Source organism: Jiulongibacter sediminis, from assembly GCF_001306455.1.
Classification (GTDB): domain Bacteria; phylum Bacteroidota; class Bacteroidia; order Cytophagales; family Spirosomataceae; genus Jiulongibacter; species Jiulongibacter sediminis.
Genome location: NZ_LGTQ01000005.1, coordinates 1,268,564 through 1,319,242 on the forward strand (window position 1 = coordinate 1,268,564; position 50,679 = coordinate 1,319,242).

The window sequence follows — 50,679 nt, forward strand, 5'->3', positions numbered from 1 at the left end:
TCCGATTCGAACAATTCGAACGAAAGTCATCGAAAATGTGCAAATAATGTGCAAATAAAAACACAAAGGCACTTAAGATCTCTCCTAAGTGCCTCATTATCAGTGTCGGGGTGGCAAGATTCGAACTTGCGACCTTCTGCTCCCAAAGCAGACGCGATGACCGGGCTACGCTACACCCCGAATTTTGTTTGTTGTGTTTGAGTGGCTTTCTGTCTCCCAAACACTCCTTTGCGGAGGGAGCGGGATTCGAACCCGCGGTACCGTTACCGGTACGTCAGTTTAGCAAACTGGTGGTTTCAGCCACTCACCCATCCCTCCTTTCGTCGAAACGGAGTGCAAATATACAGCAATTCTATTTTGATAGTCAACACATGAACAAAAAAAATGTACTCTTTTTTGGACCTTTTTTACGAATCATTTGAAAATCAAGCCCTTAAACATGAAAATAATTCAGACTCGAGTAATGCCCAAAGTGAGCATTGAATATTTTATCAAAATAGTACCATAATTAATTCAAATAACGACCAATTATCTTTAAATAAGACAATTTTAATATCTCATTTATATCTTGTAAATTTGCAAACCTTTTTTGAGTTAACGTTTTTAAAATTTTAAACTCATTTTCACTAAAACCCGAGGTTAATGGTACAGGATATCTTTGATAAAGTAGCAAACAATTTAGGGCCAATTGGCTCACATGCTCACTATTCTCACCACTATTATTCATTCCCTAAGCTTACCGGCCCTCTTGGCCCTTACATGGAGTTCGGCGGAAAAAGAATGCTAAACTGGTCTTTAAATAACTATTTAGGTCTTGCTACTCATCCTGAAGTCTTAAAAACCGATGCGGAGGCAGCTGCTGAATATGGCCTTGCCTACCCAATGGGTGCAAGAATGATGACGGGCAATACTGACCTTCACGAAGAACTTGAAAGACAGCTCGCTGAATACGTAGGTAAAGAAGATGCTTTTCTTCTTAACTATGGCTATCAAGGAGTTATGTCGGCCGTAGAAGCCCTGGTTGACTTTAAAGATGTAATAGTATACGATGCTGAGAGCCATGCTTGTCTGATCGATGGGGTAAGACTTCACAGAGCAAAAGGTGGTAAAACATACACCTTTAAGCATAACGATATGGATAGCCTCGAGAAAAACCTGAAGAGAGCTACTAAAATTGCTGAAGAGCAAGATGGTGGTATCCTTGTGGTTACCGAAGGGGTTTTCGGTATGTCAGGTGCCGTTGGTGCCTTGGATAAGATAGCAGAATTGAAAAAGACCTACAACTTCCGTTTGCTCGTAGACGATGCTCATGGTTTTGGTACAATGGGTAAAACCGGTTCAGGTGTTCCTGAGCACTTTGGGGTGCAGGATGCAGTTGATGTGCATTTTTCAACCTTCGCAAAGTCAATGGCAATGATTGGTGCTTTCGTGGCAGCCAAGAAAGAAATCATTATGTACTTAAAGTACAATATGAGATCTCAAACCTACGCCAAAGCTTTGCCAATGCCATTCGTAAAAGGTGGTTTAAAAAGACTGGAACTGATCAAAAAGCACCCTGAACTGAAAGACAATCTTTGGAAAATTGTGAATGCCCTTCAGGACGGATTCAGGTCTCGTGGTTTTGATATAGGGCAAACAGAGAGCTGCGTAACTCCAGTTTTCCTCCATGGTGAATATAACCTACCTACGGTGACAAACCTGATTCGCGACATGAGAGAAAATATGAATGTTTTCTGTTCAATAATCGTATATCCGGTTGTACCTAAAGGAGTTATCCTTTTGAGAATTATCCCTACAGCAGCTCATACCCTTGAGGATGTGGAGTATACCATGGAATGTTTTGAGACTGTTCAGCGGAAATTACAGGCCGGAGAGTACGCTCCTGAGACCACTGTAGAGGCCTGAACTTAGATAGTTAGAAGGACGTCTAAATATTGTAAAAAAGCCCTTATAGGTACTATATGGGCTTTTTTTAATACGTTTTTTCGTATATTTTTTTAGAATTATTCAATAATTAACATAACTTGCGTAGGTTAATAAATTTTTAAACTCAAACCCTGCTATACTATGAACAAGTATAACGAACTATCAAATCTAGTTGAGTCTCTGAAAGATGACTTTGAAAAATTCTACGATAAAGGAAACAAAGCTGCCGGAACAAGAGTAAGAAAAGGTATGCAAGCTTTGGCCGTTTTCGCTAAGGACACTAGAAAAGAAGTTCAGGACATGAAAAATGCCGACTAATAGGCTACGTGAATCTGACAAAGATATTATGGGCTCCCAATGGGAGCCCTTCTTTTTTATACGCCAGTTGATTCTTTCTTAATAAAGCTCAGTGTTTTTAAGGGTGCCTGTTCCACGAATAGTAATCTTACCTGTCTCAGGATCATAAACCTCGGTGGCGATTTCGGCTATATGCTTGCCCTCCTTAATATTCATTACCTTAAATACCACCTCGTAATCTTTACCCACAAACATTGGCCTCAGATACTCTGTTTCCTGCTTTAAGTAAATTGAGCCCGGCCCGCCCGGCTCATTCATTCCTAAAAACTTGGTAAAAACAGAACTACTCAAATGTCCGTGAATAATGGGCTTCCCAAAACGAGTAGTAGCGGCGTACTCAGGATCTACGTGGATTGGGTTATGATCTCCAGTCAAATCGGCGAAGGTGTTCACCTGCTCCTGAGAAAAACTGAAAGTAAATTTATAAGTAGAGCCTACCGGTATTTTTTTTGATTCCATAGATTGAAAAGTGGTTTATTTCTAATTTTGATCAAAAATACTCCATTGACATTGGCTAAACAACCCATTCTTTTTGTGATCAATCCAAACGCCGGTACTGACAGACGAAAAGAGGGGTTTAAAGATTTGATTCATAAATATCTTGACACCAATTCTTTTGATCCGCATATTGTTTTCACCGAGAGGGCTAAACATGCCACAGAGTTGACCAAAACATATTATCAGCAAGGTATCAGAGAGTTTGTAGCCATAGGTGGTGACGGCACAATCAATGAGATTGGTAAAGAACTTGTCAATACCGAAGCCAATTTAAGTTTGATTTCCAAAGGCTCTGGAAACGGGCTGGCCAGACACCTCAACCTGTACGAAAATGAAATTGAGGGTATAAAAAAAATTCCTGCAAGAAAACCTCATAAAATAGATGTGGGTCTTCTTAACAAAACAATTTTTCTTTGTACTGCAGGCGTAGGCTTTGACGCTTTATGTGCTCATCGGTTTTCAGAAATACCTGGTGGACGGGGCCTGAAGGCTTATGTCAGAACCGCCTTTGGCTCCTACAGAAGTTTTAAATCCATTAAACTCTTGAATGGACAAGAGGTTTTCTCATTAACATTTGGAAATGCGGCTCAGTTTGGTAATAATGCCTTTGTTACGCCTCTGGCTGAGATAGATGATGGCCTTTTAGATTGTAGTTTGGTCAAACCTCACCCCTGGTATGCAGTGGCGAAACTAGGTCAACAGCTCTTCACCAAAAAAATTGACCAATCAGTCTATGTTGAGTACCAAAGGGCTAAGAGTTTTGAATTTGATTTTGAAGAGCCTCAGTTGATTCATATTGACGGGGAAGCTCTTCAACAAAAGGAAAAACATATTGAAGTAAATATTATTGAAAAGGCTTTAAGTATCAGAATATGAGTAAGAAAAATAAAAACCGGATAGGTGTGGTATATTCTACTAACCCCGATTTTGAGTATCAGGAGAGTGGAAATAATGAACAGGAAACAGCGGGCAATTCGGCTCAAAACCTAAAAATATGGCTTGACAGAAAAGGCGGAAATAAACTGGTTACACGTGTTGCAGACTTTAAGGGAAATGCCTTTGACCTGGCCGTTTTAAAGAAAAGTCTTCAAGCGGCTTGTGGAAGCGGGGGAACCGTGAAAAACGGAGAAGTTTTACTCCAGGGAGATCACCGCGACAAAGTTCTTGATTACTTGATCAAAGAAGGTTACCAGGCCAAAAAAGCTGGAGGCTAATCACTCAATTAACTTTTCTTAACAGCGTTTTTTAAACATTAAACGGGCTATTAGTGTTATTTCGCCGTAAACAAACCCATTTAACGCATATGAAAAGTGTTTTGTCAATTTTATTGCTGTTTTGCTTTCAGATTGGCACCGCTCAAATCACCCGCAATCCTAAGGTCAAAGAAAAGTCTTCGCAAGATACCTACATTAACAGGATCACCATCACAGATGATTACACGATTGTTTCCATGCAATTTGTGAGTAAATCTGTCAAAGAAAGTCTGAAAGAATACCTCGATAATAATCCGGATGAGAAGGAACAACTAAGCCGGATGAACCCGATGATGAGAAACCTAATTCTTCAACAAATGGCTGAAGATTTAAGGATCAGACGAAACCAAACAATAAGTATTCAACCCAATTCCTATCTGGAAAGTAACGATGGCCGAACATTTCAATTCATAAAAGCCACAAATATCCCGGTAGCACCTGAGCGTTTGCCGGTGGAGCCGGAAGAGAAATACTTTTTCAGAGTATACTTTGAGAAACTAGACCCGGGTATAGAGCAGGTAAATCTGATTGAGAGTGACCGTCGGGCTCAAGGTCAAATGAGTTATTGGAATTTTTACGGAGTAGAGGTCAACAATCCGGCAAATGGTGGTGAAACCGTTGAGGAACCTGAAGAAGAAAACGAGTCAGTTACTGCTATGCCAGAAGAAAAGTCTGAGACCTTTTTACTCAGTGGAAAAGTTTATAATGCCGAAACCAACGAGCCTATATCTGCAAAAATCGTTTGTAAAATTAATGATAAAGAAAAGGCTTATGATTCTCTTTTCACCTCAAGATCAGGCTATTATGAATTCCTTTTGAAACCTGAAAACTTTGTCTATATAATTTCTGCCCCTGGCTTTGAGCCTTATGAACAGGCTTTGGATTTGAAAAATTGGAATAAGGCCATAGAGCAGGATTTTTACCTTGAACCGATTGAAAAGGAAACCTCAGCCGAACCAATAGAAAACAGCAGGACTGAAAGTCCAGCCGAGTCAAATGAGGATATGGAGCGTGTTGATGAAAAAACGTTTCGCTTAAACCATGTCTACTTTTTTACAGGAAAGGCAGAGATCTCAAACTCGTCCTATCGTGAGCTCAATAAACTTCTGGAAATGATGTTAGCAAACCCTGAAATGAAAATCAGAGTAGACGGTCATACCGATAATCAGGGCGATCCGGAGCTTAATATGGACTTATCAGAGCGACGTGCTCAAGCTGTACGCAAATATCTGATTGATGGAGGAGTTGAGGAAGAAAGAATTGAATATAAAGGCTGGGGAGAAACTAAGCCTTTGACTCAGAACAGAAATGAAATAGAACGTCAGAAAAACAGAAGAGTAGAGATCGTGATTTTAGATTAATCACGATCTCCTAAACTCTTATTTTATTCCACCCATCCAGTTCTTGATCTGTTTGTTGAACAAGATCATTACTAAACCAGCCACAGCCCCGATGACACAGAACTGCATAAATAAACCTGGCATGGCATTGATATTTTCCTCGTCAAAATTGCCGGCAAAAAGACCTGCGATCAGATTGCCTAATGATGCACCTACAAACCAAAGCCCCATCATTTGACTGTAATATTTCTTTGGGGCCAGTTTTGTATATGAACTTAAGCCTACAGGACTAATACAAAGCTCTCCAAGTGAATGAAGTAAGTATGTAAAAGTCAGCCAACCCATTCCTGCCAGAGAGCCATCAAGTACCCGCTCCGCGGCCAGATACATCACAAAAAAGCCGAGACCAAGCTGCACTAAACCAAGCCCAAACTTAACCGGCACATTAGGGTCAAGGTTCCTTTTGTTTAGCCAAACCCATAGGGCGGCAAAAGGAGCTGAAAAAATCAGAATGAAGAGTGAGTTTGCATTTTGAAACCATGAAGCTGGCATCTCCCAGCCAAAAGCCATTCTATCGGTGTGACGATCAGCAAAGATGGTAAAGGTGGTAGCCGCTTGCTCAAACCCAGACCAGAAGATGGCAATAGCAATAAACAGAATAAAGAGAACACCGACCCGCTTTCTTTCTACAACTGTTAATGATTTATCCATAAAACCGATGTAGAAGAAATAGGCAACGGTAATACCAGAGATAATGTATTTCATGGAATTTGCAAGCTGTATACTATCCAAAACGCCGGTAATAACTGAAAGAGCCGCAACGACCAATAAACCTATCACCACATATAAATAAGTCAGGCTTGACTTTTTGGCGGGCTTCTCTCCTATCTCTGCCAGATATTTGCCATTGACTCTGAAGTTGATTAGCCCGAATAACATCGCAAATGCCGCTGCTCCAAAACCATAATGCCAGCCTACTTTTTCACCAAGATATCCCACAATAAACATCCCGAAAAAAGAGCCAAGATTAATTCCTAAGTAGAAAATACTAAAGGCAGCGTCTCTTTTGGCTCCGCCTTCAGGGTATAATTCACCAACTACCGAGGATATGTTGGCTTTCAAAAGGCCAGTACCAATAGCTATAAAGGCCAGACCTAGAAAAAAAACAGAGGGGGTTGATGGTAAAGCAAGAATCAGATGACCGAGCATGATAGAAATACCACCCCACCAAATGGCCTTCTTCTGACCAAGCACATTGTCGGCTATCCATCCACCTGGAAGTGTCAACAAATATACGGACGCAGCATAAAGCCCATAGACAGCTCCTGCAGTATCTTCAGGAAGTCCCATAGCTCCCTCACTGGCTCCTTTAGTGAGGTATAAAAAAAGAATGGCCCGCATGCCATAATAGCTGAAACGTTCCCACATTTCTGTAAAAAACAGAACATAGAGGCCCATGGGATGGCCAAAAAGAGTTTTTTCCTTAACGCTCATAAAGAGTTAGAGTTATTCAGTTTTTAGTTTGTAATCCTTCAAAAATACTAAAAAAACTGAATTATGCGTCTACCCTCCTTTTCGCTATCTGCCGTATTTTTTGATCATATTTCGGGCTCTTTTTTTCAAAATTGTGGGTAGATCAATCGGGTTAGAAACAACATCAAATGAGCTGGCACGCCAAACCAACTGCCCGGAATTTTTGTCTATCATATCAATTACAAAAGTACCTGAGTCATAAATTCGCTGACGCTCCGGCACTTCGCACCGCGGGCCTGGTGAGAGATCAGGCTGATAACCCAGATTACCATAAAAGCCTGTTGGGCAATACGCTTCCTGAAAATAGTTCTCTTCTATATACACATGAAAATCGAGGTAAACATTGGCTTTATCTGCTTCTACCTTTGTAAAACCTTGCTTAGATAGACTGCTCTCAATTGAGCTTTTTACAGACTCATCAATATTCTCTTTATTATAATAAGTATGGCCCACTCTGTCTTCAAGGGTATTCCAGGCATACGTTTTATAGTTTTCAAAAATGATATTTGGCTCCTGATCAATCCATAAAGAAGGGCTACAGCCTGATAGTAATAACAAAAGGCCCGTAAGCAAAGTGAAAAGCGTTTTCATGATTTCTTGTTTATTTTTTGAAAAAAAATACTGGTAACTCAACTATTTCCTGATCACAATAAACATAGAGGTATTGTGAGCATGAAAACATGAGCCTACTCCTACCCCTTTCTGACCACCAACAGGAAAAATAACTAACTAATTAGTTTGAAAACTAAAATATTAGTTTTACTTTCGATTATTGATCAATAATAATACGTACTAAAATGGAAATAAGAGAACTTACCAAAGCAGAAGAAGAAATAATGCAGGTGATGTGGAATCTTGAAAAAGCTTTCGTAAAAAATGTAATTGAAAAGCTGCCGGAGCCAAAGCCTGCTTATAACACGGTTTCTACCATTATTCGGATTTTAGAGCAGAAAGGATTTATAGACCATGTGGCCTATGGTAAAACGTATGAGTATTTCCCGATTATCAGTCGTGACGACTACCGGAAATTTGCCTCCAGTAAGCTGATGAGCAGCTATTTCGGGGGAAGCCTGAAACAAATGGTCTCCTTTTTCGTGAATGAAGAAAAGATAGATCTCAAAGAGGCCGACGAAATTATGAAACTAATGGAACAGGTGAAGGATGAGTGAGTCTGGATGTTTGATGTTTGATGTTTGATGTTTGATGTTTGATGTTTGATGTTTGATGTTTGATGTTTGATGGCCAAGTTGAAAGTGGAAGGTGTAGTTTCACATACTCAATAAAAAACACCTGACACCCGACTTCAGACCTCTGACCCCTAACCTCCCCTCCACCAAAAACAATAAAAGATATGAACTGGCTGAATTATTTACTGCAGGTCAATCTCTACTTTACCCTTTCGGTAGCGTTTTATTGGCTTGTTTTACGCAAAGAAACCTTTTATGAAATCAACCGGAGTTTTCTGCTGGGTTCCAGCATGCTTGCCTTTTTGATTCCGTTCTGGAAACTGGGTATCGTGCAGGATTGGTTTGTAACTGAGCAGGTTTCTGAGGCTATTTCTGTCATATCATTAGAGGAGTTTAGCATTACAGCTGGCGAGGCCCGTCCACGTTGGAGCTGGAATATGCTCGGAGCCACCATCTACTTTCTGGGTTTCGGATATGGTTTGCTTCGGTTTAGCGTCGCACTGTTTAAGCTACAGCAATTATTGAGGATTCATTCACTGGAAGGGCAGGCGTTCTCTGTTTTCGGCAAGGTCTTCATTGACAAAAACCTACCTGATTATGAGACCATCAGAAGCCATGAAGATATTCACAGCCGCCAGTTTCACAGTGTTGATATTTTTTGGTTTGAGCTGGTGACTACCGTTTGTTGGTTTAATCCGGTGGCCCATTTGCTACGCAAAGAAATCAAACTTTTACATGAGCTCATTGCTGATCAATACGCCAGTGAATTTGCAGGCAAAAAACGATATGCTGAAGTTTTAGTTGCCACTCACTTTAAGGCCAACTCAAATATTTTGGTTAATAATTTTTACAATCAATCCATTTTAAAAACACGAATTATGAAGCTATTACAAGAAAAATCAAAAAAGAGAGTGCTTTGGAAATATGCATTTGCAATGCCGCTTTTTCTGGGGATGTTGGTGACGTCTGTTGCCTGTAAAGAAACAATTGCAGAAAGAGAGCCCCAATCGGATTTAAAAGAGACGGTTGTTGTCGGATTTAAGAAAGAAAAACAAAACCGCATTCCGGATGATCAGGTTCTGAAAGTTGTTGAAAATCAGCCTGAATTTATTGGTGGAGCGGCTGAAATGTACAGATTCATCGGAAACGAAATAAGATACCCATCTGAAGCCCAAAAAAACAATATAGAAGGCCGGGTATTTATCAAGTTTGTGGTAGACAAAGAAGGAAGGCCTAGAGACTTTGATGTTCTCAAAACTCCGGGCTATGGTTTGGAGAAAGAAGCAATTCGTGTACTAGAAACCATGCCTAACTGGAAGCCAGGGACTCAGGATGGTGAACCGGTCAATGTCTCCTACGTTATGCCAATTTTCTTTCAACTTGAAGACCCTATTAAATAAACACCAATATGAACTGGTTCAGCTACCTCCTTCAGGTCAACATATATTTTACCATTTCAGTGGCTTTTTACTGGCTTGTACTACGCAAAGAAACGTTTTATGAAATCAACAGAAGTTTTTTGTTGGGCTCCAGCCTCTTGGCCTTCCTGATTCCGTTTTGGAAACTGGGGATAGTGCAGGATTGGTTTGTGACCGAGCAGGTTTCTGAGGCTATTTCGGTGATTTCTCTGGAGGAGTTCAGTATCACTGCCGGTGAGGCCAAGCCGCGATGGAACTGGAATATGCTCTGGGCCACCATTTACTTTTTAGGTTTTGGATATGGCTTGCTTCGGTTTAGTGTGGCTCTTTTTAAGCTTCAGCAACTACTTCGCCTTCACTCTCTGGACGGACAATCCTTCTCTGTCTTCGGCAAGGTCTTTATTGACAAAAAACTGCCTGATTATGAAACGATAAGAAACCATGAAGACATTCACAGCCGCCAGTTTCATAGTATTGATATTTTCTGGTTTGAATTGGTTACGACAGTCTGCTGGTTTAACCCGGTGGCCCATTTGCTTCGCAAAGAAATCAAACTGGTTCATGAGCTTATCGCTGACCAGTACGCCAGTGAATATGCCGGCAAAAAAAGATACGCTGAAGTGCTGGTGGCTAGTCATTTTAAAGCAGAATCAAACATCCTGATCAATAACTTTTACAATCATTCCATATTGAAAACACGAATTATGAAACTATTACAGGAAAAATCGAAAAAGAAAGCTCTTTGGAAATACGCCTTTGCCATGCCCTTATTTCTGGGTATGCTGGTCTTCTCCGCTGCCAGCGAGGCCAGTATAGGTGATATCTCTGATAATATTCAGGAGAAAATTTCAGGAAATTCCACCAATGTTTTTGATACCATCAGTGGAAGGGTATTAGACAATGAAGGAAATCCTTTAGCCGGGGCAAATGTGATTATCCGAGGTACTACCACCGGTACGGTTACCGATTTAGATGGATACTTCAAACTTGAAAGAATTGACAAGAATGCCGAATTAGTCTTTTCATTTATTGGCTATAATACTTCTATTATTTCCGTGACTTCTGCAGAAGATTTGAGGATTATTTTGACGCAAGCCGTTTTGACGCCTCCTCCATCTCCAACAATTTCGAAAAGAGAACCATCTGGCAAAGCAGATGGCGATGCTTTTTTTTCTGTTGAGGAAAATCCGGAATTTCCCGGGGGTACTTCTGCTTTGTATGAATTCATTGCAAAGAATATGAAATACCCCGAAGAAGCACTTGAAAAAGGGCTTGAAGGCCGGGTATTCGTAAAATTCGTTATCCTTAAAGATGGTCAAATAGGACAAAGAGAAATTTTACAAGGTATAGGCGGAGGCGGTACGGAAGAAGAGGTATCAAGAATACTCGATATTATGCCGAAATGGAAACCGGGAATACAAAATGGGAAACCAGTTAATGTTTGGTTTACAATGCCTTTCCTTTTTCAATTGGATAAACCCGGAAAGTCGACCGATGTTATCATCAGAGATAAGTTGGTTCTGTCTCCAAGGGACAGTGATAAACCAGCTCCGATTTACATTGTTGACGGAAAAGTCGTCGAAAATATCAAAGAATTAAACCCGGACACTATCAAATCCATCAATGTTCTAAAGGGAGAGAAGGCCGAGGAACATTCGGGTGAAAAGGGAAAGAATGGTGTGATTATTATTGAACTGAAGAAGGAATAAGTTCATGAAGACGATTTTCAAACTTTGCTTAAGAAGGAAATGAAAGTCTTCCTGTTTTTTCCCCTGATTCTTTTTTCTCTGAAAGTTAGCCAGACAAATGGTCAACAAACTGCCGAAAGTATTGAAGGGGTGGTATATAATTCAAATCAGGAGACCATTGAGAATGCGTACGTTCGTATAGAAGGTACGGATACTGAAATAAGAGCAAACTCAAATGGCAGGTTTCTGTTGGAAAATGTTGCCTTGGGTACCTCATTGACCATTTCGGCAGAAGGCTATGTGAACATCCATAAAAAAGTAGACACTTTCGGGAAAATTTACGCTTTGCTTTACCGACCGGATGAGTTAGAAGAAGAAAGGATTTCTCTACCGATTTCAGAAAATAGAACTGAGCAGATATTTACTGCAGTTGAAAAGCAACCTCAATTTCCGGGAGGTAATGCTGAAATGTACCGTTTTATTAATCAACACCTCAACTATCCGCCGGAGGCAAAAGCTGCGAAAATTGAAGGGCGAGTATTTGTCAAATTTGTGGTTCAGAAAGATGGTTCTATTAGCCAAACGGAAATAATGAAAGGACTGGGGCATGGATACGATGAAGAAGCTCTCAGAATCATCAAACTGATGCCAAAGTGGAAGGCAGGCACGCAAAACGGTAGGACAGTGAATGTTTGGTACACATTAGCCTTCAGTTTCAGTTTAGAAGAATAAAACACAAATTATGAAATCTTAAGTCTACACAAACTTCTCTTTTTCAGGTATCTTAGATTGTTTTATAACCACATGATGAGATACCTGATTTTTGTTTTGACACTCGCCTCCTTTTTCTCAAAGGCTCAATCGCCGGTTCTGTATATTGAAGGTACAGTTTACGGTCATGATCAAGAACCTATTCCAGGTGCTTCTATAAACATTAATGGAAGTTCTGAGAAAACCACAACCGATGCAAACGGCCGTTTTGAATACGCCAGTACTTATGAGATTGATGAAATTTCCATCTCCAGCATTGACCATAAAAGTCTGGTCATGAAAGATAAACTCGGGCATTTACCTCTGGAAATCCACCTCGAGTTGGAGAATCAAAAGGGTCAATACCCAGCCTGGTTCATTGCGGACTCCACAGACTATAAACGAGCAGATTTTGAAGAGAAGAAAGAACTTTTGCAATTCAAACTTGTAAAAACCTCGGCTCGTTACCCCGGGGATATTTTCGAGATGGAGCGGTTTATGAGAATTATAATGACTTATCCGCCTGAAGGTTTAGCCAATCAAATTGAAGGCCAGGTGGATGTAGAATTTATCATAAATACAGAAGGCCGGGCTGAAAATCCGAGAATTGTTAAAAGTTTGGGAGAAGCATTTGATCAGCAAGTACTGAAATTTGTCAATGCGATGCCCCGGTGGTCTGTTGCAGAGCAAAACGGCTATAAAGTGTCGGATATGAAAACGATTACCGTTGAATTTAAATTGAAAGAATTTTAAGTGAAGCTCGTCGAATAAATGTAGCATTTCATAGAAAGTGAGCAGCGATTCTCCACCCATGAAAGACTTTAAGCCAAACAACCTCCTTGAAATGTTAAGTATTGTTCCGCTTAATTCGGTGAATCAACACCATTTGAAAAGGCTTAATGTGGCATGGCTTGAAAAGTATTTTTATGTAGAGCCTGCCGACTTAATTCAGCTCAGTGAACCCCAAAAAGAAATTCTTGATAAAGGAGGCTTCACCTTTTTTGCTACTTACAAAGGACAAACCATTGGAACCGTATCGCTTCTCAAAACAGAAGAAAAGATTTACGAATTAAGTAAAATGGCCGTAGATGAAGAATTCCAAGGTTTTGGTGTAGGCCGTCAATTGATGTATCATGCTTTGACTCATGCTCAAATTTTGAGAGCAGAGAAGATTATATTGTATACCAATACCAGACTTAAATCGGCGATTTCGTTATACGAGAAGTTTGGTTTCAGCTCCGTGCCTTTGGGTGAATCAAGCTATGCCCGCTCAAACTATAAAATGGAACTGCAGCTTAAAAAAACAGGGATGACCCACTAAGGCCACCCCTGATTAAAACTAAACCATTTCTATTGACTTAATTCACATCCCAGAAAACTTTTGACTGTGGAGTATCTCCACCAATGGCTGAAGCCGCGGCATTCATGTTTGGACCATTCAAAGTTGCTTCATTGATCGGATAAATCAATCTGTTTGGAATATCAGAAGCAGAAAGGCCATCAGGTACATTGAAACCATCAAAATCAAGAAGTCTCCAGGCTGTCCAGCCTTCAATTCCGCCAGAGGCGAAAAGGGAAATCCATTTCTGAGTACCTATTTTCTGTTTCCAGTCACCGGCAGCCGTTGCATAAGCAACTGACTCCTGAGCCAAATAAGCCTCCGCATCTTCTGCTGAGCCACCCCACTCCATAATAGAAGCTTTGATAGCATTATTATACAATTCTTCAACTGTACCTCCCATATCAAAACCTCTTGCGGCACCTTCAGCTCTTAGGAATTCAACCTCAGAACAGCTGATGGTAACACCCGAAGAATTTGAGGTATAAAAGTGAGAGCCTAACTGTGTGCTGTTTGGAAAAGAGTTTGTGGTACCATAAATACCTCCCTTATAAACTCCATCACCAAGATTTTGAGCAAAATAAGCAGCTCTTCTTGGGTCGTTCAGCTCATTCATTTTATCCACCAGAGTATTGGCAGCCACATAGTCAGAACGGCCACTCAACACAAAATCCTCATAGGCAGGATAGGTATAAGGTGAAGCTGTGGTATACTCCATTGAAAGATCTTCCGATACATCAGAGAAAACACCTGCTGCCAAAGCAGACTCAGCCATAGACTTTGCTTTGGCAGCATCTACATCAGCGATACGCATAGCTAGTCTAAGTTTTAAGGAGTTACCGGCCTTAGCCCACATTGATACATCACCCTGGTTCAGCAAATCGCTGCTGGCTGCAAAACCTGCTGCGTTTACATCAAGATCGTTCAAAGCCTGATCTAATCTGCTAATCAAGTCGTTATAAATAGCCTGATCATCATCATAAACTGGATTCGGGTTCTCAAAATCAAGAGCCTGAGAGTACGGAATATCTCCAAAAAGGTCAACCAATGTACTCCACATATGTACTTCATTGATGGTCATAATGGCCAGCTTGTTTTTCTGAACCGGAGCTGTGGCCGCGTTTGTCTCTTCAGCAGAGATTATTTTACGAGCCTCCTGAAGGTCAGATAAGGCATCTCTGTATACACGCTGAAACCAGTTGTCAGGAATGGTACGCTGTACCATATTGTACTGCGACTCTTCCGGATATGTGGTTTGGGCGATGTATTGAGCATACAATCTGAATACGTTAAAATTAACGTTATTATTATTCATGGTATGATAGAAACGCTCCATTCCGTTATTGAAGAGCGATTCCCCCGGTACAGTTGCAAGGCTCTTCTTGTCTGTGTTCAGTTCAGCGAAGTGATCTGTACAAGAAAGCATAGTGCCGAGGCATACGATTGCTATTAATTTTTTCATACTAATTTCTATTCTTCGATTAGTGATAATTAAAAATCAAGTTTCACGTTGAAACCAATGCTTCTTACTGTAGGGTAAGAGCCCGTTAAGTAACCCTGTGCGTTACCTGCACCAAGACCAGCCTCAGGATCAGCAAAAGGAACATTCTTCTTGATAATCCAAAGGTTTCTACCTACTACACCAACCGAAATATTATTGGCAAAGCTGTTGTAGAGTTTTGAAGGCAGGTTATACGAAAGTGACGCTTCTCTTAGTTTCAGATAAGATGCATCATAAGTGGTTAATGCTCCAGGATTTCTTGAAGCATTACCCCAGTAGTAAGCACCACCATAGTAATCAGCTCTGGCTCGGGTCGTGTTTTCAGTACCGTCGGCAAGAACACCTTCATTCAGAATTCCACCACCTTCGTCTACCGGAAGTCTTACATCATTACCAAGATCATTCAACCCTGCTGTATAGTCCGGCAAACCAGTACCCTGTCCGTAGTGCATATCCAATGAATAAACCTCACCACCCTGAGACATATCAAGAAGGAAACCCAGAGTTACGCCTTTGTATGATAATGTGTTGGTTAAACCGGCCATCCAGTCGGGAGCGGCAACACCAAGAACCTGATCAGCAGCCGCAACATAATAACCGCTTGAATTTACAATTCGGTTACCGTTATCATCATACTGGAAACCTGTACCACGAATAGTACCATAACGCTCACCCAAAGAGGCATTTAGAGAGATACCACCCTGATAAGAAGCCAATTGAATATTCTCAATATCAGCATAAAGCTTCTCTACGGTGTTCACGTTTTTAGTCCAGTTCAGGTTCATGTTCCACTGGAAACCAGCCACTTTTACCGGAGTACCGAAAAGAGAAACCTCAACTCCTTTGTTTGAAAGGTCCCCTGCATTTACATAACGGAAACCATAACCAGTGGTGAACGATTGAGTTACTCTCAAAATCTGATCTACAGTGTTGACCTTATAAACACTCATGTCTAAGCCCAAACGACCTCCAAGGGTGTTCATCTCTAAACCAGCTTCCCAGCTCTTGGTTCTTTCAGGACGTAAATCAGGATTATTTTTGGTGTTCGGTACAGATGTCAACACGGAAGAACCAAAGTTATCTGCTCTTACATATACATCATTAACATTCAAAGGATTGGCATCATTTCCTACCTCAGCATAACCTACTCTCAACTTACCAAAACGTAACCAGCTGGCATCCATCAGATTTGAGAAGACAAAACTGGCACTGGCGGCGTAATAGTTATAAGCGTTATTGCCAATCGGCAAAGAAGAAGAGATATCGTATCTGTCAGACACGTCTAAGAAATAGGTATCTCTGAAACCTAGGGAAGCACTGGCATAATAACCATTCACTTGTCTTTCCGTCAATGTCTCCAATGGAATTGGAGGAGTATTAGCAGAGTTTGCAATAGCCCAAACACCAGGAACGGCAAGACCACCAGCTGTTGACTGAAGAATTCGTTCTCTTCTCTCGGTACGTATATTCATACCAACAACACCCGCAAGGCTCAAATCCTCATTGAAACGCTTATCAAAATTACCCATCAGGTCATAGTTCATTTCAGTGAAACTGATATCCGTTCTTTCATACCCTGAGGTTTCAGTCTTGTTGTTTACACCAAAACGGGCTCCAGAAGAACCCGGAGAAAGTCTTTCTTCACGAAGTTCATTATACGTATCAGTTGAAACTCTACCCATAATATTGAACCAATCAGCTACCTTATAATTTAAAGCAATGTTCCCGAACAAACGGTTACGTCCATCAGACTGATAGTTGTCATAACGGGTGAAGTAAGCGTTATCCGTATAAATTGGCCCAAAATCACCGTTGATAGGATCATTCATATTCCAGGTGACATTTCTTCCCGTCAGATTATAAAAATATTCCTGACGCTCCATGTCTACATTTGTCTGCCACCACTGACGCATAGACTGCATTGGGTTCAGACCCGAATAACCCGTTCCGTAACGACCTATGGTGTTCTGCTTTGAGTAGTTAACAGATGTAGTCGCCGTGATTCTTTCTCCAAAATTGTACGATGAGTTCAACCCTACGTTATGTCTCTTTTGGGTAGAGTTCGGCAAAATACCCTTGTCATCCAGATTGGTGTAGCTTAAACGGAAAGTTCCATTTTCGTTTCCACCGTTGAAAGAGATGTTGTTATTGAAGGTAGTGGCTGTCTCAAAGAAATAATTAGCCGGAGTGTTTTGAGATGCTACCCATGGCATTTTCTTTCCATAATTCTCAGACTCAGGCACAAAAGACTCCCAGGTATAAACCATCAAATTAGGGTCAAACTTTGCTCCATAAGAGGCATCTTCAGTGGTGGGTACCACTAAATCGTTTACGCCATCACCATCCAAATCATCATAATCAAGGAAGTACGGATTGTTCTCACCATAATATGGTCCATAACCGGCTCCGTACTGGTCCTGATATTTGATAAAGGTGCTTTTGTCAATATTACCTGTAGTCACGGTACTTGACACGCTTACACCGATTCCTTTTCTCACTTTCCCTTTTTTGGTGGTAATCATAATTACACCATTAGCACCTCTTGAGCCGTAAAGGGCAGTAGCAGCGGCACCTTTCAAAACGTTTATAGTTTCCACGTCCTCAGGGTTGATATCCGAAGCCGCGTTACCATAATCGTAACCATCACTACCTACTTGTTGATTTACGTCGTTACCGTTATAGTTAGAAACAGGTACTCCATCAACCACAAAAAGTGGCTGATTATTAGAAGCAAGCGAGTTATTACCACGAATCAAAACGTTGGTAGAACCACCCATAGTTTGGTTTTGGCGAATCTGAAGACCAGCCACTTTACCAGAAAGAGAATTCACAAAGTTTTGACTTTTTACCTTAGTAATTTCTTCACCGCCTACTTCCTGAACAGCGTAACCCAATGATTTTTTCTCACGGGAAACACCAAGAGCGGTAACTACAACCTCCGAGAGCTGGTTTGCATCAGAAGCCAGACTAACATTGATTACATTTTGATTACCTACGGCAATAGCCTGAGAGTTCATCCCTACGAAAGAGAAGACAAGCGTAGAACCTCTCTCAGTTTCAATAGAGTACGTACCGGCAGCATCTGTGGTAGTACCTCTGGTGGTGCCCTGAATGGTAACAGAAACACCCGGAAGTCCGATGCCATCATCGGCACTGGTTACCTTCCCAGAAACTTCGACGGTTTGAGCGAATGTGAGCACACTCAGACAAACCATTGACAGAGTCAATAAAAATTTCTTCATACAGTTTGTATTTAAGGTTTAAAAAAATTGATGAGATAATCTGCAACGAACTGTACAGATATAGGTGGGCACAAAGTGTGTGAGCCAGCTTAAGCCATTCAGTTTATTGCGAAGTATCTGCAACAAAAGAAAGGAAGGTTACACCCGGAAGCTTCTCAAAATTGAATATTGATATGATCAATTTGTAAATCACACATTGTTAAAAATCTTTATTTGTTTGTTTTGGCAAACGCTGGGTACAGATTCAAAACCTTAGAGGAATAAGAAATAGAAGAGCTATTTCTGACGAATTCGTAAAACAGGTGGTTGCATTTTAAAAATCACATCCCCCAAAAAGTGTTAAAATGATGCTGTGGAGGCTCTAAGGGTGCAACAGTCTCAAAAAATCTGACAACCTTTAAAAACTATTACTTATAAAAATGAAAGAATTAACCTTAACCCATCAGGTACAAAACCTGCTGTCAAGTCTGTTTATCACCATTTTGAATTTGAGATTTCAGATTCATTTCAAATCAGATTACACCTATTGACACAGCACTATGTATCCACTAATTGAAAGTACCAATCTGAAATATATCGGGCTATTTGCCGGCTCCTTATTGCTGTTTCTATCTATCCATATTTACTCTACTTTTAGAAAAAGCAACGTGCGTAGACTGGTATTGCTGATAATGACCATTTGTGCCTTTCTTCACATTATATATATTGTCTTCTTTCAGGATCTTCCTTTTTTGCTAAAGCAATTTTTGATTGGTATCTCCACCGTTTTTGGACCCCTTGGACTCTTTTATATCCAGAATCTGGTTAAAGGCTCTCAAAAAATTGAGCTCACGGAAATCATAAACTTCCTTCCATTTTTTGGCCTTATCGTTATGGGGATGGTTCTGGGTATCGACATTCAGGAGAATTATTTACTTCAGCTACTCATTGTTGTGGTTCATTGGGGAATGTTTCAGCTTTATGCTATTTTCTGGCTGTTTCAGAACAAAGATAAAGTTCAGGGTCTCAATACTTCAGAGAAAAAGTGGCTCTGGAGTTTACTCGTATTATTAACTTTTGTCTGGTTAAATCAAAGTGTACTTTTCCTGGCCAGAGAAGCTTACCATAGTTTTTTCATATACCTTATTGCCATAGGTTCTGTCCTCATAACACTGTTTTATTTCAGGTTTAAATCCACTTTAAATCTGGAGCCTTCAGATCAATCGATGATAAAGAAGAGTGCCGCCAAAAAAGCGGTATCTCTCAACGAGAATCAGCAATTACCTGAAAACGCTCATATTTATCTCAATAAATTGGAGACACTGGTTACGGATGAAAAAATATACCTGGACCCTAATCTGACTATTCCTAAAATGGCTGAGAAGATTCAGATACAGCCGTATCTGCTGTCTCAAATGATAAACAACTATTATCATCAGTCTTTCCCTGACTATATCAATTCCTTTAGAATAGAGGAAGCCAAAACACTTTTAGAAGATAACTCGCTGAAAATATCAAGCATTGCGGCCGATTGCGGATTCAACACGCTCTCTTCTTTTAATCTGGCTTTTAAGAAACACGCCTCAAAAACGCCCTCGCAGTATAGAAATGAATTGATCAGCTAAGCAAATTGCGAATCGATCATTCTGATTTGGAAAATTGATCTTAAAAAGAAAATCAAACCTCATTTATTTGACACATAAAGCCTGACGCAGATTTGCTTTAGGGTTTTTAATTGTGTTGAAAACCAGATAATGTCATTGACCTTCAATGGCATTATTTTTTTATATGCATACAATTGTAAACAAATCCCCCTATTTGGGTTAAAACCAGCTTTAAGTTTCCTGCTACATTTGAATTATTGAAAAAGCTATTTACAAATTACTCAGGTTATGAAAAAGCTATTATCATCTCAATGGATGCGTCCTTCACTGATGATCACCGGCCTGTTCACAGTTTTTTGTCTGTTTTCCATTCAGGTGAATTTAGAAGGTGATATCAGTTTTGAAATAAAAGAAAGTGACGGAACGTACGATTTTCAACGGTTAACTGCCATGGCTCAAAAAATGGGTATAACGCTCAAAATTGACGAGCTTAATCAAGACAATCAACTTCATATTTCTATTCAACAGGCTGGCTGTATGTCTGAATTTACCACCGAGTCTGGCTTTGAAAAAATTGATATTCAATTAAAAAAAGGGACTTGTAGCGTAAACTTTAATGTTTTTAAACATCCCGAACCCTCAGCTGTTTAGTTATTCACTAGTTTTGCCCAAAAATCACAGGGCATGACCTCTATCCTTTCATTTCCTATTGATAAGGCCAAACTGGCCTGGCTGGATTTCTCTGCTAAAAATCAGGACCTCCACTCACTGAATCCTGATGATACCAAAGCTTTCACCTCATACGTTTTTGGCCTAATTGATGAGCAAAACGCACAGCTAGGCATTGGCGGTTGGCTTGAAGATCGTCGTATATACAATACCCGTGAGCAATTTAATCTCGGAAAGAGCAGAAGCATTCATTTAGGGGTTGATATCTGGATGCCGGCCGGTACTCCACTTTTTTGTCCTGAAGACTGCCAAATTCATAGTTTTGCTAATAATGAAGGTTTTGGAAATTACGGGCCAACTATAATTCTCAAGTCGCTCCGTGAAGAGCTATATTATCTTTTTGGGCACCTTTCTCTGGAATCTCTTGAAGGAAAACTAAAAGGGCAAACTCTTAAAGAAGGAGAAACATTTGCTGAAATTGGCAACTACCCCATTAATGGCGACTGGCCACCACATCTCCACTTTCAGGTAATGAATAATTTATTTGGAAAGGAGGGCGATTTCCCGGGGGTATGTGCTCGAAATGAGCTGAAAGTTTTTGAGAAGGTGTGTCTTTGCCCTTATCCATTTCTGGGAATTTCGGCTCCCCGAGATGTTTAATTGTTGTTAAAGTCTCAAAAAGAAAAAGCCCCTCCAAATAGAGGGGCTTTGATAAAAGTTCTGGTGAATCTAAAGAATGACTTCCGTTTCTGGAGCGATTACAGGAGCCTCAAAACTGAAATCCATCTCAACATATTCAGGCTTACTCTCCCAGACAAATCTGAAAATGTTTTCTGTCAGATCTACCTTCTTCAGAAATCTTTTGGCCCGGTAGTCGTCTTTTTGAGAGAGCTCCTGCTTCAGCGATTCGGCAGAATTAATGAACTCATTTTGCTGCTCATCGGTCAAATTTTGAAACTGTCCGTTTGAACTAAAGAAGGTGCTTACCACTGACTTATAATTCTGAATCTCTTCTTTGTTCTTTTTATAAAAGGCTGCGGCCTTTTCTCTATCGTGGTCATTGTTGTTTTCGGATACAATTTCGTTAGCAAAGCTGGAAGAAGTTCCTAAAACAAGACCAGCAATCAGAAGGGCGGGAGCAAATAACTTTTTCATAATGTAAATGTTTTTTTGTTTTTAATTGATTCGCTTCTTTGATGGACAAAAGATCCTTAAAGTTTAACCACAATCTCCTCATATCTACCAACTTACGGATTTCTTCGACTGTTATCCTAAAAAGTTCTACCATCCAACTTTTTTAAGGTTGTCCACCCTTTGTCCCTGGCTAAAAATAGGGTCTGATTTCTCTCCATTTTACTTTTGAATCGTCTTCAAATCAAAAAAACAAAACGATGAAAACGACCTCAAACAAATCAAGCTTCCTTATTCTAATTCTTATTTTTCTTCCCTTTTTAAATGTAAAAGCCCAAACGGCCACCCACCTTTCAATAGGGCTCAAAACAGGATATGCTCCGCTTCTTCAGTATGGTGACGATCAAACCAATGGACTCACATATGGGATTTTTGGTGACTTACAGGTTAATCGAATTATCGGAAGATTATCTTACACCGGTGTGGCGGCATCAACGGTTCCTAACCAGCACTTTCGTAGTGGCAATATATTTCATGGTGGTGTGGGCTACTCATTCACTATTAATGACAAAGTTGACCTTCCGGTATTGATTTCCGGCGGTGCAGCCCTAATTACCTATAATAATGGTTACGGCAGCTGGTCAGGAAACAAAATCTGGGACGCCAACCCACAGGTGGGGCTCCTTGTGGCTCCTTGTTATAAGGTTACTGAAAAAATTGCTGTGCAACTAAATCTTAGATATCTCAAAGGCTTTACAGTAGATAATCGTAGTGAGGAAATCAATGTCGGTGATGTTTCGATTGGGCTGAGGTTTACCCTTTAGGCCGCATGGCATTTTCCTTTATGAAACTAACCATTCTATTTCGGTGCGGACTTTCCTCCTCACCCGATAGATTTCGCCACAATGCCCCGTGACCGAATTCGAAAGTATAAATCACCTCTACTTTTCGAAAGTCTGTTTGACGCAAAGCATCTTCAAAATGGCGAGTATAACGGTGAAGATCGTTATCACTAAGGATAAGAATGGGGGAAGATAAATTTTTCAAATAAGTCATCGGAGAAGCAGAGACCTGAATAAGTGAATCTGATCCAAAAACAGCATCTACGTGCTGTTCAGCAAGCTCCGGCCGGGCACCATTTCTCAGAATCTCGCGATAATGAGGAATATCAAAAGTGCCCGAGAAAGGAAGAATACCTTTAAAAATAGACGGGTTCAAATCATATTTCTCCAAATATTGTGAATCTAAACTCAGTAAGGATGCCAGATGTGCTCCTGAAGAATAGCCTCCAATAAAAAATTTATCACCATCATAACCATATTCCTGAGCATGATCTGACAACCATTTTACAGCTCGGGCAACATCTTCGATGTGTGCCGGGTGAATTACTCCTTTAGATAGCGACGGATCTCTCCAAACGGCCGGACTAAGCCTGTGACCAACACTTGCAACTGCAATACCCTGCTTGGCTAAATTACGAGCTAATTTCATTTCAACATGTCTATCTCCATAAGACCAGGCCCCACCGCCTATCCAAATGAGTAATGGTGCGTTCTTAACCGACTCCGGCAAAACAAGGTTTAGCATTTGAAGGCTATCAACCGGTATATCTTCGACTACATACGACAAATTATTATATTCAAACTGCCCTTTGACAGACCTGTTTCCAATGATAAAAAGGAGAAGCAAAAACACATATTTTGATTTCATCAGGTTGAAGTTTTTTCAATTGAACTATAGATTGACCATCTTATCTTTGTAAGATACCTCAAAACGGACAATACTTTTAATCCTTTGCTGCTTTAAAACAAAAAAGCAAACCCATTGATGAGTTTGCTTTTTTAATAAAACCGAGAAATATCTACCCTTTATAAAAAACCCATTTTGAGAGTTCTTTCCAGGTTACTTTCTTTCCGTACATCAGAATACCTATTCGGTAAATTCTGGCTGCCAGCCAGGTGGTAAAAATAAAACCACCAATGAGCAAGGCTATAGACAAGGCTATTTGCCAGATGGGCACACCGAAAGGTATACGTACCATCATAATGATTGGTGACGTAAATGGCACCATTGAAGCCCAGAAGGCCAATGGCCCGTTAGGATCACGCATGACAAACTGAGCAATAATAAATGCTGCAATAATCGGGATAGTAATAGGTAAAATAAACTGCTGCGTATCTGTTTCACCATCCACAGCGGAGCCTACCGCACCAAAAAGCGAACTGTAAAGCAAATAACCTCCAAGGAAGTAAAACAAAAACGAAATAATTATCGTGGCGATGGGTAATGTTGACGCCGCATTGATGATATCCGGTAAAACATCAGCTCCAATATCGGGTTGATTTTGCTGCATTTGAGCGGCAACTTCAGGAGGAAGATTTGCCGACTGCACCGCACTCACATCAGGCATGTCCTGAAGTTTAGAGCCTACCACTTGCCCTCCAATGCTAAACAAGGCCAGAGTAAGAACAATCCATAGGGTGAACTGAGTAAGACCTACCAATGCCACACCCACAATTTTTCCAATCATGAGCTGAAAAGGCTTTACTGAGGATATAATCACCTCTACAATTCGACTGGTCTTTTCTTCCATTACACCACGCATCACCTGAGCTCCGTAGATAAATACAGAAATATAAATCAAGAAAGCACAGGCAAAACCAATGATCGTTGCGGCGGTGGAGCTACTTTTTTTCTCGTTTCCATCGTTGAGACTGATCGTTTCTGAACTTACATTGAGTTTAGCATCTTCAAGAACCGAACGGGTAATACCGGCTTCAGTAAGTTTAATGCTCTCAATTTCTCGTTCAATGGCTCCTTCAACTTTGCTTTTCAGTTCAAGCGGAACACCTCTCTCTGCAAAAATCTGAACGCTTTTAGGGTTTTCCATGATATCAGCAGGGATAAACACCAGAGCGTCTTTACCACTTTCAGGAAAAGCTTTTTTGGCCTCGGTAAGATCAGTATCGATATATTCAAATGAATACATTTCGCCGTTACCTATTTTATTGACAAAAAAACCACTTTCATCAATCACCGAAATATGTTTCTCATCTGTACCACTCATGGCAGCCCAAATAATACCTGCCCACATACCCATCATCAATAGGGGTACCAGCAGTGTAAGAATGATAAAACTCTTCTTTTTTACTCTTGTGAGGTACTCGCGTTGTATAATTAGTAGAATATTTTTCATGGTCAGGCTTGGTTTACAGCTTTGATAAAGATGTCATTCATGGTCGGGATATTTTCATGTAAGGCTTTAAGCTCTACCTGATCAATAATGGCTCTGATCAGGTCATTTACACTCACTCCTTCAGCCAGTTTAACAGTCCCGGAGTAATGATTTCCTTCAGTATTCATCACTTTTTCAATCTGGTAAACCCCCTCCTTACTCTCAAGTTTGCCATCAAATTCTATATGAAAGCTGTTTTCTTTGAACTGCTCTTTCAATTCCGCTTTTGAACCGTCCAAAACTTTTTTTGATTTATTAATCAAAGCCACATGATCACAAAGCTCTTCTACCGACTCCATTCGGTGGGTTGAGAAAATAATAGTGCTGCCCTGCTCACGCAATTTGAGAATCTCATCTTTTATGATATTGGCATTTATTGGGTCAAAACCACTGAAGGGCTCATCAAGAATAATCAATTTGGGCTGATGAAGCACTGTAGCAACAAACTGAATTTTCTGCTGCATACCTTTTGAGAGATCCTCGACAGGCTTATCCCACCAGTTTTTGATATCAAATTTGATAAACCATTCTTTGAGCTTATCCATGGCTTCAGACTTTGAAAGTCCCTTTAAACGAGCCAGATAAAGGAGAAGGTCTCCTACTTTCATCTTTTTATACAAACCACGCTCTTCCGGCAAGTAGCCGATTTCATAGATGTGTCGCTCAGATAGTGGCTCTCCATCAAAAAATACTTTACCAGAATCTGGGGCAGTAATTTGATTTACAATACGAATGAGTGAGGTTTTTCCTGCTCCATTTGGGCCTAAAAGGCCGAAGATCATTCCTTTCGGAACAGTAATACTGACATCGTCAAGAGCCAGATGATTGGCGTAATTCTTTACGATGTTTTTAATGTCAAGAATTGTGTTCACAGAAATCTTTTTGTTTCAGTCAAAATTAAGGAAAAGGGTTGTCCCGAAAATAAAATCTGGATAAAAGGATTGACTAAAGTGTGATCGGAAAATCTTTTTTTCTGTTGTTCCAACCATTCCGTTGACATTCCGGTCTTAAACATATCAATCATTCAACCAGCAACCCATGAATAATACAATCAAACTCGTCGGAAAAAAGCGTGTAAGCCCTAATGATATTGTACTTCTGAAGGCTGACGCTAATTACACTGAAGTAATGCTGAAGGGTGGCGAGCAGGTGATTGTGTCAAAAACTTTGAAAGAAATGGAGAAAGCTTTCACTCAGTTTTCCTCTTTTTTCAGAACTCACAAATCATTCATGGTTAACCTTGATCACATTGAAGGCGTACAGCTCAATGGTGTAAAAAGTGAAGTACGGTTAATTGATAATTTCAACGCTGATATTAGCAGAAGAAGAAAAGATGCCTTCCTCAGTATTCTGCGTCAGAGAACAGCTTTTGGATAGTCGATCCTTTTAACATATATGAAGTATAAAAAGGGAGTAGCAGTAATGCCGCTCCTTTTTTATTTACTCAAGACACAAAAAAAGCAGGCTCTGAAGAACCTGCTTTTCTTTAAAAATTATGAATCGATTATCTATCTCCGATTTCTTTAAACTCACGGGCTGTTTCTCCAGTGTAAATTTGACGAGGACGACCAATCGCCTGACCGCTTTCGCGAAGCTCAAGCCATTGAGCAATCCATCCAGGTAAGCGACCGATAGCAAACATTACTGTGAACATATTAACTGGAATACCCAAAGCTCTATATATGATACCTGAATAGAAGTCAACGTTCGGATAAAGCTTTCTGCTGATGAAATACTCATCATTCAAAGCAGCCTCTTCCAAACCTCTGGCAATATCAAGAACAGGATCATCTACTCCCAAAGCTGCTAATACTTCATCGGCCGATTTCTTGATGATACGGGCACGAGGATCAAAGTTCTTATAAACTCTATGACCGAAGCCCATCAATCTGAACGGATCGTCTTTGTCTTTGGCTTTAGCAAGATATTTTTCTACCCCTCCTCCATCTTCTTTTATGGCTTCCAACATTTCAATCACGGCTTGGTTAGCTCCACCGTGAAGTGGACCCCAAAGAGCAGAAATACCTGCAGAAATGGAAGAATAAAGGTTAGCCTGGGAAGAGCCTACCAACCTCACCGTTGAAGTAGAGCAGTTTTGCTCATGATCAGCGTGAAGAATCAATAATTTATTCAAGGCTCTTGAAACAATCGGGTCAACTTTATAATCCTCAACAGGTAATGCGAACATCATCTGCAGGAAGTTTGAGGTATAATCCAAATTATTTTTTGGATAGTTGATCGGGTGACCCTGTGATTTCTTATAGCACCACGTGGCAATGGTAGGGAACTTAGCCATCAATCTGATGATATGAAGATCAATCTCTTCCATATCATTTTTGCTGTAAGACTCAGGATAAAAACCACTCATGGCACTAACCAAAGAAGACATCACTCCCATCGGGTGAGCGTTTACAGGGAAACCATCAAAGATTTTCCTCATGTCTTCATTAACCATCGTATGACGAGTGATTTTACCTACAAAATCATCGTACTGCTTCTCATTCGGTAATTCTCCGTAGATCAAAAGGTAGGCTACTCCAAGAAAATCAGCTTTATCGGCAAGATCTTCAATACTATAACCTCTGTAACGTAGCAAGCCTTGTTCACCATCCAGATAAGTAATATCTGAAGTAGTAGAACCTGTATTCTTAAAACCAGGATCAATAGTGATGTGACCTGTCTGAGCTCTCAGTTTAGAGATGTCTATGGCTTTTTCGTTTTCCGTCCCTTCAATAATTGGAAACTCATAATCTTTGCCATCAAGGCTTAGCTTAGCTGTTTCGGCCATTGTTATTATCTTATGTTTACTGTTATTTTCTTGTTTTTGCGAGGCTGCGAATTTAGTAAAAATAGTGCAATTTCTTCAATGTAAATTAGATTTTATGGTCGGTCTTTTCGACGTTCAGCATAATTCTCTCAGATTACATCAAAATTGTACTTTCTCCTCCTAATCTTCATCAGTTTCGGTACTATAAACATGGATCAAAAGCTAATTGTTCACTGCTTGTCTAAGATTTTACCGGAGTTTCTTAGACGGAAACTTTCTTTGAAAAGTGCAGTATTTAGTGTTGATACAATTTTTCCCCTGCCTCTTCATACTTATCGCCCTCTATCCATTGGGGAGCAGTGGTTTTGTTTGCTACTAAACGGGCTGCATAAGCATATGATTTTGCAAATTTAGTACAGTAAGCAAAGTCAAGACCTTCAGCATTGTCGGCTTCTTTATGGTAATACTGCATCATATCTTCACTAAAAGCTGTAAAACCGGGCGAAAAAGAAGGTGCGGGCACTCCAAGAGCTGCGAAACTGACATTATCAGAACGATCAAACAAACCCAACTCAGGGGAAGGATCATTTAAAAGTTTGAGCCCCAAGGCTTCCACAGCCTTTGTTATTTCAGCCTCAGCTCCTGTTCGTTGAACACCAATTCCTGAAATAATGGAAGTATCATTATAACCGGCTCCATCAATATTCAGATTAAAAACCGTTTGCTTCACAGGCAGTAATGGATTCTCTACGTAAAACTTACTTCCCTTTAACCCTAGCTCCTCACCCGTAAAACCAATTAATAAAATTGACCTTTTAGGAGGTTTTTGAGCTAAAGATTTAGCGGCCGAAAGAAGGCCCGCCACACCGATGGCATTGTCGCGTGCACCGTTGAAAATGTAATCATCGCCTTCACCATCCGGCTCACGATATCCCACATGATCATAATGGGCAGTGAGAGCCACGTAAGTGGATCTCAGATCAGGATCGGTGCCTTTAATCAATCCAACAACGTTACTACTTGGAGTTGGCTTTTTACTGAGCTCATCACTTTGAATTGATAGCGTCTCGTTTCCTAATCGCTTTGCAGTAGCTGCATTCACCAAAATTCTGGTAAAGGAATCCGATTCATTGGTATTAATTTCCAGCCTGCCATCACCAAAATTACTAACCAGTAGCTCCCATGGAGCAGGAATGGTAAAGACCTCAATGATCGCCAAAGCTCCTTTCTCTTTGGCTATAGCAGCCTTTTGAGCCGAAACTGACATCATTTCCCGGAAACTTTTGGTATCCGGCGTACCAATTTGGGTTATAACTACTTTACCTGTTACCTCCTGATTTTCGTAGTCATTATAGGAACCATCTTCTGAAACCCAGCCATAACCAACCCTGGCCACCGGAGCTGAGCTTATATTCACACCTCCACCATTCAATAGGAGAAAGTCGCTGTTGACAAAAAGAGTAGAGTCACCGACGGTAATTTTAGCATTTTGGGGCTGATCATATTTCACAAAAGGAATTTTCTGAAAATAGGAACCATTGACAGGCAAAACACCATAACTTCTAAATTCCTCGGCAATATATGCTGCGGCCGCATTATTGCCTTGCTCTCCTGTATTTCTCCCCAAAAGAGCATCCGAAGCCAAAAAACGAATATGTTTTTCAACAAATGATTGCTCGATTTTAGATTCAGGTAATTTTTTAAACTTCTGTGCGTTTGAAATTAAAGCAGTAGCTGTTAGCAAGAAGGCTACAAGTAACATTTTTTTCATTCTTTCAATTTTTGGCGTATCGAATAAATCTCGACTTCGAATTAAATAGTTTTCACAAATAAAAGCTTTTTAAAATGAAGTATGTAGTCTTCTCGTTGATATGCCTGATGTCAGTTGGCCTCGATGCTCAGGCCGCCAATTCTGACCAAAAACTAGCTAAAGCCGACGAACTTTTTAAAAACGGCAGATACTGGGATGCTTTCACTTTGTATAAGCAGATCAGCTCATCTGATGGTGTTTACGTCATGAAAAAGCTGGAAGACAGTAAAATCTGTATGGTATTAAAACACAAATATGAAGTAAACCGAGGTCTCAAAAACTACCCTATAGCCATTGAAAACCTAGAGGAATTAGTTGAAATAAACCCCTTTGACCCAAACAGACCTGACCTGGGAATCATGGCTTACATTCACGCTAAAGAGCTACAAAAAAAGGCTTACAATCAACATTATCGTGTAGAGGCGGAAACAAAATTAAAGGAGGCTTCCATATATTACCGAATGGCTATGCAGGAAGGAATTGCGGCTGAGGAAGTGTTCCCAAAACTTAAGCTTTGTGAAAAGCAACTGAGGATTGTTGACTCCAATATGGAATTTGAGATCAAAGAAGAACCAATATTCACCGAAGAGCTTCAGAAAATTGAACCAAGCCTTCCCATTGAGAGAACCAGAAAAGTTTTGATTCTAGATAGGGAAGATTAAGATCTCTCCGGCGGAACCATCTTTTTTAATGTCTCAATAATTTCCTGAAGACCATTATTTTTGATTTCATAAGTAGTGGCCAGCCAAACACCAAGTTTTCCATCGGGAAAGCCCCCTTTTCGGAGAAACCACTCCAGATAAAATATAGGAATGTCAGCTATGAGTGTGCCCTTGTATTTGCCAAAGGGCATTCTTTTGGTAACAATTTCCAGGAGTATTTTTTTATCAAAACCGGGAAGTTCTTCCATGTTTACAAGATAGCAATATCATCAGCGTGTGCCACGATCAGACTTTGCTTATTTTGATCAAGTGAATCAGAAGAAACACGAGTTCTGGCTACGCCGATCACTTCTTTTTTCTCGTTTAAAAGCTCCACAACTTCACCTTTATCAAAGTCTCCGGAGTGTTTTTTGATGCCTACGGCCAGTAGACTTTTCCGATTTCTTAATGCTTCTACAGCCCCACCATCAAGCACAATTCGGGCCGTAGTTAAACCTCCGCTGGCAAGCCACTTATTTCGGGCAGAAAGATTGACCGCCTGCGGATCAAAAGTAGTTCCACTCTCACCTTTGAAGGCTTTCAAGATACCACCTTGATGCATTTTTATCCCGAAAATGGTCACTTTAATGCCCATTTTGGTGGCCAATTTTGCAAACGTGAGTTTAGAGGACATGCCTCCGAGACCTAAAGTTGATTTTCGGGTATCCACCAGATCCATCACCTCATCATTGATTTCTTTGATGTGATTGACCACATTTTTATCTTTATCTAACAGGCCGCCGGCCTCTGTGGCAATCATCAGTTGCTCGGCACCAAAACCTGCTGCAATCAAGGTTGCCAATTCGTCATTGTCTGAGAATTTGAGCTCGCGATCAGATATCACATCATTTTCATTAGCAACAGGAATAATATCATTGGCCCATAGCTCCTGATAAGTCTCTTTCAATTGCAGAAAAAGCTCTCTCTGAGCAAAGTGCCTACGTTCACAAAGACTTTGTGCCACATGAAAACCATGTTTGGCGAAAGCTTCTTTGAACTTCACAATCAATAATGGATTACCCACAGCGGCAGCAGCCTTTCTTTTGGCCAGTCGCCCGTCGTAATTAGAAATAAATGACTTCCCGGCACCCACAGCCCCGGAACTCACCAAAACCAAAGAATATTCAGAATGCAGTTGAGAAAGCTCAGTGGCAATTCTATCAATAACCTGATCATCAGGCACACCTTGAGCGTTTGTTATAGCCGATGTACCAAATTTGACAACTAAGAGGGGTTTATTCATTTCAGAGTGATTCTGGCAGGCTCAGTTTCTGAGCATCGTATTTTGTCTCAAAGGTATGAAGCAGCTTCAAAATTTGGTTCATTCTCCCGGCGAAATCAATACGATAATCTTCATGAAGTGCGTTGATCATTTTGAGAACTGAAAGAGCTTTTTTGACCATATATGTTCTCAAAACATCTCCTTTCCGGCTCATCACACCAACATGTCGGATTTGTTTCTCAAAAGCCTGTTCAAGACAAAGAATCTGCATATCCACCTCACCGTACTTGTCTTTGGCAACTCTGCGGTGCCAGGTAATCTCAGTACTCAATTTCCGAAAAGCTTTGAGAAAAAAGGCCGTTCCTGGAAATGGCTTGGCCATGACTCCTAAAATATGTTCTCTCAACGCCTCTTTTCTCAGATAAAGATCAGCCTCATCTTCCATGAGATCATACTTCATTTGCTCAAGCAATAGCTTATTTCTGGAAATAAGACGTAGAAGATGCCGATCCTTGTCTTTTTGAGGAAGGCCAAGAATTTCTTTTTCCAGTTCTTTTGGGATGTTTTTTGGCATATTACTTGGGCTTTACGGCCTCACAAGTTGAGGGTTTGTGACAAAACTACCAAACCATCAACACTCTCCAGATCGTAGATATCAGAAGCAAAACCAAAAGGAAAGGAGTAAGCACTTTCCAGCAAAGTTTCATCAACTGGTCAATTCTAAAACGTGGGAGCGTCCAGCGAATCCACATCATGATGAGCATTCCCAGGTAGCCTTTGGCAAATAACCAGAAACCACCCCATAGATAAGAGGACCAACTCCCCGGCTCGCCGGTGGTCCAAAGGGCCAGTTTGAAAGTGCCAATATTTGGTAATGGCGAGTTCCAGCTTCCCAAGAAAAGGATAGCTCCCAATAGAGAAACTAAAAGCATAATCCCGTATTCCGCCAAAAAGATAAATGCCCAGCGGAAACCACTATATTCTGTATGATAACCGGCAATCAGCTCTGATTCTGCCTCAGGCAAGTCAAATGGTGCACGGTTGGTTTCAGCCAGGGTGGTAATGAAGAAAATCACGTAAACAATCAGCAGAAATGGATTTCTGAGGATATTCCAGGTCAAAAAACCACCAACCTCGCTGACATCAATACCGAGTTTTTTAATTCCGAAAAGATAATTGGGTTCCATCGAGAATAAACCCTGTTGAAAACTGATTTCCTGAAGGTTTAGAGATTGGGTAACCACCACCACGCAAAGAACACTCAGACCCAAAGGCACCTCGTAAGAAACAATCTGAGCCACAGAACGCATGGCTCCTAGCAAAGAGTATTTATTATTTGAAGCCCAGCCAGCCATCAGAATTCCCAGAATATCTAAACTCACAATGGCGAGGAGAAAAAAGACACCCGTCTGGGCTGCAGAGCCTTGCAATGTTGAGGTCACCGGTAGCACCGCAAAACCTGCAAAAATGGCCATAAAAATAAGCTTGGGAGCAAATTTGAAGAGCTTTTTGTCGGCTTTAGCTGGCACTATATCCTCCTTTTGAAAGAGTTTCACCAAATCTGCAATCAACTGAAGAAGTCCCCATTTCCCAACTTCCATAGGCCCAAGTCTGTCTTGCATAAACGCTGAAACTTTACGCTCCAGATAAACGCTGACGATCACATTGGCTCCAATTACCGCAAGAAAAATGAGTAGAGGGATAAACATTTCAGTTATTCATGGGCCTAAAGCGGCTTACAATTTTTGATGTACCAAAGCCCCAAAGGTATCCATCAATTATGAATAATGACCTTTGGGACTAAAGAAATTGATTTAGAATTCCACATTTCCCGGCGTCCGCGGGAAAGCAATAACGTCTCTGATATTTCCCATTCCGGTAACGAACTGAACCAGACGTTCAAAGCCCAAACCGAAACCGGCATGTGGGGCAGTCCCATATTTTCGGGTTTCAAGATACCACCAGAGACTTTCTTCTTCTATGCCCATTTCATGAACTCTGTTTTTGAGTTTGTCCAGGTTTTCTTCCCGCTGGCTGCCACCAATCATCTCCCCTATACCCGGGAACAGGACATCCATGGCCGCAACGGTTTTTCCGTCGTCGTTCTGTTTCATGTAAAACGCCTTTATGTCCTTAGGATAATTGGTGATGATTACCGGCTTTTGAAAATGCTTTTCTACCAGATATCGTTCATGCTCTGATTGCAGATCAATACCCCACTCTACCGGAAACTTGAATTTCTTCTTTTTATGCGGTTTTGATTGAAGCAGAATATCCACAGCTTCAGTATAAGTAATTCTGGCAAATTCGTTTTCAAGTACAAAATTGAGTTTCTCTATCAAAGTATGCTCTGATCGCTCATTTTGAGGCTTTGTCTTATTTTCCTGATTGAAACGATTGTCCAGAAATGCTAGATCATCTTTACAATTCTCCATCACAGAGCCAATCACGTACTTGACAAACTGTTCGGCCAAATCCATGTTTTCTTTGAGCTCGAAGAAAGCCATTTCAGGCTCTATCATCCAGAACTCGGCAAGGTGACGGGTAGTATTTGAGTTTTCAGCTCTGAAAGTTGGTCCAAAAGTATAAATCCTTGAAAGAGCTAAAGCTCCCAATTCGCCCTCCAATTGTCCTGAAACGGTCAAAGAAGTTTCTTTACCAAAAAAGTCTTCACTAAAATCCACTTCACCGGTTTCTGTAACAGGGGCCTTATTGGCCTCAAATGTTGTCACCCTAAACATTTCACCGGCACCTTCAGCATCAGAAGCAGTAATAATTGGTGTATGCAGATAAAAGAAATTCTGCTCATGAAAAAACTGATGAACAGCATGTGACAAATGATGACGAACCCTGAAAATTGCACTGAACGTACTGGTTCTGAAACGTAAGTGAGCTTTCTCTCTTAAAAACTCCAGACTGTGTTTCTTTGGCTGAATGGGGAAAGTCTCATCAGCCTCTCCGTAAATCAGAATCTCCTCAGCCAAGACCTCAACATTCTGACCTGAGCCTGAAGATGCTACCAATTCACCTTTGACAGAAATACAGGCCCCACAGGTCACTTTTTTCATTACCTCCTCGGGCACGTTTTCACCATCTACCACGGCCTGAATGCTATGAATTGTTGAACCATCATTAATACTTACAAAGGAAAGAGCAGACTGCCCTCTTTTGGTTCTTACCCAGCCTTTTACCTCCACTTTCTGGTTTCTGGGCTCAGTTTTGAGTATCTCTATTATTTGCATGTTTTCTTGTTGTCGATTGAGAAGATGCCCAAAAATAGGGATATAATGAATCTTCCCAATCATCAGAAGTTAAATATGTCGGCAGGCTTTCTACTTGATCCTTCTTTGCTATTTTTGGTTTCAATTTTACTCAATGAACACAAGCAGCAAACTTTTCTTTCTTGTTCTTTTTGCTTTGCAAAGTATGGCACAATCAACCGATTTTGAAATTCAGGGACACCGCGGTTCGCGTGGTTTGATGCCTGAGAACACCATCCCCGCTTTTATCCGAGCTATTGATGAGGGCGTTCAAACGCTTGAACTTGATGTGGTGATCAGCAAAGACAAAAAAGTTGTGGTTTCTCATGATCCTTTTTTCAACCCTGAAATCAGTACAGGTCCTGATGGTATTCCATTGACGGAAGAAACACAAAACAATTTATACCAATTGACCTATAAAGAGATAAAACAGTTTGATGTGGGTTTACGTGGCAATCCAAATTTTCCGGAACAGCAGAAAATGGCGGTACATAAACCGCTTCTAAAGAAAATGATCAAAAAGGCTGAGAAGTATGCTAAAAAGAAAGGTGTTGCTCCGCTCAATTACAATATTGAATTGAAAAGCCTGCCGGAAGAGTATAATAAATCTCAACCTGAAGTTGATGAATTTTCAGATCTGGTCCATGACGTTATTTTTCAATTAATACCTTCCGAAAGAGTGACAATTCAAAGTTTTGACTTTAATGTTCTTAGATATTGGTTCTCCAGAATTCAGGCTGGTGAATATGAAAAACCCGCTCTCTCCGCTTTGATTGAGCCCTATGATGATAATGATATTGACCTCAACCTCAATAAACTAGGTTTTAAGCCTGATGTCTGGAGCCCTTATTTCCTGCATTTGAATGAAGAAAAAGTCGAGAAGCTTCATCAATTGGGCATAAAGGTTATTCCCTGGACCGTGAATAAAATTAAAGACATGAAAAGTGTGAAAGCAATAGGCTGCGACGGCCTCATTACAGATTACCCGAACAGAGCCCGGAATTTGTAATGACCAGAAAAAGATTTTTCTTTACCGCTGAAAACTATCCTTTACCTGCGTGAGTGTTCTTAACGAAATTCTAAGTTTCTTCATTAAAAGACGAATTGAAAGAATCAATGAATTCATGCTTAATCCGCATGAAACTCAACAAGAACAATTTCAGAGCCTGATAAAAAAGGCCCGAAAAACGGAATACGGAAAACGTTATGGTTTTTCAGACATCAAAAACATAGTAGACTTTCAAAGACAGGTGCCCATTGTGGCCTATGAAAATCTTTACCCTGAAATAGAACGGGTTTTGAGGGGTGAAAACAATATCCTATGGCCTACTCCGATTAAGCTTTTCTCAAAATCTTCAGGCACTACAAACGCCAAAAGCAAGTACATTCCTGTCTCTGACGAATCCTTAGAAAGTTGTCATTATAAAGGTGGCAAAGACATGATTACGCTCTACCTGGCCGAGCATCCTGATTCCGGCCTTTTTGATGGTAAGGGACTTTCAATAGGGGGTTCTTTGCAGGAAAACCCTTACAATAGTCGTACACAGGTGGGCGATATTTCAGCCTTAATCATGCAAAACCTGCCTTCCTGGGCTGAGTATTTACGTACTCCTCCTCTGGAGGTAGCTTTGATGGATAACTGGGAAGAAAAGATGTCCCGTATGATTGACATTTGCTCCCGTGAAAAGTTAACCAGCATTCTGGGCGTACCTACATGGACAGTGGTTTTACTCGAAAGAATTTTGGAACAAACGGGCAAGAAAAATCTCCTTGAGGTCTGGCCTGATTTTGAGCTTTTTGTTCATGGAGCTGTAAATTTCAAACCCTACCGCGACCGTTTTCAAACAAAGTTTTTCCCTTCTGAGCAGGTCAACTACCTTGAAATTTATAATGCCTCTGAAGGTTATTTCGGTGTGCAGGATGACCTCGGCCGAATCGGTGAGATGCTTCTTATGCTCGATTACGGTGTTTTTTATGAGTTTGTACCCATGGAAGAACTTGATAAAGACCACCCGAAAGCTCTGACGCTTGATCAGGTAGAACTTGATAAAAACTACGCCCTGCTGATCTCAACGAATGCTGGTCTGTGGCGATATAAGATCGGCGATACTGTAAAATTCACGTCAAAGTACCCTTATCGTATTAAAATTTCAGGCCGAACGAAGCACTTTATCAATGCCTTTGGTGAGGAACTGATTATTGAAAATGCTGAGGCCGGAATCACTGAAGCCTGTGAAGCCACGGGAGTCATAATCAAAGATTTCACAGCCGGGCCATGTTACATGGCCGATGACAGTAAAGGCGGGCATGAGTGGATCATTGAATGCCCTCAAAAACCGGAAAACAGCTTTGACTTTGCTGAAAGACTGGATGCTTCATTGAGAAGACTTAACTCCGATTACGATGCAAAAAGGGCTGGTAACCTCGCGTTACAAATGCCAAAAATACACTTTGTGGAAGAAGGCACTTTCTATAATTGGATGCAGAAAAGAGGCAAACTTGGTGGCCAGAATAAAGTACCCAGACTAAGTAATAATCGGGAGTTTATTGACGATCTCTTGGAATTTACCGGCTTGCGTTAATTTTTGACTCTTTTCCGCTTTTTACCCACGTCAGAGTGATCGGCATCGCCCAGTAGAAACCCAATCGGCCTGAATTTCTCAATATTATCAAACAGAACTTTGATAATGGCTGTTAGCGGCAGGGCTAAAACCAAGCCTGAGATTCCCCATAAACTACCAAACAGTAAAAGTGAAATTATGGCTACAAGGCTGTTAATACTCACTTTTGAACCCACTATAAAAGGGGTAATGAAATTCCCCTCCAAAAACTGAATAAACCCGAAACTAGCCGCCACACCTACAGCGTACCACGCGGAGTCTTTGGTGATCAGGGCCATCATAATGGGTAATAGTGACCCTATGGCCACACCTATATAAGGCACCAGCACCAACACTGCGGCAAAGAAACCAAAGAATACTGCATTAGGAATGCCAAGCAATAACAAGGCCGTGGTGTTTAAAGTACCGACAATAAGGATAACCAACAAAAGCCCAGACATGTAACTCTGTACCACCGACTTAATCTTTCCTAAAACCACATCGATTCGATGATTACTTACACTCTTAAAAGCTTTGTACAGAAACTCCTGAAAGAAATCACGGTATAGTAGCATTAGGAAAATATACAGCGGAATCAGCGAGAGGTTAGCCAGGAAGCCAGTGGTATTAGATAAAGTGCCTGATATAAAAGAACCACTATTCTTAAGTAAGTCTGTGAGGTATTTCCTAGCCTCAGTTAGCTGAGTTCCCTCTGTCACAGAGAAGCGTTCTGCAATAAAACTTTGCCCCATTTCTAACCATTCTTCCCCTTTTTTGATCATTTGAGGCCAGATTTGGTCAAAGGTTTTAATTTGGCCAACCATCAACCAGATGACGGCAACTATCAGAGCCCCAGCAAGTAAAATGGTTACAATAATCCCCAGAACTCTTGGAAATTTAAGTCTGGTTTCAAAGAAATTATTGACTGGCAAAAGAAGAAATGATAAGATTCCGGCAAAAATGATTGGCACCAAAATATCCTGAAGCTGCGACAGAGAAAAAACTAAAATAACCACCGAAAGCAAAGTGGCCGCCACCCATACAGATTGAGAAGATTGAGGTTTTATCATAAGAATCGCTTTTGCTCAAAATTATATAAAATTTAATTCCACAGCCCGCTTTCTTACTTTTATGGCAGAATAACTGTACAAATGCTCAAAGCCAAGTTTATAGCTCTTTACTACGCTTTCAAAATCATGACTTGTAGCTGCAATTCAGAGGTTTCGATGGGGTTTGTCAATCTGAGATCAGAGAGTAAAATTGAAAAGCTGGGTAAGCTTCCTGAGATCATTGATGAAAGCTCAGGTCTAGCCCTTCTACATAATGGAAATATACTAACTCATAACGATGACGGAGAGCCGGCACTTTTTGAAATTGAAACCTCCGGAAAGCTCATCTCAAAGAAAATCATCAATGGAACCCAAAACACGGATTGGGAAGACTTGACAACTGACACCGAGAAGAGCATCTATATCGGTGATTTTGGCAACAATTTTCAAAACAGAAAAAACTTAAGGATTTTCAAACACAACTCTTATAATAGCACTGAGTCGATAACCTTTCGTTATGCCGACCAAAGCCAATTCCCTGCTCCAATTAAGAACTTTGATTGTGAAGCTTTCTTCTGGCATAACGGTGAGCTTCATTTATTCACAAAAAGCTGGGAGAAGAAAAATCCGATTAGCAAACATTATTCTTTACCCGATAAGGCGGGTGATTATACATTAAGAGTCCAGGAAGTCCTTTCCATTCAACAACCCGTAACAGCAGCAGACATTAGCCCAAACGGTAAATTTTATGCATTACTCACATATGGCAAAATTCTTTTTTTTGAGGTCAAAAATGACGAAATCAATTTTAAGCATCCTTTGGGCTGTATTAAAACCAGAAGAAAACAAACTGAGGCTCTGACTTTTATATCTGACAGGGAAATCCTATTTTCAAACGAGCAAGGTGACCTTTATAAGGTCACTTTTGACTTGCCCTAAGAAGACTTAACATTTACTTAATATTACAACTCTATCTTTGGAACAGAAACCAGATAAACCCCAAATGGCCGGAAAAATACTCTTGGTTGATGACGACGAAGACATCATAGAGCTTTTGACCTACAATCTTAAACGCGAAGGCTATACCATTGAAACGGCTCCGAACGGGCTTGAGGGTATAGAAAAAGCAAAAGACTGCAATCCTGACCTCATTTTGATGGATATCATGATGCCCGTAATGGATGGCATTGAGGCTGGTCGTCAGATCAAGCAGAGTGAAAAACTTCGGAAAATCCATGTGATTTACCTGACTGCACGGGCTGAAGAATTCTCTGAAATTGCGGCTTTTGATGCCGGTGCAGATGACTACCTGACCAAACCTATAAAACCCAGAGCTCTGATCAGCCGGATAAATGCTTTTTTCCGAAAAGAAAATCTCAAAAACGAGGACGAAACCCTGTTGACCATCGGAGGTCTGGAAATAAACCGAAATAACTATTCCGTCAAAACAGAGGACGGCAATGAAGTCGTACTTCCTAAAAAAGAGTTTGAATTACTTTATTACTTAGCCAAAAAACCAAATAAGGTTCAGTCCCGAGGTGAATTGCTCCAAAAAATATGGGGTTCTGAAGTCTATGTAGTTGAGCGTACTGTTGATGTACATATTCGTAAAATCAGAGAAAAACTCGGCGAAGATGTGATCAAAACCCTCAAAGGACTAGGCTATATGTTTAATCTTAAGGACTAGAGAAAGCCGATAAATTTCTTCATTTTTGCCGGGAAACCTAATTCGTGAGCATTCATGAACTTATCTGCCAGATGGATCGCCTTTCTGCTCGCACTTTTTATTACAGTGCTCACCGTGGTCTTTCTCAATTTTGTACCCGACACCAAAGCCGAGATGCTTGTTGTCACCGGTGTCATCTGTTTTCTGGCTACCTATTTTACTACGTACTACACCGTTGATGTACTGATTTTTCAGGAGGTAGATCAGATTTACAAGAGTGTTAAGAAGCTCAAAATTAAAGACTTCAACATCAAGAAAAAGCCTCTTCTCAATAGCCAGAATCCGCTGAAACTTCTCAATACCGAAATCTCAGATTACGTAACTGAGAAACAAAAGGAAATAGAAGAACTGAAACGTATGGAAACTTTTAGAAGAGAGTTTCTGGCGAATGTTTCTCATGAATTAAAAACTCCAATTTTCGCGGCCCAAGGTTTTGTACATACACTTATTGATGGTGCAATAGACGACCCGGAAGTAGCAATCAGATTTCTCAATAAGGCGGCTAAAAGCCTTGATGGCCTTGATGCTTTAGTGAGAGACCTTGTGGTGCTTTCTCAGGTAGAAACAGGAGAGCTTAAAATGCAATTTGAAGTTTTGGATCTGGTCAGAATCACTGAGGACATTTTTGAGCAACTTGAAGACAAGGCGACCAAAAGAGACACAAAACTCAAAATTAAACCGGCCAAAATTCAAGAGTGCCTTGTAGTAGCGGACCCGCAGAGAATTTATCAGGTTTTGATGAATTTCATTGAAAACGCCATTAAATATGGTAAAGATCACGGCAAAGTGACCGTGGTTTTTGAAGAGCAAAAAAAGCATTATACCATAGCCGTTGAAGACGACGGACCAGGTATCCCTCAGGAGCATATCAATAGAATTTTTGAACGATTTTATCGCGTTGATAAAAGCCGCAGCAGGGAAACTGGTGGAACCGGCCTTGGTCTGGCTATTGTTAAACATATTTTGAGTGCCCATAATAGCTCAGTAAGTGTGACCAGCAAACCAGGCAAAGGTACCAGATTCTCTTTTTCTTTATTAAAAGCAGATTAAAGTTTGACAGAGTTAAGCAATTACAAGAAACCACCTAAAACACTAACTTTTAGGGAGTTAATAATTCATGAAGATGACAATTATGTAATCATCAGCAAACCTCCTTTTGTTTCCTCTTTGCCAGAGAGAACCAAAGACAAGGCCATTAGTATTCAACAAATGGCAAAGGAGGAGTATGACGATATTCAGCTTTGTCACAGACTTGATAAAGAAACCTCAGGAGCTCTCGTACTGGCAAAAAACTCAGAAGCCTACCGAAATATGGCGATTCAGTTTGAAGATCGCCAAGTCAAAAAAGAATATCATGCTGTGGTGAATGGAGTTCACGATCTTGACAGCATTTCGGTTTTTCTTCCAATTTCTGTTTTGAAAGATGGAACTGCCGTTCGAATTGATAAAACTGCAGGTAAACTGGCCGAGACTATCTTTTTTACAGAGAAGAGTTTCCAAAAGCATACACTGGTTCGTTGCTACCCCATTACCGGGCGAATGCACCAGATCAGGGTTCACCTTCAGTGCTTAAATGCACCAATCGTTTGTGATCCCACTTATGGTGGAGATTTCATCTATTTATCACAGATAAAACGTAAATTCAATCTAAAGATGGATACAGAGGAGCTACCATTGATAAAAAGAGTAGCTCTTCATGCCCATAAGATTGCTTTCAGAGACCTCACAGGTAGCGTTGTCGAATTTACAGCTCCGTACCCAAAAGATTTTGAGGCTTTGGTGAAACAATTAAACAAACATAGCTCCTAGTCTCTTCGTCTTTTGATTATTCAAATAATAAGGGGAATTTTGCAGAGCAATTAAGCATTACACTAGAAATCAAATGGCACAAAAAACCTTTCAAGACGGGCAATACACCTTTGTAGATGAAGGAGAAGGACCAGTAATTCTTGTATTACACGGCCTTTTCGGTGCCCTAAGTAATTTTCATGATGTAGTTGATGGCTTTAAGGATCAATACAGGGTGATAATACCGGTAATGCCGATCTATGATATGCCGATGCGTCAGGCAAGTTTGGAGGGTCTTCTAAAATTTATTGAAGGTTTTGTAGAACTTAAGGGCCTGAAGGATATGATTCTTTTAGGCAACTCACTAGGAGGACATGTGGCTTTGATGTACACGCTTGCTCATCCTGAGCATGTAAAGTCACTTGTTCTTACAGGAAGCTCAGGATTGTTTGAAAACACCATGGGCGGTTCATTCCCGAAAAGAGGTAGCTATGATTACATAAAAGAACGTGTAGAATACACCTTTTATGACCCGAAAACAGCCACAAAAGAACTGGTTGACGAGTGTTTCGAGATTACAAGTAGTATTCCTAAGTGTATGAACATTGTTCAGATTGCGAAATCAGCTCAACGAAATAATATGGCGGACGAAATTCCCTCGATTACCGCACCTACTTGTTTGATATGGGGTCTTAACGATACTATTACTCCTCCTCATGTTGGACACGAGTTTAATCGTTTGATTCCGAATTCTGAATTGCATTTCATTGATAAATGTTGCCATGCTCCCATGATGGAGCAGCCTGAACAGTTTAACAGGATCCTCAAAAAGTATCTTGAAAAATTAAATGAAACTATAGAAGCGTGATATGCAAATTACCGAGCTTATAGATGCCAATATTCCATTACTCAAACACACAGATAGTGCTGATGACGCATTGTTGTTTATGGGTGAGGAGCATCTGAGCCAAATGGTAATGCTTTACAACGGTGAAATTCATATTTATGAAGAAGAGGCATTAATGAGTTTTGCTCAGGAAATGCCGCTTTCCGAAATCCCTCCAAAATTTACAGGAATTTTTCTACAGGAGCACACCCACCTTTTACAGGCGGTAGACTTCCTGATCAAACTCGATCTAAAGATTTGCCCGGTTGTTGACGAGCAAGAAAAATTCATAGGGGTTATTAGATCCTCGGATATTTTCAAAAGCGTCCTGATACGTCAGTTTGAAGGTGAAGGAAGTGTTATCGGTCTCAGAGTAAATCATAATGATTACAGCCTGTCTGATATCAGCCGAATTGTGGAAGCCGAAGGTTTAAAAATTGAGCAGCTTTATCTTGAGGATAAAGATTTGACTCAATACCATTTTGTTATCAAATTCGATAAAAAGGAGATCATAAATGGTATAAGAAGTCTCAAACGCTATGGTTATCAGGTTGAAAAAATTCTTGGCCCTGATCATGACAACACCGTAGATCAGCATCGTTACGGGCTCTTAATGAAATATTTAGAAATTTAGTCTCTTCTCCAATGCACATTTCCTTACATGGACGCGAGTTCAGGGTCGAAGATAAAGCGTCTGTTCAGGCGGTTTTTGACGAGCTCTCCACTCAGGATATCGATTTTCAGATTTCAGATTCTTTCAGAAAGGTTTTGAGTGAAGCCGAGGTTAATGTTTACACCGATCAGGTCTTTGAAACCAAAGAAGGTTTGGATAAATCAGAAATGGTGCTCAGTCTCGGAGGTGACGGTACATTTCTTGAAACCGTCGCAAAAGTAGGATCCACGGAAAAACCCATTCTGGGAGTTAATTTTGGTCGCTTAGGTTTTTTGACATCAATTCAGCCGTCGGATATTAAGCCTTCGGTTCAGAAAATACTCAATCATCAATACAAACTTGATGAAAGAACAATGGTTTCGGCAGAATCTGAAACCGAACTCTTCGAATCAGGCACGAACTTTGCCCTGAATGAAATAGCAATCTCGAAGACCGACACTTCTTCGATGATCATTATTCATGCTTACATCAATGGTGAGTTTTTAAACTCTTATTGGGCAGATGGATTGATGGTGGCGACGGCTACAGGTTCTACGGGCTATTCATTAAGCTGCGGGGGGCCTTTGGTTATGCCTCATTCAGATAATTTTATAATTACTCCTATTTGCCCGCACAATTTGTTTGTAAGACCAATGATCGTCTCTAATAATAGTGAGATTTCACTGAAAGTAGAGAGTCGAAGCAATAATTATCTGGTTTCTATGGATTCCAGAGCAAAAGTCATCGGAGATGTGGATTCTGAGATCACGATTAAAAAGGAATCATTTAAGGCCAGGCTGGTTACATTAGACGGCATGGACTTCCTTGATACCCTACGTGAGAAACTGGGCTGGGGTAAAGACGTCAGAAATCGTTTGTCTCAAGCCGAGAAAGGGGAATCTTCCTGAGGTTGCACAGCAATAAAAAATTAACGTTTGGCGTTTTGTAACCGAATTTTATTCAAAGTATGGCAAGGTCATCAGGATTACTCAAAATTGCTTTCCTCTGCTCAGGAATACTGATTTCCACTTTAACCAGTGGTCAGGGATTATTTTCACGTCAAAACGTGATCAATCAATACACCACGGTAGGTATTGGCGGTGGATCCTCACATTACTGGGGAGACTTAAGCCCCTACAGCCAATTTTACAATGCTCTATATACTAACGTTAGATGGAACGGTCACGCTAACTACACAAGATACTTGACGGCTAATGCAGGTGTTCGTCTACAACTATCATGGATCAGAATATTAGGAGATGACTACACCTACTCTCAAAGAAACTTAGACTTGTTCTGGCAAAACTATATTAGAAACCTGCACTTCAGAAATGACCTAAAAGAGGTGACGATTAGTGGTGTTTTCAACCTCTTACCCTCTTACGGAAAAGGTGGAGCCAGAGGAAGACTTGATTTTACACCTTACGCAACCATTGGATTGGGGATGGTTGCTCATTCTCCTCAAGCAACATTACCGGTCACGAACGTTATTGACCCTCCAACATGGGTTCCTTTGAGAGATGCATCAACATCCGGGCAAGTATTACCTGCCAGTACAATAAAAATGTACAGTTTTGTTGAACCTGTTCTCCCAGTTGGTCTTGGTCTTCGTTTCAAAATAAATGAAAAGTTCGATATTACTTTTGAAGGAAATATTAGACTTACCAAAACTGATTTCATAGATGATGTAGCAGAAGTTTCATATGCAGATGAAGCTTTACTACAATCCTTTATTGGTCCAAATGCTGATTTGAGCTTTAGAGCTGATGAGGCAATACACTCAAGAACTAGAGATTACAGAATATCAACCTTGCATCAGATTTGGCAAGACGTTGATAAATTAAATGCGGGAATTTTGAATCCAAACACATGGTCACCTAGTGATCTGAGACAATTTTATGGGCCTGATCTACCTGGCACAATAAGAGGAAACGCAAGTAACATACCTGACACTTACGCTACTTTCCAAGTGACCTTAAGTTACATCCTGAGTAACAAGATCAAATGCCCTGTCTTAAAGTAAGAATTTTAACTACTTTTGCCTTCCGAAAAAAACTCTACTCGAATCAATTATTAGTCTAGCTTGTTCAAAAAGGCGACTTTCTTTCTTAGTGGAATTCTAATTTTCCTGTTTTTTAACCTCAATGCTCAAACGCTTGAAGGAGGTTTTGGTTTAGGGGTGTCTCAGTATAAAGGTGACCTGAACCCAAATTTCAATCCTCTGGTTTCTCGCCCGGGTGGTCATGTAATGTTCAGATACAACCTTTCTAATGCCATCTCTTTAAAGGGCCAAACATCATTTATGTTACTTGCTGGTCACGACGGTCTGAGTAATAACGCGGCTAACAAGGCAAGAGACATGAGTTTTGAAGGTAGAATTTGGGATTATCACTTTGATGTGGAGTATAACTTCCTCAATTTCAGATCCTCCGGAACGATATATAAATCTTCATGGACACCGTTTCTGCAATTAGGCTTTGGGAATTACCAAATGCAGCATTTCAAAATTGATATAGCGGGTTTTAATTACCCTCTACCTGTTCTCAAGGCACATCATCAGGCTCTGAATTATGGCTTTGGAATAAAAAAACAAATAAGTTCAAACTGGAACATCAATTTCACTTTTTCATCTAAATACCTGTTTAACTTGGAAAGTGGTGACAAACTTGATAACCTTTATTACGTTTCAGATCCATTAAGTGTAACCGGATACAACCCGGCTATCGCTTCTCTCCTACCACCCAACAATCACACAGCTGACCAGTATTTCTACACCGGAGTTACTCTGAGCTACGTTTTAATCGGCATAAAATGTCCGAATCCCCGAAGATAATTTTTCCTTTTTATTGGCCTTCTTTTTTTGCTACCTTTGCAGTCATTTTTGGTAGCAGTTTGATCACCATCAAACCTTAAGAATCAGTGAGTCCGGAAAACATCGATAAAAGCAATTTACCTCAGCACGTAGCCGTTATTATGGACGGTAACGGCCGATGGGCCAAAAAGCAGGGAGCCATGCGTATTTTCGGGCATCATCACGGCATTAAAGCTGTCCGTGAAACTGTAGAAGCCTGTGGTGAACTGGGGATAAAATATCTAACCCTTTACACTTTCTCTACCGAAAACTGGAATCGCCCGAAACTGGAGGTCGATGGGATTATGCAATTGCTTGTTTCTACCATTGCCAAGGAGGTTCCTGAATTGAACAAGAGTAATGTTAAGCTTAAAACCATTGGTGATATTCAATCGCTTCCGTCAAAAGCCAGAAAAGAGTTGGAAAGTGGAATAGAACTAACGGCTAATAATACCGGATTGACACTAACCCTGGCCTTGAGTTACAGTGGAAAGTGGGATATTATTCAAGCCACTAAAGCTATAGCCGAGAAAGTTAAAAAAAGTGAAATATCCGTTGAGGATATAAATGAAGAGCTATTTAGCCGTTATTTAGCCACGGAGAAAACACCAGATGTTGATCTTATGATCAGAACGGGGGGAGATCACCGAATCAGTAATTACCTTTTATGGCAGTCTGCCTATTCTGAATTACTATTTATCGATGACATCTTCTGGCCAGAATTCAGAAAACCTCATCTGTTTGATGCCATTTATACATATCAACTGAGAGAGAGAAGATTCGGAAAAACGGGAGAACAAGTAAAAAAAGAAACGAACTAGCATTTATGCTTAATAAATACAAAGGGTACGCACTCATAACCGCTTTTGTTTTACTAGCTAACAGTCTTTCCGCACAAATTATCGGAATAGGCTCCAGAAGTAAAAGCACAAACCCGATCAACACAATTTCTTACGACAACCCACAGAAATTCACTGTAGGAGGCATCGAGGTAAAAGGTGTAAAATTCCTTGACCCTAACACTTTGATCTCCGTTTCAGGCCTTTCAGTTAATAGTCAAATCACAATTCCGGGCGAAGCGATAAGTTCCGCAGTCAGACGTCTGATGGATCAGGGGATTATTGAGGAAGTTTCGATCAACGTCCTTCGGATTGAAGACAACAAAGCTTTTCTGGAAATTGACCTCAAAGAACGTCCCCGACTAAACAAAATACAGATCGAAGGCACAAAAAAGGCTGATGTTGAAACTATTGAAGAACTGGTAAGTGAAAACAGGGGTAAGGTAATTACCGAAGCTCTGGTAAAAAACATGCAGCTCCTAATCAAGAAGCACTACATTGAAAAGGGCTTTCTTTATACCACTGTTCAGGTTGAGCAAATTGACGACACCGTTAGGGTTAACAACGCAACTCTGATTTTTGATATTGACAGAAAGGAAAAGGTCAAAATTGATGAGATCGTGGTAACCGGTATCGAGCAGGTGCCTGAGTGGAAATTGCTCTCTAAACTCAAAAAGACAAAAGAAAGAGCTCCTTTGAGGGTATTCACTCCTTCCAAATACGTTCCAAAACAGTATAAAGAGGACAAACAGGCCATGATAGATTGGCTGAACAAAAAGGGTTACAGGAACGCTCAGGTGGTAACTGACTCAGTGGTATCTAATGAAAACGGTAATGTAGACCTCTATCTTCATATGAATGAGGGGAACCGCTTTTTTTACCGCGAGATTACCTGGACCGGTAATTACCTCCACAGCTCTGACACCCTTGCCATGATTCTTGGCATCAAGAAAGGTGACCTTTACAACCCTGAAGAACTTGAGAAAAAAATCAATGGTATTCCACAAAATGATATCAGCTCATTTTATATGGATGATGGTTATCTCTATTTCAATTGTACACCAATAGAAGTAGCCGTAGAGGGCGACTCTATTGATATTGAAATGCGGATTTTTGAGGGCAAGCAGGCCATCATCAACCGAATAATACTTAACGGAAATACAAAAACTTCTGACCACGTAGTGATGCGTGAGCTTTTGACCCGACCAGGCCAGAAGTTCAGTAAAACTGATTTGATTGAGACTACTCAAAGGTTATCAAAACTGGGGTATTTTGACCCACAAACGATAGATCCAAGACCTATCCCGCAAGCAGATGGCACTGTGGACATTGAATATAATGTAGACGAAAAATCAAATGACCAAATTGAACTCTCTGGTGGATGGGGGGGTATTCAGGGTTTTGTAGGAACTTTTGGTATTGTCTTCAACAATTTTGCCATCAAAGACATTACGAAGTTCAGAAAGTATCGTCCTCTTCCTAAAGGTGATGGGCAGCAGTTTTCTATCCGTTTTCAGGCCAATGGTGGTTTTCAAAACTACTCCGTTTCCTTTACCGAGCCTTGGTTAGGAGGTAAAAAACCCAACTCTTTCTCGGTGAGTCTTTTCCACTCTGCTCAGGATTACGGCAAACTACAAAAGCGTATTGAAAGGTTATATGGAAACTCAGGTTTCAATCCATATTTCGGTTTTGGAGGTCTTGGTGGATCTTCTTTTTATTCCGGCTTCTTTAAAAACACGGGTGGCTCAATCACTTATGGTAAGAGATTGAACTGGCCTGATAGAAACTTTAACTTGAGTTCGACGCTGTCGTATCAATACTATGATGTAGAGAACAGTTTCCTTTTGGCGAACTTCAGAAACGGTCAGGCTCATGACATAAGCTTGAATGCCAATATTTCAAGATACAGCCTTGACAATCCACAATTTACCAGAGCCGGTTCGTCCATCTCTTTAACGGCAAGTTTTAACCCGCCGTATTCATTGTTCGGTACGAACAAAAGTACTGACGAACTACAGTGGATAGAGGGGCATAAATGGATGTTTGATGCCGACTGGTATATGCCTGTAGTTGGTAAACTTGTTTTCCATGCGAAAGCCAATATGGGCTTCCTCGGCAAATACTCTGATGAGGTTGGTTACAGCCCGTTTGGAAGATACGTTGTAGGTGGTGCAGGTATGGGTCTACAGAATGCTTATAATATCGGTGTTGAGCTTATTGGTCTTAGAGGTTATGACGAGGGTGTCGTTCATGAAAAAACCTTAGCAGAGCAGTCGGCAGAAGTAACGGGAGCTACAAGCTCAAACGGCCAGCTCAGTAGACAAGGGGGTATCATCTACAATAAATTTGCTGCCGAACTGAGATATCCGATTTCGTTAAATCCACAAGCTACTATTTACGCTCTATCATTCTTGGAGGCTGGTAATAGCTGGGGAAGTTATAAAGATTATAATCCGTTCAGATTGAGAAGATCGGCAGGTGTGGGCGTCAGAGTATTTATGGCAGCTTTCGGCTTGCTTGGCTTCGACTACGGTTATGGTTTTGACCCTATACCGGGTATTCAGAACAAGGGTTTGAAGAAATTTACGTTTAGTATAGGTCAGCAGATCCGATGATCTTCTGTTAAATAACTGTTAATTCACCCTCACAGAGTAGTCTTTTTATCAAAATGGTAGTCAAAGTACTGAAGCTTGGAAACCAATAGATAAAATAGCTCTTTGAAAAACTTTCCAAGATGAAGAAGTCATTATTTTTTCTAATTTTGTCGCTCGTTTCAACAGCCGCTTTTAGTCAAAAATTCGGCTATATCGATTCGGAGTTTATCACAAGCAAAATGCCTGAATATCAGGATGCGATAAATGCGATGAACACTTATTCTGAACAATGGGTCAAAGATATTGAGACCAAACATCAGGAAGTGGCTGAAATGAAAAGAACCTTTGAGCAGGAAGAGATTTTGCTCACGGAGGAAATGAAAAAGGAAAGGTTGGCTGAAATAGCCACCAAAGAACAGGAAGTCAAAAAACTCAACAATGATATTTTTGGACTAAACGGGCAGCTTTTTCAAAAAAAGAAAGAAATAATGAAGCCAATAATGGATGCCGTTTACACCTCGTGTGAAAAGGTAGCCAGACAAAAGAAACTCATGTTTATTTTTGACAAAGCGTCTGACATCAGCATGATTTACACCGATCCGCGTCATGATTACACGGATTACGTTATGGAAGAACTAGGGATAGTTGAAAAAAAATAAATCGTTATTAGTTAATTAAACAAATAAAACAGAAAATGAAGATCAAATTATTTGCAACCCTTTTTGCTTTAATGATGCTGGCTGGCGTTGGTGTTCAGGCACAGGTGAAAATTGGTTACACAAACATTGATTATATCTTGGGAAACATTCCTGACTCAAAAGATATTCAGTCTAAACTAGCTACCGAAAAGGCTCAGTACGACAAATTATTACAAGAGAAAATCGCTGACTTCCAGAAATCATACGAAGATTATCAAAAGAATGCAGGTACTATGTCTGCTGTGATTCGCCAGGACAAAGAGAAAAGTCTTCAAACTTCTCAGGAAGGAATTCAGGAATTCCAGCAGAACTCTGAGACGGCTCTTCAAAGAAAGCAGCAGGAGCTTCTTGCCCCGGTAATGGATAAAATCCAGAAGGCAATTGATGAAGTAGCAGCAGCGAATGGCTATACACACGTTTTCAATTCAGATGCGGGTTATGGTACTACTCCGGTAATTCTAGTAGCTCCTGAAAGTGATAATATTACAGATTTAGTGTTCAAGCAACTTGGTGTGGAGGCTCCGGCTGAAGCAGCAGGAAACTAAGCTAAAACTCAATAGAAGAAGCCTCTTTGAAAATTTTCAAA

49 protein-coding genes and 2 tRNA genes are annotated in these 50,679 nt (G+C 40.5%); 32 read left to right on the top strand and 19 right to left on the bottom strand.

The window, feature by feature from the left end:
* Positions 1-105 precede the first annotated feature (105 nt).
* Both AFM12_RS05630 and AFM12_RS05635 read right to left on the bottom strand, forming a co-directional pair.
* Positions 106-180: transfer RNA gene (locus AFM12_RS05630), tRNA-Pro, on the bottom strand.
* 51 nt (positions 181-231) lie between these two features.
* Positions 232-318 (bottom strand) — tRNA-Ser (locus AFM12_RS05635).
* A gap of 324 nt (positions 319-642) precedes the next feature.
* Here AFM12_RS05635 and AFM12_RS05640 point away from each other — a divergent pair.
* Both AFM12_RS05640 and AFM12_RS05645 read left to right on the top strand, forming a co-directional pair.
* Positions 643-1,905: an aminotransferase class I/II-fold pyridoxal phosphate-dependent enzyme gene (locus AFM12_RS05640; RefSeq protein ID WP_055144821.1), complete on the top strand. Its 1,263-nt coding sequence runs from the start codon at positions 643-645 to the stop codon at positions 1,903-1,905.
* 162 nt (positions 1,906-2,067) lie between these two features.
* A complete protein-coding gene (locus tag AFM12_RS05645) occupies positions 2,068-2,244 on the top strand; it encodes a BF3379 family histone-like protein (protein ID WP_055144824.1) in 177 nt (58 codons plus the stop codon).
* A 78-nt stretch (positions 2,245-2,322) separates the two neighbouring features.
* Here AFM12_RS05645 and AFM12_RS05650 read toward each other — a convergent pair whose 3' ends face one another.
* Complete coding sequence (locus AFM12_RS05650; RefSeq protein ID WP_055144827.1) at positions 2,323-2,742, bottom strand: MaoC family dehydratase; 420 nt, start codon at positions 2,740-2,742, stop codon at positions 2,323-2,325.
* Positions 2,743-2,769: 27 nt separating this feature from the next.
* Here AFM12_RS05650 and AFM12_RS05655 point away from each other — a divergent pair, with 27 nt between their 5' ends.
* The 3 genes from AFM12_RS05655 to AFM12_RS05665 all read left to right on the top strand — a co-directional run bounded on the left by AFM12_RS05655 (position 2,770) and on the right by AFM12_RS05665 (position 5,395).
* Entirely contained in the window at positions 2,770-3,657 is an 888-nt protein-coding gene (locus tag AFM12_RS05655) for a diacylglycerol/lipid kinase family protein (protein ID WP_157687297.1), read from the top strand.
* The gene (locus tag AFM12_RS05660) at positions 3,654-3,995 is read left to right on the top strand and encodes a translation initiation factor (RefSeq protein ID WP_055144833.1); all 342 of its coding nucleotides are present in this window, start codon (positions 3,654-3,656) and stop codon (positions 3,993-3,995) included. The genes AFM12_RS05655 and AFM12_RS05660 overlap by 4 nt, the downstream gene beginning before the upstream one ends.
* A gap of 89 nt (positions 3,996-4,084) precedes the next feature.
* The gene (locus AFM12_RS05665; protein WP_055144836.1) at positions 4,085-5,395 is read left to right on the top strand and encodes an OmpA family protein; all 1,311 of its coding nucleotides are present in this window, start codon (positions 4,085-4,087) and stop codon (positions 5,393-5,395) included.
* A gap of 18 nt (positions 5,396-5,413) precedes the next feature.
* Here AFM12_RS05665 and AFM12_RS05670 read toward each other — a convergent pair whose 3' ends face one another.
* Both AFM12_RS05670 and AFM12_RS05675 read right to left on the bottom strand, forming a co-directional pair.
* Positions 5,414-6,868 carry a peptide MFS transporter gene (locus tag AFM12_RS05670; RefSeq protein WP_055144839.1) on the bottom strand — a complete coding sequence of 485 codons (1,455 nt, stop codon included), beginning with the start codon at positions 6,866-6,868 and terminating at the stop codon, positions 5,414-5,416.
* 84 nt (positions 6,869-6,952) lie between these two features.
* A complete protein-coding gene (locus AFM12_RS05675; RefSeq protein ID WP_082391216.1) occupies positions 6,953-7,498 on the bottom strand; it encodes a DUF4136 domain-containing protein in 546 nt (181 codons plus the stop codon).
* A 206-nt stretch (positions 7,499-7,704) separates the two neighbouring features.
* Here AFM12_RS05675 and AFM12_RS05680 point away from each other — a divergent pair, with 206 nt between their 5' ends.
* The 6 genes from AFM12_RS05680 to AFM12_RS05705 all read left to right on the top strand — a co-directional run bounded on the left by AFM12_RS05680 (position 7,705) and on the right by AFM12_RS05705 (position 13,271).
* On the top strand, positions 7,705-8,076 hold the full coding sequence (locus AFM12_RS05680) for a BlaI/MecI/CopY family transcriptional regulator (protein ID WP_055144845.1): 372 nt from the start codon (positions 7,705-7,707) through the stop codon (positions 8,074-8,076).
* Between the two features lie 182 nt (positions 8,077-8,258).
* Positions 8,259-9,494, top strand: coding sequence for a M56 family metallopeptidase (locus AFM12_RS05685; RefSeq protein WP_055144848.1), 1,236 nt, complete (start codon positions 8,259-8,261; stop codon positions 9,492-9,494).
* 8 nt (positions 9,495-9,502) lie between these two features.
* Positions 9,503-11,221 (top strand): TonB family protein, encoded by a 1,719-nt coding sequence (locus tag AFM12_RS05690; RefSeq protein WP_055144851.1) that lies wholly within the window; start codon positions 9,503-9,505, stop codon positions 11,219-11,221.
* Positions 11,222-11,245: 24 nt separating this feature from the next.
* Positions 11,246-11,932 carry a TonB family protein gene (locus tag AFM12_RS05695; RefSeq protein ID WP_131458208.1) on the top strand — a complete coding sequence of 229 codons (687 nt, stop codon included), beginning with the start codon at positions 11,246-11,248 and terminating at the stop codon, positions 11,930-11,932.
* A 72-nt stretch (positions 11,933-12,004) separates the two neighbouring features.
* The gene (locus AFM12_RS05700; protein WP_082391206.1) at positions 12,005-12,703 is read left to right on the top strand and encodes a TonB family protein; all 699 of its coding nucleotides are present in this window, start codon (positions 12,005-12,007) and stop codon (positions 12,701-12,703) included.
* 58 nt (positions 12,704-12,761) lie between these two features.
* Complete coding sequence (locus tag AFM12_RS05705) at positions 12,762-13,271, top strand: GNAT family N-acetyltransferase (RefSeq protein ID WP_055144860.1); 510 nt, start codon at positions 12,762-12,764, stop codon at positions 13,269-13,271.
* A gap of 37 nt (positions 13,272-13,308) precedes the next feature.
* Here the strand turns inward: AFM12_RS05705 and AFM12_RS05710 are convergent, their stop codons facing one another.
* Both AFM12_RS05710 and AFM12_RS05715 read right to left on the bottom strand, forming a co-directional pair.
* Positions 13,309-14,751, bottom strand: a complete 1,443-nt coding sequence (locus tag AFM12_RS05710; RefSeq protein ID WP_055144863.1) for a SusD/RagB family nutrient-binding outer membrane lipoprotein — start codon at positions 14,749-14,751, stop codon at positions 13,309-13,311.
* 29 nt (positions 14,752-14,780) lie between these two features.
* Complete coding sequence (locus tag AFM12_RS05715; RefSeq protein ID WP_055144866.1) at positions 14,781-18,032, bottom strand: SusC/RagA family TonB-linked outer membrane protein; 3,252 nt, start codon at positions 18,030-18,032, stop codon at positions 14,781-14,783.
* A 539-nt stretch (positions 18,033-18,571) separates the two neighbouring features.
* Between AFM12_RS05715 and AFM12_RS05720 the strand changes: the two genes are divergently transcribed.
* From AFM12_RS05720 to AFM12_RS05730, 3 genes are all read left to right on the top strand, one after another.
* Complete coding sequence (locus AFM12_RS05720) at positions 18,572-19,636, top strand: helix-turn-helix transcriptional regulator (RefSeq protein WP_055144869.1); 1,065 nt, start codon at positions 18,572-18,574, stop codon at positions 19,634-19,636.
* Positions 19,637-19,903: 267 nt separating this feature from the next.
* Positions 19,904-20,266 carry a hypothetical protein gene (locus tag AFM12_RS05725; protein ID WP_055144872.1) on the top strand — a complete coding sequence of 121 codons (363 nt, stop codon included), beginning with the start codon at positions 19,904-19,906 and terminating at the stop codon, positions 20,264-20,266.
* Positions 20,267-20,299: 33 nt separating this feature from the next.
* Positions 20,300-20,944, top strand: a complete 645-nt coding sequence (locus AFM12_RS05730) for a peptidoglycan DD-metalloendopeptidase family protein (RefSeq protein WP_055144875.1) — start codon at positions 20,300-20,302, stop codon at positions 20,942-20,944.
* 69 nt (positions 20,945-21,013) lie between these two features.
* Here AFM12_RS05730 and AFM12_RS05735 read toward each other — a convergent pair whose 3' ends face one another.
* On the bottom strand, positions 21,014-21,439 hold the full coding sequence (locus tag AFM12_RS05735; protein WP_055144878.1) for a hypothetical protein: 426 nt from the start codon (positions 21,437-21,439) through the stop codon (positions 21,014-21,016).
* A 236-nt stretch (positions 21,440-21,675) separates the two neighbouring features.
* Here AFM12_RS05735 and AFM12_RS05740 point away from each other — a divergent pair, with 236 nt between their 5' ends.
* Positions 21,676-22,239 (top strand): putative outer membrane beta-barrel protein, encoded by a 564-nt coding sequence (locus AFM12_RS05740; protein WP_055144881.1) that lies wholly within the window; start codon positions 21,676-21,678, stop codon positions 22,237-22,239.
* Here AFM12_RS05740 and AFM12_RS05745 read toward each other — a convergent pair.
* The 3 genes from AFM12_RS05745 to AFM12_RS05755 all read right to left on the bottom strand — a co-directional run bounded on the left by AFM12_RS05745 (position 22,229) and on the right by AFM12_RS05755 (position 25,522).
* Complete coding sequence (locus tag AFM12_RS05745; RefSeq protein WP_055144884.1) at positions 22,229-23,125, bottom strand: alpha/beta hydrolase; 897 nt, start codon at positions 23,123-23,125, stop codon at positions 22,229-22,231. The genes AFM12_RS05740 and AFM12_RS05745 overlap by 11 nt on opposite strands.
* 151 nt (positions 23,126-23,276) lie before the next feature.
* Positions 23,277-24,611: an ABC transporter permease gene (locus tag AFM12_RS05750; protein ID WP_055144887.1), complete on the bottom strand. Its 1,335-nt coding sequence runs from the start codon at positions 24,609-24,611 to the stop codon at positions 23,277-23,279.
* A gap of 2 nt (positions 24,612-24,613) precedes the next feature.
* The gene (locus AFM12_RS05755) at positions 24,614-25,522 is read right to left on the bottom strand and encodes an ABC transporter ATP-binding protein (RefSeq protein WP_055144890.1); all 909 of its coding nucleotides are present in this window, start codon (positions 25,520-25,522) and stop codon (positions 24,614-24,616) included.
* Positions 25,523-25,688: 166 nt separating this feature from the next.
* On the opposite strand from AFM12_RS05755, the gene AFM12_RS05760 reads away from it, so the two are divergent.
* Positions 25,689-26,027: a LytR/AlgR family response regulator transcription factor gene (locus AFM12_RS05760; protein ID WP_055144893.1), complete on the top strand. Its 339-nt coding sequence runs from the start codon at positions 25,689-25,691 to the stop codon at positions 26,025-26,027.
* Between the two features lie 127 nt (positions 26,028-26,154).
* Here AFM12_RS05760 and AFM12_RS05765 read toward each other — a convergent pair whose 3' ends face one another.
* Both AFM12_RS05765 and AFM12_RS05770 read right to left on the bottom strand, forming a co-directional pair.
* Positions 26,155-27,438, bottom strand: coding sequence for a citrate synthase (locus tag AFM12_RS05765; protein WP_055144896.1), 1,284 nt, complete (start codon positions 27,436-27,438; stop codon positions 26,155-26,157).
* A 274-nt stretch (positions 27,439-27,712) separates the two neighbouring features.
* On the bottom strand, positions 27,713-29,188 hold the full coding sequence (locus AFM12_RS05770; RefSeq protein WP_055144899.1) for a M28 family peptidase: 1,476 nt from the start codon (positions 29,186-29,188) through the stop codon (positions 27,713-27,715).
* Between the two features lie 74 nt (positions 29,189-29,262).
* Between AFM12_RS05770 and AFM12_RS05775 the strand changes: the two genes are divergently transcribed.
* The gene (locus tag AFM12_RS05775; RefSeq protein ID WP_131458210.1) at positions 29,263-29,889 is read left to right on the top strand and encodes a hypothetical protein; all 627 of its coding nucleotides are present in this window, start codon (positions 29,263-29,265) and stop codon (positions 29,887-29,889) included.
* Here the strand turns inward: AFM12_RS05775 and AFM12_RS05780 are convergent.
* The 5 genes from AFM12_RS05780 to asnS form a co-directional block, all read right to left on the bottom strand.
* Positions 29,886-30,137 (bottom strand): DUF3820 family protein, encoded by a 252-nt coding sequence (locus AFM12_RS05780; RefSeq protein WP_055144905.1) that lies wholly within the window; start codon positions 30,135-30,137, stop codon positions 29,886-29,888. The genes AFM12_RS05775 and AFM12_RS05780 overlap by 4 nt on opposite strands.
* Before the next feature lie 2 nt (positions 30,138-30,139).
* A complete protein-coding gene (gene proB, locus AFM12_RS05785; RefSeq protein WP_055144908.1) occupies positions 30,140-31,171 on the bottom strand; it encodes a glutamate 5-kinase in 1,032 nt (343 codons plus the stop codon).
* Between the two features lies 1 nt (position 31,172).
* Entirely contained in the window at positions 31,173-31,724 is a 552-nt protein-coding gene (locus AFM12_RS05790) for a hypothetical protein (RefSeq protein WP_055144911.1), read from the bottom strand.
* A 46-nt stretch (positions 31,725-31,770) separates the two neighbouring features.
* Positions 31,771-32,859: a complex I subunit 1/NuoH family protein gene (locus AFM12_RS05795; RefSeq protein ID WP_055144914.1), complete on the bottom strand. Its 1,089-nt coding sequence runs from the start codon at positions 32,857-32,859 to the stop codon at positions 31,771-31,773.
* 105 nt (positions 32,860-32,964) lie between these two features.
* Positions 32,965-34,392 (bottom strand): asparagine--tRNA ligase, encoded by a 1,428-nt coding sequence (gene asnS, locus AFM12_RS05800; RefSeq protein WP_055144917.1) that lies wholly within the window; start codon positions 34,390-34,392, stop codon positions 32,965-32,967.
* Between the two features lie 184 nt (positions 34,393-34,576).
* Between asnS and AFM12_RS05805 the strand changes: the two genes are divergently transcribed.
* Positions 34,577-35,419 carry a glycerophosphodiester phosphodiesterase family protein gene (locus tag AFM12_RS05805; protein WP_055145212.1) on the top strand — a complete coding sequence of 281 codons (843 nt, stop codon included), beginning with the start codon at positions 34,577-34,579 and terminating at the stop codon, positions 35,417-35,419.
* A 49-nt stretch (positions 35,420-35,468) separates the two neighbouring features.
* A complete protein-coding gene (locus tag AFM12_RS05810) occupies positions 35,469-36,992 on the top strand; it encodes a GH3 auxin-responsive promoter family protein (RefSeq protein WP_055144920.1) in 1,524 nt (507 codons plus the stop codon).
* Here the strand turns inward: AFM12_RS05810 and AFM12_RS05815 are convergent.
* Positions 36,989-38,080, bottom strand: coding sequence for an AI-2E family transporter (locus tag AFM12_RS05815; protein WP_055144923.1), 1,092 nt, complete (start codon positions 38,078-38,080; stop codon positions 36,989-36,991). The genes AFM12_RS05810 and AFM12_RS05815 overlap by 4 nt on opposite strands.
* 81 nt (positions 38,081-38,161) lie before the next feature.
* Between AFM12_RS05815 and AFM12_RS05820 the strand changes: the two genes are divergently transcribed.
* The 13 genes from AFM12_RS05820 to AFM12_RS05880 all read left to right on the top strand — a co-directional run bounded on the left by AFM12_RS05820 (position 38,162) and on the right by AFM12_RS05880 (position 50,638).
* Positions 38,162-38,998, top strand: coding sequence for a YjiK family protein (locus tag AFM12_RS05820; RefSeq protein ID WP_055144926.1), 837 nt, complete (start codon positions 38,162-38,164; stop codon positions 38,996-38,998).
* A gap of 64 nt (positions 38,999-39,062) precedes the next feature.
* Complete coding sequence (locus AFM12_RS05825; protein WP_055144929.1) at positions 39,063-39,746, top strand: response regulator transcription factor; 684 nt, start codon at positions 39,063-39,065, stop codon at positions 39,744-39,746.
* Between the two features lie 54 nt (positions 39,747-39,800).
* Positions 39,801-40,835 (top strand): sensor histidine kinase, encoded by a 1,035-nt coding sequence (locus AFM12_RS05830; protein WP_055144932.1) that lies wholly within the window; start codon positions 39,801-39,803, stop codon positions 40,833-40,835.
* A 3-nt stretch (positions 40,836-40,838) separates the two neighbouring features.
* On the top strand, positions 40,839-41,594 hold the full coding sequence (locus AFM12_RS05835; protein ID WP_055144935.1) for an RluA family pseudouridine synthase: 756 nt from the start codon (positions 40,839-40,841) through the stop codon (positions 41,592-41,594).
* A gap of 73 nt (positions 41,595-41,667) precedes the next feature.
* Positions 41,668-42,441 (top strand): alpha/beta fold hydrolase, encoded by a 774-nt coding sequence (locus AFM12_RS05840; RefSeq protein WP_055144938.1) that lies wholly within the window; start codon positions 41,668-41,670, stop codon positions 42,439-42,441.
* A 1-nt stretch (position 42,442) separates the two neighbouring features.
* On the top strand, positions 42,443-43,093 hold the full coding sequence (locus AFM12_RS05845) for a CBS domain-containing protein (protein ID WP_055144941.1): 651 nt from the start codon (positions 42,443-42,445) through the stop codon (positions 43,091-43,093).
* Between the two features lie 11 nt (positions 43,094-43,104).
* Positions 43,105-44,019, top strand: coding sequence for an NAD kinase (locus AFM12_RS05850; RefSeq protein ID WP_055144944.1), 915 nt, complete (start codon positions 43,105-43,107; stop codon positions 44,017-44,019).
* A 59-nt stretch (positions 44,020-44,078) separates the two neighbouring features.
* Positions 44,079-45,134, top strand: a complete 1,056-nt coding sequence (locus AFM12_RS05855; protein ID WP_055144947.1) for a hypothetical protein — start codon at positions 44,079-44,081, stop codon at positions 45,132-45,134.
* Positions 45,135-45,194: 60 nt separating this feature from the next.
* Complete coding sequence (locus tag AFM12_RS05860) at positions 45,195-45,944, top strand: DUF6089 family protein (RefSeq protein WP_055144950.1); 750 nt, start codon at positions 45,195-45,197, stop codon at positions 45,942-45,944.
* 86 nt (positions 45,945-46,030) lie between these two features.
* The gene (uppS, locus tag AFM12_RS05865) at positions 46,031-46,783 is read left to right on the top strand and encodes an undecaprenyl pyrophosphate synthase (protein WP_262489869.1); all 753 of its coding nucleotides are present in this window, start codon (positions 46,031-46,033) and stop codon (positions 46,781-46,783) included.
* A 5-nt stretch (positions 46,784-46,788) separates the two neighbouring features.
* Positions 46,789-49,416, top strand: a complete 2,628-nt coding sequence (gene bamA, locus AFM12_RS05870) for an outer membrane protein assembly factor BamA (RefSeq protein ID WP_055144953.1) — start codon at positions 46,789-46,791, stop codon at positions 49,414-49,416.
* A 119-nt stretch (positions 49,417-49,535) separates the two neighbouring features.
* Complete coding sequence (locus AFM12_RS05875) at positions 49,536-50,054, top strand: OmpH/Skp family outer membrane protein (protein ID WP_055144956.1); 519 nt, start codon at positions 49,536-49,538, stop codon at positions 50,052-50,054.
* 35 nt (positions 50,055-50,089) lie between these two features.
* Positions 50,090-50,638, top strand: coding sequence for an OmpH/Skp family outer membrane protein (locus AFM12_RS05880; RefSeq protein ID WP_055144959.1), 549 nt, complete (start codon positions 50,090-50,092; stop codon positions 50,636-50,638).
* Positions 50,639-50,679: the final 41 nt, after the last annotated feature.

Excerpts from the sequence above, each read along its gene's own strand:
- AFM12_RS05640 (WP_055144821.1), top strand. The coding sequence starts at position 643 with ATGGTACAGGATATCTTTGATAAAGTAGCAAACAATTTAGGGCCAATT.
- AFM12_RS05645 (WP_055144824.1), top strand. The coding sequence starts at position 2,068 with ATGAACAAGTATAACGAACTATCAAATCTAGTTGAGTCTCTGAAAGAT.
- AFM12_RS05650 (WP_055144827.1), bottom strand. The coding sequence starts at position 2,742 with ATGGAATCAAAAAAAATACCGGTAGGCTCTACTTATAAATTTACTTTC.
- AFM12_RS05660 (WP_055144833.1), top strand. The coding sequence starts at position 3,654 with ATGAGTAAGAAAAATAAAAACCGGATAGGTGTGGTATATTCTACTAAC.
- AFM12_RS05665 (WP_055144836.1), top strand. The coding sequence starts at position 4,085 with ATGAAAAGTGTTTTGTCAATTTTATTGCTGTTTTGCTTTCAGATTGGC.
- AFM12_RS05670 (WP_055144839.1), bottom strand. The coding sequence starts at position 6,868 with ATGAGCGTTAAGGAAAAAACTCTTTTTGGCCATCCCATGGGCCTCTAT.
- AFM12_RS05675 (WP_082391216.1), bottom strand. The coding sequence starts at position 7,498 with ATGAAAACGCTTTTCACTTTGCTTACGGGCCTTTTGTTATTACTATCA.
- AFM12_RS05680 (WP_055144845.1), top strand. The coding sequence starts at position 7,705 with ATGGAAATAAGAGAACTTACCAAAGCAGAAGAAGAAATAATGCAGGTG.
- AFM12_RS05685 (WP_055144848.1), top strand. The coding sequence starts at position 8,259 with ATGAACTGGCTGAATTATTTACTGCAGGTCAATCTCTACTTTACCCTT.
- AFM12_RS05690 (WP_055144851.1), top strand. The coding sequence starts at position 9,503 with ATGAACTGGTTCAGCTACCTCCTTCAGGTCAACATATATTTTACCATT.
- AFM12_RS05700 (WP_082391206.1), top strand. The coding sequence starts at position 12,005 with ATGATGAGATACCTGATTTTTGTTTTGACACTCGCCTCCTTTTTCTCA.
- AFM12_RS05705 (WP_055144860.1), top strand. The coding sequence starts at position 12,762 with ATGAAAGACTTTAAGCCAAACAACCTCCTTGAAATGTTAAGTATTGTT.
- AFM12_RS05710 (WP_055144863.1), bottom strand. The coding sequence starts at position 14,751 with ATGAAAAAATTAATAGCAATCGTATGCCTCGGCACTATGCTTTCTTGT.
- AFM12_RS05715 (WP_055144866.1), bottom strand. The coding sequence starts at position 18,032 with ATGAAGAAATTTTTATTGACTCTGTCAATGGTTTGTCTGAGTGTGCTC.
- AFM12_RS05720 (WP_055144869.1), top strand. The coding sequence starts at position 18,572 with ATGTATCCACTAATTGAAAGTACCAATCTGAAATATATCGGGCTATTT.
- AFM12_RS05725 (WP_055144872.1), top strand. The coding sequence starts at position 19,904 with ATGAAAAAGCTATTATCATCTCAATGGATGCGTCCTTCACTGATGATC.
- AFM12_RS05730 (WP_055144875.1), top strand. The coding sequence starts at position 20,300 with ATGACCTCTATCCTTTCATTTCCTATTGATAAGGCCAAACTGGCCTGG.
- AFM12_RS05735 (WP_055144878.1), bottom strand. The coding sequence starts at position 21,439 with ATGAAAAAGTTATTTGCTCCCGCCCTTCTGATTGCTGGTCTTGTTTTA.
- AFM12_RS05740 (WP_055144881.1), top strand. The coding sequence starts at position 21,676 with ATGAAAACGACCTCAAACAAATCAAGCTTCCTTATTCTAATTCTTATT.
- AFM12_RS05745 (WP_055144884.1), bottom strand. The coding sequence starts at position 23,125 with ATGAAATCAAAATATGTGTTTTTGCTTCTCCTTTTTATCATTGGAAAC.
- AFM12_RS05750 (WP_055144887.1), bottom strand. The coding sequence starts at position 24,611 with ATGAAAAATATTCTACTAATTATACAACGCGAGTACCTCACAAGAGTA.
- AFM12_RS05760 (WP_055144893.1), top strand. The coding sequence starts at position 25,689 with ATGAATAATACAATCAAACTCGTCGGAAAAAAGCGTGTAAGCCCTAAT.
- AFM12_RS05765 (WP_055144896.1), bottom strand. The coding sequence starts at position 27,438 with ATGGCCGAAACAGCTAAGCTAAGCCTTGATGGCAAAGATTATGAGTTT.
- AFM12_RS05770 (WP_055144899.1), bottom strand. The coding sequence starts at position 29,188 with ATGAAAAAAATGTTACTTGTAGCCTTCTTGCTAACAGCTACTGCTTTA.
- AFM12_RS05775 (WP_131458210.1), top strand. The coding sequence starts at position 29,263 with ATGAAGTATGTAGTCTTCTCGTTGATATGCCTGATGTCAGTTGGCCTC.
- AFM12_RS05780 (WP_055144905.1), bottom strand. The coding sequence starts at position 30,137 with ATGGAAGAACTTCCCGGTTTTGATAAAAAAATACTCCTGGAAATTGTT.
- proB (WP_055144908.1), bottom strand. The coding sequence starts at position 31,171 with ATGAATAAACCCCTCTTAGTTGTCAAATTTGGTACATCGGCTATAACA.
- AFM12_RS05790 (WP_055144911.1), bottom strand. The coding sequence starts at position 31,724 with ATGCCAAAAAACATCCCAAAAGAACTGGAAAAAGAAATTCTTGGCCTT.
- AFM12_RS05795 (WP_055144914.1), bottom strand. The coding sequence starts at position 32,859 with ATGTTTATCCCTCTACTCATTTTTCTTGCGGTAATTGGAGCCAATGTG.
- asnS (WP_055144917.1), bottom strand. The coding sequence starts at position 34,392 with ATGCAAATAATAGAGATACTCAAAACTGAGCCCAGAAACCAGAAAGTG.
- AFM12_RS05805 (WP_055145212.1), top strand. The coding sequence starts at position 34,577 with ATGGCACAATCAACCGATTTTGAAATTCAGGGACACCGCGGTTCGCGT.
- AFM12_RS05815 (WP_055144923.1), bottom strand. The coding sequence starts at position 38,080 with ATGATAAAACCTCAATCTTCTCAATCTGTATGGGTGGCGGCCACTTTG.
- AFM12_RS05820 (WP_055144926.1), top strand. The coding sequence starts at position 38,162 with ATGCTCAAAGCCAAGTTTATAGCTCTTTACTACGCTTTCAAAATCATG.
- AFM12_RS05825 (WP_055144929.1), top strand. The coding sequence starts at position 39,063 with ATGGCCGGAAAAATACTCTTGGTTGATGACGACGAAGACATCATAGAG.
- AFM12_RS05830 (WP_055144932.1), top strand. The coding sequence starts at position 39,801 with ATGAACTTATCTGCCAGATGGATCGCCTTTCTGCTCGCACTTTTTATT.
- AFM12_RS05840 (WP_055144938.1), top strand. The coding sequence starts at position 41,668 with ATGGCACAAAAAACCTTTCAAGACGGGCAATACACCTTTGTAGATGAA.
- AFM12_RS05845 (WP_055144941.1), top strand. The coding sequence starts at position 42,443 with ATGCAAATTACCGAGCTTATAGATGCCAATATTCCATTACTCAAACAC.
- AFM12_RS05850 (WP_055144944.1), top strand. The coding sequence starts at position 43,105 with ATGCACATTTCCTTACATGGACGCGAGTTCAGGGTCGAAGATAAAGCG.
- AFM12_RS05855 (WP_055144947.1), top strand. The coding sequence starts at position 44,079 with ATGGCAAGGTCATCAGGATTACTCAAAATTGCTTTCCTCTGCTCAGGA.
- bamA (WP_055144953.1), top strand. The coding sequence starts at position 46,789 with ATGCTTAATAAATACAAAGGGTACGCACTCATAACCGCTTTTGTTTTA.
- AFM12_RS05875 (WP_055144956.1), top strand. The coding sequence starts at position 49,536 with ATGAAGAAGTCATTATTTTTTCTAATTTTGTCGCTCGTTTCAACAGCC.
- AFM12_RS05880 (WP_055144959.1), top strand. The coding sequence starts at position 50,090 with ATGAAGATCAAATTATTTGCAACCCTTTTTGCTTTAATGATGCTGGCT.